Origin of the sequence: Actinomadura sp. WMMA1423, from assembly GCF_006547145.1 — a bacterium.
Taxonomy (GTDB): Bacteria; Actinomycetota; Actinomycetes; order Streptosporangiales; family Streptosporangiaceae; genus Spirillospora.
Genome location: NZ_CP041244.1, coordinates 2,639,606 through 2,693,895, shown reverse-complemented (window position 1 = coordinate 2,693,895; position 54,290 = coordinate 2,639,606). Strand labels below are relative to the sequence as shown.

At 72.4% G+C, this 54,290-nt stretch carries 60 protein-coding genes and 3 tRNA genes (1 of these 63 cut by a window edge); 40 read left to right on the top strand and 23 right to left on the bottom strand.

What is annotated here, in order from left to right; all coding sequences use genetic code 11:
* The 6 genes from FKD65_RS12535 to FKD65_RS12510 form a co-directional block, all read left to right on the top strand.
* Positions 1 to 252, top strand: partial view of a fumarylacetoacetate hydrolase family protein gene (locus FKD65_RS12535; protein WP_141577667.1) — the end only. The gene continues 516 nt to the left of window position 1, outside the view; only the last 252 of its 768 coding nucleotides appear in the window; the start codon falls outside the window, past its left edge; the stop codon is at positions 250 to 252.
* 9 nt (positions 253 to 261) lie between these two features.
* Positions 262 to 897 carry a DUF2461 domain-containing protein gene (locus FKD65_RS12530; RefSeq protein WP_141577666.1) on the top strand — a complete coding sequence of 212 codons (636 nt, stop codon included), beginning with the start codon at positions 262 to 264 and terminating at the stop codon, positions 895 to 897.
* Between the two features lie 101 nt (positions 898 to 998).
* Positions 999 to 1,070 (top strand) — tRNA-Gln (locus FKD65_RS12525).
* 24 nt (positions 1,071 to 1,094) lie between these two features.
* Positions 1,095 to 1,167, top strand: a tRNA-Glu gene (locus FKD65_RS12520).
* 508 nt (positions 1,168 to 1,675) lie between these two features.
* Positions 1,676 to 1,751, top strand: a tRNA-Glu gene (locus FKD65_RS12515).
* A 149-nt stretch (positions 1,752 to 1,900) separates the two neighbouring features.
* Positions 1,901 to 2,599: a phosphatase PAP2 family protein gene (locus tag FKD65_RS12510; protein WP_168221019.1), complete on the top strand. Its 699-nt coding sequence runs from the start codon at positions 1,901 to 1,903 to the stop codon at positions 2,597 to 2,599.
* Here the strand turns inward: FKD65_RS12510 and FKD65_RS12505 are convergent.
* Entirely contained in the window at positions 2,502 to 3,239 is a 738-nt protein-coding gene (locus FKD65_RS12505) for a TioE family transcriptional regulator (RefSeq protein WP_141577664.1), read from the bottom strand. The genes FKD65_RS12510 and FKD65_RS12505 overlap by 98 nt on opposite strands.
* A gap of 81 nt (positions 3,240 to 3,320) precedes the next feature.
* Between FKD65_RS12505 and FKD65_RS12500 the strand changes: the two genes are divergently transcribed.
* Positions 3,321 to 4,460 (top strand): erythromycin esterase family protein, encoded by a 1,140-nt coding sequence (locus tag FKD65_RS12500; RefSeq protein WP_141577663.1) that lies wholly within the window; start codon positions 3,321 to 3,323, stop codon positions 4,458 to 4,460.
* A gap of 228 nt (positions 4,461 to 4,688) precedes the next feature.
* Positions 4,689 to 5,420, top strand: coding sequence for a FadR/GntR family transcriptional regulator (locus FKD65_RS12495; protein ID WP_141577662.1), 732 nt, complete (start codon positions 4,689 to 4,691; stop codon positions 5,418 to 5,420).
* Positions 5,421 to 5,453: 33 nt separating this feature from the next.
* On the opposite strand, the gene FKD65_RS12490 is transcribed toward FKD65_RS12495, so the two are convergent.
* Both FKD65_RS12490 and FKD65_RS12485 read right to left on the bottom strand, forming a co-directional pair.
* Positions 5,454 to 6,635 (bottom strand): Gfo/Idh/MocA family protein, encoded by a 1,182-nt coding sequence (locus tag FKD65_RS12490; RefSeq protein WP_141577661.1) that lies wholly within the window; start codon positions 6,633 to 6,635, stop codon positions 5,454 to 5,456.
* Between the two features lie 33 nt (positions 6,636 to 6,668).
* A complete protein-coding gene (locus FKD65_RS12485) occupies positions 6,669 to 7,496 on the bottom strand; it encodes an SDR family NAD(P)-dependent oxidoreductase (RefSeq protein ID WP_141577660.1) in 828 nt (275 codons plus the stop codon).
* A gap of 337 nt (positions 7,497 to 7,833) precedes the next feature.
* Here FKD65_RS12485 and FKD65_RS12480 point away from each other — a divergent pair, with 337 nt between their 5' ends.
* The 9 genes from FKD65_RS12480 to FKD65_RS12440 all read left to right on the top strand — a co-directional run bounded on the left by FKD65_RS12480 (position 7,834) and on the right by FKD65_RS12440 (position 16,829).
* Complete coding sequence (locus FKD65_RS12480) at positions 7,834 to 9,321, top strand: sugar ABC transporter ATP-binding protein (protein ID WP_240810111.1); 1,488 nt, start codon at positions 7,834 to 7,836, stop codon at positions 9,319 to 9,321.
* Between the two features lie 89 nt (positions 9,322 to 9,410).
* Positions 9,411 to 10,271: an ABC transporter permease gene (locus FKD65_RS12475; RefSeq protein WP_168221018.1), complete on the top strand. Its 861-nt coding sequence runs from the start codon at positions 9,411 to 9,413 to the stop codon at positions 10,269 to 10,271.
* A gap of 5 nt (positions 10,272 to 10,276) precedes the next feature.
* Entirely contained in the window at positions 10,277 to 11,245 is a 969-nt protein-coding gene (locus FKD65_RS12470) for an ABC transporter permease (protein WP_205718644.1), read from the top strand.
* An 88-nt stretch (positions 11,246 to 11,333) separates the two neighbouring features.
* Positions 11,334 to 12,314 (top strand): substrate-binding domain-containing protein, encoded by a 981-nt coding sequence (locus FKD65_RS12465; protein WP_168221017.1) that lies wholly within the window; start codon positions 11,334 to 11,336, stop codon positions 12,312 to 12,314.
* Positions 12,315 to 12,369: 55 nt separating this feature from the next.
* Positions 12,370 to 13,530 (top strand): Xaa-Pro peptidase family protein, encoded by a 1,161-nt coding sequence (locus FKD65_RS12460; protein WP_205718643.1) that lies wholly within the window; start codon positions 12,370 to 12,372, stop codon positions 13,528 to 13,530.
* The gene (locus tag FKD65_RS12455) at positions 13,527 to 14,960 is read left to right on the top strand and encodes a four-carbon acid sugar kinase family protein (RefSeq protein WP_141577656.1); all 1,434 of its coding nucleotides are present in this window, start codon (positions 13,527 to 13,529) and stop codon (positions 14,958 to 14,960) included. The genes FKD65_RS12460 and FKD65_RS12455 overlap by 4 nt, the downstream gene beginning before the upstream one ends.
* A gap of 54 nt (positions 14,961 to 15,014) precedes the next feature.
* The gene (locus FKD65_RS12450) at positions 15,015 to 15,782 is read left to right on the top strand and encodes an HpcH/HpaI aldolase/citrate lyase family protein (RefSeq protein ID WP_205718642.1); all 768 of its coding nucleotides are present in this window, start codon (positions 15,015 to 15,017) and stop codon (positions 15,780 to 15,782) included.
* Between the two features lie 200 nt (positions 15,783 to 15,982).
* On the top strand, positions 15,983 to 16,483 hold the full coding sequence (locus FKD65_RS12445; protein WP_141577655.1) for a MerR family transcriptional regulator: 501 nt from the start codon (positions 15,983 to 15,985) through the stop codon (positions 16,481 to 16,483).
* A gap of 13 nt (positions 16,484 to 16,496) precedes the next feature.
* Positions 16,497 to 16,829: a YnfA family protein gene (locus tag FKD65_RS12440; protein WP_141577654.1), complete on the top strand. Its 333-nt coding sequence runs from the start codon at positions 16,497 to 16,499 to the stop codon at positions 16,827 to 16,829.
* Positions 16,830 to 16,831: 2 nt separating this feature from the next.
* On the opposite strand, the gene FKD65_RS12435 is transcribed toward FKD65_RS12440, so the two are convergent.
* From FKD65_RS12435 to FKD65_RS12425, 3 genes are all read right to left on the bottom strand, one after another.
* A complete protein-coding gene (locus tag FKD65_RS12435; RefSeq protein WP_141577653.1) occupies positions 16,832 to 17,632 on the bottom strand; it encodes a MerR family transcriptional regulator in 801 nt (266 codons plus the stop codon).
* Positions 17,629 to 18,120: a VOC family protein gene (locus FKD65_RS12430; RefSeq protein ID WP_141577652.1), complete on the bottom strand. Its 492-nt coding sequence runs from the start codon at positions 18,118 to 18,120 to the stop codon at positions 17,629 to 17,631. The genes FKD65_RS12435 and FKD65_RS12430 overlap by 4 nt, the downstream gene beginning before the upstream one ends.
* A gap of 91 nt (positions 18,121 to 18,211) precedes the next feature.
* Positions 18,212 to 18,709: a cupin domain-containing protein gene (locus FKD65_RS12425; RefSeq protein WP_141577651.1), complete on the bottom strand. Its 498-nt coding sequence runs from the start codon at positions 18,707 to 18,709 to the stop codon at positions 18,212 to 18,214.
* Between the two features lie 57 nt (positions 18,710 to 18,766).
* On the opposite strand from FKD65_RS12425, the gene FKD65_RS12420 reads away from it, so the two are divergent.
* On the top strand, positions 18,767 to 19,486 hold the full coding sequence (locus tag FKD65_RS12420) for a TetR/AcrR family transcriptional regulator (RefSeq protein WP_141577650.1): 720 nt from the start codon (positions 18,767 to 18,769) through the stop codon (positions 19,484 to 19,486).
* On the opposite strand, the gene FKD65_RS12415 is transcribed toward FKD65_RS12420, so the two are convergent.
* The gene (locus FKD65_RS12415; protein ID WP_141577649.1) at positions 19,477 to 19,956 is read right to left on the bottom strand and encodes a RidA family protein; all 480 of its coding nucleotides are present in this window, start codon (positions 19,954 to 19,956) and stop codon (positions 19,477 to 19,479) included. The two genes, FKD65_RS12420 and FKD65_RS12415, sit on opposite strands and share 10 nt — an antisense overlap.
* The gene (locus tag FKD65_RS12410; protein WP_141577648.1) at positions 19,953 to 20,654 is read right to left on the bottom strand and encodes an NADPH-dependent F420 reductase; all 702 of its coding nucleotides are present in this window, start codon (positions 20,652 to 20,654) and stop codon (positions 19,953 to 19,955) included. The genes FKD65_RS12415 and FKD65_RS12410 overlap by 4 nt, the downstream gene beginning before the upstream one ends.
* 175 nt (positions 20,655 to 20,829) lie before the next feature.
* Here FKD65_RS12410 and FKD65_RS12405 point away from each other — a divergent pair, with 175 nt between their 5' ends.
* The 10 genes from FKD65_RS12405 (at position 20,830) to FKD65_RS12360 (ending at position 30,000) form a co-directional block, all read left to right on the top strand.
* The gene (locus FKD65_RS12405) at positions 20,830 to 21,150 is read left to right on the top strand and encodes a helix-turn-helix transcriptional regulator (RefSeq protein WP_141577647.1); all 321 of its coding nucleotides are present in this window, start codon (positions 20,830 to 20,832) and stop codon (positions 21,148 to 21,150) included.
* A 784-nt stretch (positions 21,151 to 21,934) separates the two neighbouring features.
* On the top strand, positions 21,935 to 22,381 hold the full coding sequence (locus FKD65_RS12400) for a helix-turn-helix transcriptional regulator (RefSeq protein WP_141577646.1): 447 nt from the start codon (positions 21,935 to 21,937) through the stop codon (positions 22,379 to 22,381).
* A 110-nt stretch (positions 22,382 to 22,491) separates the two neighbouring features.
* Positions 22,492 to 22,836, top strand: coding sequence for an NADH-quinone oxidoreductase subunit A (locus FKD65_RS12395; protein ID WP_141577645.1), 345 nt, complete (start codon positions 22,492 to 22,494; stop codon positions 22,834 to 22,836).
* Entirely contained in the window at positions 22,827 to 23,723 is an 897-nt protein-coding gene (locus tag FKD65_RS46240) for a hypothetical protein (RefSeq protein ID WP_302931598.1), read from the top strand. The genes FKD65_RS12395 and FKD65_RS46240 overlap by 10 nt, the downstream gene beginning before the upstream one ends.
* Entirely contained in the window at positions 23,716 to 24,579 is an 864-nt protein-coding gene (locus FKD65_RS12385) for a complex I subunit 1 family protein (RefSeq protein WP_141577643.1), read from the top strand. The genes FKD65_RS46240 and FKD65_RS12385 overlap by 8 nt, the downstream gene beginning before the upstream one ends.
* An 11-nt stretch (positions 24,580 to 24,590) precedes the next feature.
* A complete protein-coding gene (locus FKD65_RS12380; RefSeq protein ID WP_141577642.1) occupies positions 24,591 to 25,121 on the top strand; it encodes an NADH-quinone oxidoreductase subunit J in 531 nt (176 codons plus the stop codon).
* Complete coding sequence (gene nuoK, locus FKD65_RS12375; protein ID WP_141577641.1) at positions 25,118 to 25,423, top strand: NADH-quinone oxidoreductase subunit NuoK; 306 nt, start codon at positions 25,118 to 25,120, stop codon at positions 25,421 to 25,423. Before FKD65_RS12380 ends, nuoK begins: the two co-directional genes overlap by 4 nt.
* Before the next feature lie 82 nt (positions 25,424 to 25,505).
* Entirely contained in the window at positions 25,506 to 27,140 is a 1,635-nt protein-coding gene (locus FKD65_RS12370) for an NADH-quinone oxidoreductase subunit L (RefSeq protein ID WP_141577640.1), read from the top strand.
* Positions 27,137 to 28,627 carry an NADH-quinone oxidoreductase subunit M gene (locus FKD65_RS12365; RefSeq protein ID WP_240810110.1) on the top strand — a complete coding sequence of 497 codons (1,491 nt, stop codon included), beginning with the start codon at positions 27,137 to 27,139 and terminating at the stop codon, positions 28,625 to 28,627. Before FKD65_RS12370 ends, FKD65_RS12365 begins: the two co-directional genes overlap by 4 nt.
* Positions 28,627 to 30,000 carry an NADH-quinone oxidoreductase subunit N gene (locus tag FKD65_RS12360; RefSeq protein ID WP_141577639.1) on the top strand — a complete coding sequence of 458 codons (1,374 nt, stop codon included), beginning with the start codon at positions 28,627 to 28,629 and terminating at the stop codon, positions 29,998 to 30,000. The genes FKD65_RS12365 and FKD65_RS12360 overlap by 1 nt, the downstream gene beginning before the upstream one ends.
* Before the next feature lie 28 nt (positions 30,001 to 30,028).
* Here FKD65_RS12360 and FKD65_RS12355 read toward each other — a convergent pair whose 3' ends face one another.
* The 3 genes from FKD65_RS12355 to FKD65_RS12345 all read right to left on the bottom strand — a co-directional run bounded on the left by FKD65_RS12355 (position 30,029) and on the right by FKD65_RS12345 (position 32,509).
* Positions 30,029 to 31,168, bottom strand: coding sequence for a hypothetical protein (locus FKD65_RS12355; RefSeq protein WP_205718641.1), 1,140 nt, complete (start codon positions 31,166 to 31,168; stop codon positions 30,029 to 30,031).
* Between the two features lie 121 nt (positions 31,169 to 31,289).
* A complete protein-coding gene (locus FKD65_RS12350; RefSeq protein ID WP_141577638.1) occupies positions 31,290 to 31,688 on the bottom strand; it encodes an NUDIX domain-containing protein in 399 nt (132 codons plus the stop codon).
* Positions 31,689 to 31,693: 5 nt separating this feature from the next.
* Positions 31,694 to 32,509 carry an S-adenosyl-l-methionine hydroxide adenosyltransferase family protein gene (locus FKD65_RS12345; protein ID WP_240810109.1) on the bottom strand — a complete coding sequence of 272 codons (816 nt, stop codon included), beginning with the start codon at positions 32,507 to 32,509 and terminating at the stop codon, positions 31,694 to 31,696.
* 59 nt (positions 32,510 to 32,568) lie between these two features.
* Here FKD65_RS12345 and FKD65_RS12340 point away from each other — a divergent pair, with 59 nt between their 5' ends.
* The gene (locus FKD65_RS12340) at positions 32,569 to 33,534 is read left to right on the top strand and encodes a LysR family transcriptional regulator (RefSeq protein WP_205718640.1); all 966 of its coding nucleotides are present in this window, start codon (positions 32,569 to 32,571) and stop codon (positions 33,532 to 33,534) included.
* On the opposite strand, the gene FKD65_RS12335 is transcribed toward FKD65_RS12340, so the two are convergent.
* From FKD65_RS12335 to FKD65_RS12315, 5 genes are all read right to left on the bottom strand, one after another.
* Positions 33,531 to 34,763, bottom strand: a complete 1,233-nt coding sequence (locus FKD65_RS12335) for an NAD(P)-binding domain-containing protein (RefSeq protein WP_141577635.1) — start codon at positions 34,761 to 34,763, stop codon at positions 33,531 to 33,533. The two genes, FKD65_RS12340 and FKD65_RS12335, sit on opposite strands and share 4 nt — an antisense overlap.
* A 144-nt stretch (positions 34,764 to 34,907) precedes the next feature.
* The gene (locus FKD65_RS12330) at positions 34,908 to 35,210 is read right to left on the bottom strand and encodes a DUF202 domain-containing protein (RefSeq protein ID WP_141577634.1); all 303 of its coding nucleotides are present in this window, start codon (positions 35,208 to 35,210) and stop codon (positions 34,908 to 34,910) included.
* Positions 35,207 to 35,596: a YidH family protein gene (locus FKD65_RS12325; RefSeq protein WP_141577633.1), complete on the bottom strand. Its 390-nt coding sequence runs from the start codon at positions 35,594 to 35,596 to the stop codon at positions 35,207 to 35,209. The genes FKD65_RS12330 and FKD65_RS12325 overlap by 4 nt, the downstream gene beginning before the upstream one ends.
* Positions 35,597 to 35,701: 105 nt before the next feature.
* Positions 35,702 to 36,331 (bottom strand): MerR family transcriptional regulator, encoded by a 630-nt coding sequence (locus FKD65_RS12320; protein WP_141577632.1) that lies wholly within the window; start codon positions 36,329 to 36,331, stop codon positions 35,702 to 35,704.
* Positions 36,332 to 36,448: 117 nt separating this feature from the next.
* Positions 36,449 to 37,168 carry an IclR family transcriptional regulator gene (locus tag FKD65_RS12315; RefSeq protein ID WP_141577631.1) on the bottom strand — a complete coding sequence of 240 codons (720 nt, stop codon included), beginning with the start codon at positions 37,166 to 37,168 and terminating at the stop codon, positions 36,449 to 36,451.
* A gap of 99 nt (positions 37,169 to 37,267) precedes the next feature.
* Between FKD65_RS12315 and leuC the strand changes: the two genes are divergently transcribed.
* From leuC to FKD65_RS12295, 4 genes are all read left to right on the top strand, one after another.
* Complete coding sequence (gene leuC, locus FKD65_RS12310) at positions 37,268 to 38,719, top strand: 3-isopropylmalate dehydratase large subunit (protein WP_141577630.1); 1,452 nt, start codon at positions 37,268 to 37,270, stop codon at positions 38,717 to 38,719.
* Between the two features lie 10 nt (positions 38,720 to 38,729).
* Entirely contained in the window at positions 38,730 to 39,317 is a 588-nt protein-coding gene (gene leuD, locus FKD65_RS12305) for a 3-isopropylmalate dehydratase small subunit (protein WP_141577629.1), read from the top strand.
* Positions 39,318 to 39,466: 149 nt separating this feature from the next.
* Positions 39,467 to 39,700 (top strand): hypothetical protein, encoded by a 234-nt coding sequence (locus tag FKD65_RS12300; protein ID WP_141577628.1) that lies wholly within the window; start codon positions 39,467 to 39,469, stop codon positions 39,698 to 39,700.
* A 158-nt stretch (positions 39,701 to 39,858) separates the two neighbouring features.
* Entirely contained in the window at positions 39,859 to 40,137 is a 279-nt protein-coding gene (locus FKD65_RS12295) for an HU family DNA-binding protein (protein WP_026403810.1), read from the top strand.
* Between the two features lie 109 nt (positions 40,138 to 40,246).
* Here FKD65_RS12295 and FKD65_RS12290 read toward each other — a convergent pair whose 3' ends face one another.
* The gene (locus FKD65_RS12290) at positions 40,247 to 40,459 is read right to left on the bottom strand and encodes a hypothetical protein (protein WP_141577627.1); all 213 of its coding nucleotides are present in this window, start codon (positions 40,457 to 40,459) and stop codon (positions 40,247 to 40,249) included.
* A 10-nt stretch (positions 40,460 to 40,469) separates the two neighbouring features.
* Entirely contained in the window at positions 40,470 to 41,150 is a 681-nt protein-coding gene (gene cofC, locus FKD65_RS12285; protein ID WP_141577626.1) for a 2-phospho-L-lactate guanylyltransferase, read from the bottom strand.
* A gap of 84 nt (positions 41,151 to 41,234) precedes the next feature.
* Here cofC and FKD65_RS12280 point away from each other — a divergent pair, with 84 nt between their 5' ends.
* The 3 genes from FKD65_RS12280 to FKD65_RS12270 all read left to right on the top strand — a co-directional run bounded on the left by FKD65_RS12280 (position 41,235) and on the right by FKD65_RS12270 (position 44,451).
* Entirely contained in the window at positions 41,235 to 42,248 is a 1,014-nt protein-coding gene (locus FKD65_RS12280) for a 1-acyl-sn-glycerol-3-phosphate acyltransferase (protein WP_240810108.1), read from the top strand.
* A 17-nt stretch (positions 42,249 to 42,265) separates the two neighbouring features.
* A complete protein-coding gene (locus FKD65_RS12275; RefSeq protein ID WP_141586773.1) occupies positions 42,266 to 43,255 on the top strand; it encodes an NAD(P)H-dependent glycerol-3-phosphate dehydrogenase in 990 nt (329 codons plus the stop codon).
* A gap of 71 nt (positions 43,256 to 43,326) precedes the next feature.
* On the top strand, positions 43,327 to 44,451 hold the full coding sequence (locus FKD65_RS12270; protein ID WP_141577625.1) for a D-alanine--D-alanine ligase family protein: 1,125 nt from the start codon (positions 43,327 to 43,329) through the stop codon (positions 44,449 to 44,451).
* Between the two features lie 54 nt (positions 44,452 to 44,505).
* Here the strand turns inward: FKD65_RS12270 and FKD65_RS12265 are convergent, their stop codons facing one another.
* The gene (locus tag FKD65_RS12265; protein WP_141577624.1) at positions 44,506 to 46,350 is read right to left on the bottom strand and encodes a beta-propeller domain-containing protein; all 1,845 of its coding nucleotides are present in this window, start codon (positions 46,348 to 46,350) and stop codon (positions 44,506 to 44,508) included.
* Between the two features lie 164 nt (positions 46,351 to 46,514).
* Here FKD65_RS12265 and FKD65_RS12260 point away from each other — a divergent pair, with 164 nt between their 5' ends.
* A complete protein-coding gene (locus tag FKD65_RS12260) occupies positions 46,515 to 47,084 on the top strand; it encodes an acetamidase/formamidase family protein (RefSeq protein ID WP_141577623.1) in 570 nt (189 codons plus the stop codon).
* Here the strand turns inward: FKD65_RS12260 and FKD65_RS12255 are convergent.
* The 4 genes from FKD65_RS12255 to FKD65_RS12240 form a co-directional block, all read right to left on the bottom strand.
* On the bottom strand, positions 47,081 to 47,482 hold the full coding sequence (locus tag FKD65_RS12255; protein ID WP_240810107.1) for a carboxymuconolactone decarboxylase family protein: 402 nt from the start codon (positions 47,480 to 47,482) through the stop codon (positions 47,081 to 47,083). The genes FKD65_RS12260 and FKD65_RS12255 overlap by 4 nt on opposite strands.
* Positions 47,483 to 47,681: 199 nt before the next feature.
* Complete coding sequence (locus tag FKD65_RS12250; RefSeq protein WP_141577622.1) at positions 47,682 to 48,569, bottom strand: NAD(P)-dependent oxidoreductase; 888 nt, start codon at positions 48,567 to 48,569, stop codon at positions 47,682 to 47,684.
* Entirely contained in the window at positions 48,566 to 49,300 is a 735-nt protein-coding gene (locus FKD65_RS12245) for an SDR family oxidoreductase (RefSeq protein WP_141577621.1), read from the bottom strand. The genes FKD65_RS12250 and FKD65_RS12245 overlap by 4 nt, the downstream gene beginning before the upstream one ends.
* Entirely contained in the window at positions 49,297 to 50,757 is a 1,461-nt protein-coding gene (locus FKD65_RS12240; RefSeq protein WP_141577620.1) for an aldehyde dehydrogenase, read from the bottom strand. The genes FKD65_RS12245 and FKD65_RS12240 overlap by 4 nt, the downstream gene beginning before the upstream one ends.
* A gap of 154 nt (positions 50,758 to 50,911) precedes the next feature.
* Here FKD65_RS12240 and FKD65_RS12235 point away from each other — a divergent pair, with 154 nt between their 5' ends.
* From FKD65_RS12235 to FKD65_RS12225, 3 genes are all read left to right on the top strand, one after another.
* Entirely contained in the window at positions 50,912 to 51,793 is an 882-nt protein-coding gene (locus tag FKD65_RS12235) for a hypothetical protein (protein WP_141577619.1), read from the top strand.
* Between the two features lie 131 nt (positions 51,794 to 51,924).
* Positions 51,925 to 52,152, top strand: coding sequence for a hypothetical protein (locus FKD65_RS12230; RefSeq protein WP_141577618.1), 228 nt, complete (start codon positions 51,925 to 51,927; stop codon positions 52,150 to 52,152).
* A gap of 303 nt (positions 52,153 to 52,455) precedes the next feature.
* Positions 52,456 to 53,979 (top strand): protein kinase, encoded by a 1,524-nt coding sequence (locus FKD65_RS12225; protein ID WP_141577617.1) that lies wholly within the window; start codon positions 52,456 to 52,458, stop codon positions 53,977 to 53,979.
* Positions 53,980 to 54,290: the final 311 nt, after the last annotated feature.

Genomic DNA, 54,290 nt, shown 5'->3' with positions numbered 1-54,290 from the left:
GTCGACCCCGCCGACCTCGCGATCTCCACGACCGTCAACGGGGAGGTCCGGCAGGACGCCCGCACGTCCCTGCTGCTGCACGACATCCCCGCGCTGGTCGAGTACGTCAGCCAGGTCATGACGCTGCTGCCCGGCGACGTCATCCTGACCGGCACACCGGCCGGCGTCGGCCCGCTGGAGATCGGGGACGAGGTCACCGTCACCATCGAGAACATCGGCAGCCTCACCAACCGCGTCGTCGCCCGCGACTGAGGAGCGCAGGTGTTCACCGGCTTCGGCGACGAGGCCTTCGCCTTCTACGAAGGCTTGCAGGCCGACAACAGCAAGACGTACTGGACGTCGCACAAGGGCGCCTACGAGCGCCACGTCCGCGCCCCCTTGGCCGAGCTGTGCGCCGAACTCGAAGACGAGTTCGGCGCGGTCAAGCTCTTCCGCCCGTACCGCGACGTCCGGTTCAGCAAGGACAAGTCGCCGTACAAGACGCATCAGGGCGGCCACACCAGCGAGGGCTCCTACATCCAGGTCGACGCCGACGGGCTCATGGTCGCGGGCGGCATGTACGCGCCCACCCCCGAGCAGCTCCGCCGCTACCGCGAAGCCGTGGCCTCCGAGACGTACGGCACGGAGCTGGAGGCCATCGTGGACGACCTCCGCGCCGCCGGGATGGAGATCGCAGGCGACCGCCTCAAGACCCGCCCGCGGGGGACGGACCCCGAGCACCCCCGGCTGGACCTCCTGCGCCACCGCTCCCTCTACGCCCGCGAGGGCTGGCCCGCCGACCCGTGGATGTCCGAACCCGGCGAGGTCCTCGCCCGGGTCCGCGCGTCCTGGCGCCGCCTCCGCCCCCTCGTCGCGTGGGGCCGCGAGCACATCGGGCCGCCCGACTTCACACGCTGAGCCCCGACCGGCCCAATCGTTTTGGTCGTACCCCCGCTGTCCTGTATTCTCTTCGAGGCGCGAGCGACCAGCCGGAAACGGCTCGGAAGCCCGTACCTCACTGGGGTATGGTGTAATCGGCAGCACGAGTGATTCTGGTTCACTTAGTCTAGGTTCGAGTCCTGGTACCCCAGCTGCGTCCGCCCAGGCGGACACACGCCCCCGTCGTCTAGTGGCCTAGGACGCCGCCCTCTCAAGGCGGTAACGGCGGTTCGAATCCGCTCGGGGGTACGTGGCGGGCTTCCCTGCTCGTTGGGCCTTCGGCCCAACTTCGCCGGGGCCCGCAGTGTCTCCCAGGGGGCGACCCCCTGGAACCCCCGTGGCGGGCATCCCTGCTCGATGTCCTTCGGGAATCTTCGCCAAGGCCCGCAGTGTCTTCTAGGGGGGCGACCCCCTGGAACCCCCGGTGTTCGGGCTTCGCCCTCACTGTGGCTGGGGCGTACGTGTAGAGGGTTTCATCTGCGAAGTCCAAGAGGGTTTCTTCGGTCCTCCGCAGTTTCTTTGAGTGTGACGGTTATTTCGGGTCTTTCGTGGTTGATGCGGTCGCGCATCTTCGATCATCTGGGAAAGCAGCGTCGGCCTGGTGCGTCTCCGCTCGCTCCACCTTCACCGTCCGCCTTCGTGCCGGGTTCGGCGTGGGGTGGGCGGAGGATTCGGGGGGAAAGCGGGTCGAGGTGGGGTGCGGGGTCCGGTAAGCTGGGCGAGGCCCGCGCGGGAGATCGCGAAGGGTCAGAGTCCGGCCCCCGTCGTCTAGTGGCCTAGGACGCCGCCCTCTCAAGGCGGTAACGGCGGTTCGAATCCGCTCGGGGGTACCAACGCTTCTCCAGGCGTACTTCTGCGTGTCATTCTTCCTCTTCGTACGCCTGCTTTCCTCTGTGCATGCTCGGTTCCATGCCGGGGCCTGGCGTGTGATCGTGACGTCTCGATGAGGTGGTTGCGGTGCGTGCCGGGGAATGCTCCGGCCGTGAGGTGGGGGTCCAGGAGCTGGTACGCGCTGCTGGTGGCGGTCATGGCGGCCGTCACCCTGGACGTCCTGCTCGACGGTCCGCTCCGCCACCTCGACTGGATCGTCCACGAGTGGAGCGACGCCCACATCAGGGGCCGGCGGCTGACGGCGGTGGACGCCTTCGCGGCGCTCGGCCAGCGCGGCTACCTGGCGAGGGTCATCGTCCCGCTCGCGGTCATCGCCGCGATACGGGGCCGCTCCCTGCGGTATCCGCTGGTGAGCGTGCTGATCGTGGGTGTCCTGTCGGGGCTGCAACTGCTGCTGAAGGCGGCGATTCCCCGGACGTTCCCCATCAGCGGGACCGATGTGCTGTTCACCCGCGGCGACGCCTACCCGTCCGGCCACACCCTGAACGGGTTCGTGCTCATCTGGATCATCCTCGAACTGGTGGTCGTCGCCTTCCCCCGGTCCGCCGCGGCGCTGTCGCCGCGGCGCCGACGCGACATCGCGGTGGCGACGGGGGTGATCACGGCGGTGGCGCTCACGGTGGTCGACAAGCACTGGCTCACCGACTGCCTGTTCAGCCTCGCGCTCGGAGCCGTGCTGCTGCAGATCCTGATCATTCTGGATCCCTTCGCCCCCTGGCGCGGTCGAGCACGTCCAGGTAATGGCTCAGCAGAGCCGACGCGTCCAGCATCGCGAGACCCCGCGCGGTGAGCCTGCGGCGCCAGTCCTCCAGGGCCTCGGCCAGCGGTTCGGTGCCGCCCGCCGTCCGGACCTGCCGGACCACGGCCGCGATGTGGTCCAGCGGGTAGCCGCCGCGCCTGAGGAGGTGGGCGAGCTCGGCGTCGCGGACGTCGCCCGCCTGGAAGACGCGGTAGCCGGTGGCGGGGTCGCGGGCCGGCGCGAGGATGCCGGCGCCTTCCCAGTTGCGCAGCGTGGCGGGGGTGACGCCGAGCCGGTGCGCGAGTTCGCCGATGGTCCGGGGAGCGGGAGCCGCCGGGCGGTCCGGGGCGGGGACGGGCTCGGCCAGCAGGTGGCTCACCGCGTTCCTCACGGCGGCCAGGGTCTCGCGGTCGCGGAGCACCTGGTGGTGGCCCCGGTCGATGACCAGCAGGGCGTCGTCGAGGTCGCCGGCGTTGACCGCGTTCATGATCCGGCCGCCGGCCGCGTGCCCGAACGCGGGGACGAGGGCGAGGAAGGCGCGCAGCGCGGCGGCGTGCGCCTCGGTGTAGATCCGGTAGCCGCTGGGCGTGCGCTCCGCGGGCGGGATGAACCCGTCCCGCTCGTAGTTGCGCACCGCCTGCGTCGAGATGCCGTGCTCGCGGGCGAGGTCGGACGGCCGAAGAGTGATCACTGGTTTGAGGGTTTTCCTGGTTTTTGCTTGGTCATGAGCAGGAAAGTTTCACTCGGTTTTTCAACGATACGATTTCACCACATGACTCAGGACATTCGCGACTTCGCGCCCCCGTCATGCGACCTGCTGGCCCTCGGCGAGCCGACGCACCGGGAACCGGCCTTCGGGCGGCTCCGCAACGACCTGCTCCCGCGGCTGGCCGGCCACGGCTTCCGGTCGGTCGCCATGGAGACCGACCGGGTGGCCGCCCTCGCCGTCGACGACTTCGTCCGGGAGGGAAAGGGGACCCTCGACGCCGTGATGAGCGAAGGCTTCTCGCACGGCTTCGGAGACCTGGACGCCAACCGGGCGCTGGTCGCCTGGATGCGGGAGCACAACGCGGGCCGTCCCCCGCACGAGCGCTTGGCCTTCCACGGCATCGACGCGCCGATGGAGACCCTCAGCGCCCCGAGTCCGCGCGGCTACCTCGAACGTGCCCGCGACTACATGGGGCTCGACCTCGACATCGCGGCCCTCACCGGCGACGACCAGAGATGGAGCCGCCCGGAGGCGGTCATGGACCCGGCCATGTCGATCGGCGCCACGGCGGAAGCCGGGAAGCTGCGGACGATCGCCGACGACATGCTCACCGCCCTGTACGAGCGGGCCCCGCAACTGATCGCGGCGACGTCGCGCACCGAGTGGACCCGGGCCAGGATCCACCTCACCGCCGGGCTCGGCCTGCTGCGGTACCACAAGCGGGCGGCGCAGCGCATCGCGCAGGACGCCCGCATCTCCCGCCTGGGCGCCGCCCGGGACGCGCTCATGGCCCAGAACCTCCTGGACATCCGCGACGAGGAGGCCCGGCGCGGCCCGACCCTCGTCTTCGCGCACAACACCCACCTGCAGCGGAACCCGAGCCGCATGCGCATGGCGGACATGGACCTCACCTGGTTCGGCACCGGCGCCATCCTCGCGTCGCTGCTGGACGAGCGGTACGTCTTCGTCGCGGGCAGCCTGGGACGCAGCGAAACCATCGAGCTCGGGGAGCCCGGGCCGGCCACCTTCGAGGGCCTCCTGCAGGGCCGCGTCAGCACCTGGGACCTGACCCCGGCCGCCGCGGTCCCGTCCGCCCGGGTGCGCACCGACACCACGCCCGCGCAGGGCTACTTCCCGCTCGACCAGGCGATCCTCGACACGGCCGACGCGGTCCTGCACATCAGCGACGGCGCCGCCGTCTGAGCCCGCCACCCGCGTTACATCCCGACGGGCCCATCCCACCGTGCCGTCATGTCGGCGGCGGGACGGGCTCGGGGGACCGCGGGGCCGCATCCGGGAGCGATGTGCAGGCTTACCGCCCGATCCCGGGGCGGCGGGCGGAGCTTCGGCTGGTACCGCTCAGCACGATCGACGCCCGCCCTCGGCGCTATGATTGGTAGACCGGTTTACCAGTGTCCTCTAGGGGTCTCAATGATCGCGCCACTACCGCAGCCGGACAACGTCCGGCGCGAAGCGCCTGGGGTCGAGCTCACGCGCAGGCTGTTGTCCTACCTCCTGTCCGGAGAGTTGGCTCCGGGGCAGCGGATACCATCGGAGCGGCAGCTCGCCGAGGCCCTGTCGGCAGGGCGCTCGACCGTACGTGAGGCGATCAAGTCACTGAGCCTCCTGGGTCTGCTGGAGCAGCGGGTGGGTGACGGCACCTATCTGAGCCGATCGAGCTCCGACCTCCTCCCGCAGGTCATCGAGTGGGGGCTGCTCCTCGGGGAGAAGCGGCTGGAGGATCTGCTGGAAGCGCGCTACGTCCTCGAAGTGCAACTGGCCGGCTGGGCTGCCGAGCGGCGGACGGACGAGCAGCTTCGGCGCCTGGTGGAGTCGGCCCACGAGATGGAGGTCGCGGGTGACGACTTCGACGCATATGTGCAGGCCGACATCGCTTTCCATCTCCAGCTCGCGGAGGCGAGCGGTAACAGCGTGCTTGCGAGTGTGCTGACCAACGTGCAGTCGCTCCTGCAGGCGTGGGCTTCGCGTGTCATCCGAACGGCGGGGGAGACCGAGACTTCCCTGGCCATGCATCAGCCGATTCTCAAGGCGGTGGAGGAACGCGACGCCGAGGCGGCCAGGGCGGCGATGCTGGCGCACATGGATCGGGCGACCCGGCGGCTGCGGGCCAGCATGCTGGACGGCCGCGAGGGTGTCGCGTGAGCAGAGCCGCGGCGATGACGGGGAAGCGGGTGGTCAGCCCCGGCGTGCCAGCGGCCGCACGGCGCCAGCGTTGTGGGAAGCGAGGGCGGCTTCGGCCAGAAGCAGGGTGCTGAGCCCGTCCTCCACGGACGGCAGTAGCGAAAGGTGCTCAGCCGGGTCCTCGCCGAGCCCCGCCGCGATGACCGCGCTGAGGAAGTCCCGGTACAGCGTCGCGAAAGCCATCACGTAGCCCTCGGGATGACCGGCCCGCAAGCGGGTGGCGGCACGCGCGGCCGCACCGGGTTCGCCTGTGCCCCGCGAGAGGCGCGTCGCCGACGCTCCCGGCCGCCGGAGCCACAGGTACTCGGGATCCTCCTGCCGCCAGTGCAGGGAACCGTCGTCGCCGAAGACGCGTAGCTCCAGCCCGTGCTCGTTCCCGGCGGCGACGAAGCTGGACCAGAGACGTCCGACGGCGCCTTCTTCGAAGCCCACGGTCAGATAGGCGTTGTCGTACACCTCTCGGCGCTCGGCGACGGTGCTCAGGTGGGCGTAGACCTCGGTCACCCGCCGCCCGGTGACGAACTCGGCGAGGTTGTGGGCATGGCTGCCGACCTCACCCAGCACGGCCCCCTTGCCGGCGATGGCCTGGCGGAACCGCCAGTGCCGGTCTTCGGGGGCGTCGGGCTCTCGGAGTACACCGGGATCGCCCGCGGCCAACTGGCCCTCGACCAACCGCACCCGTCCGATCAGGCCGGTGCGGACGAGAGTACGGGCCTCCCGGACCATGGGGTAGCCGGTATAGCAGTGGGTCAGCCCGAACAGGGCGGTGGAGGCCGCCACCGCGTCGGCCAGTCTCCGTGCGTCCGCGGCCGTTGCGCAAAGCGGCTTCTCGCAGAGCACGTGGATCCCGGCGGACAGGAACGCCTCGGCGATCTCGGCGTGGAGGTGCGGTGGCGTCATGACGACCACCACGTCCACGCCGTCGGGCCGGTTCCGCTCGCGGTCGAGCATGTCCCGCCAGTCGAGATACGTCCGGTCCTGCGGGACGAGCAGGCGCGCGGCCGAGGCCGAGGCCGTCTCCGGGTCGACGCTCATGGCTCCGGCGGTCACGTCGGCCAGGCCGTCGGCGCGCAACGCGAGGAGGTGGGTCTGTCCGATGACCGAGTCGAGGCCGCCGCCGACGAGCCCGAGGCGTACCCGGCGGCCGAATCGTTGGAGGAGGGAGGGTGGGAACATGGTGATCCTCTTCGAAAGACGGGGGAGCACGGGCTACCAGAGTGTCTGGCCGCCCTCGATGACGAGGTTGTGGCCGGTCATGTAGTCGGAGGCGGCGCTCGCCAGGAAGACGACGGCACCCTGCAGGTCCGTCACCTCGCCGAGCCGGCCGGCCGGGATGCCCGACAGCCATTCGTCGACGAGCGGGGCGAGCGCCTCGGACTGCTCGATCAGGGCGGTGCGGATGATGCCCGGCGAGATCGCGTTCACGCGGACGCCGCGGTCCGCCCACTCGGCGGCCAACGTGCGGGTGAGCGTCACGACGGCTCCCTTGGAGGCGTTGTAGGACACCTGTTTCTGCGGGTGCGGGACGATCAGTGAAGCCATCGACGCGGTATTGATGATCTTCCCGTACCCCTGCCCGAACATGACGCGTGCCTCGTCGCGGCAGGCGAGGAAGACCCCGCGGGTGTTGAGCGCGAAGACCTTGTCCCACTCCCCGGCCGGTGTGTCCTCGGCGGCGGAGTTGAGGTTGATGCCCGCGTTGTTCACCGCGATGTCCAGGCCGCCGAACGCGGCGACGGTCTCGGCCACGAAGCGTTCGATGTCCGCCTCGTCCGAGGCGTCCGCCTGAAGGGCGACGGCTTCGATCTTCTTTGCCGCCAGCTCGGCGGCGACCGTCGCCGCGCGGTCCGCGTCCAGGTCGACCACGGCGACCCGGGCACCGGCCTCACCCAGCGCGTGCGCGAAGGCGCGGCCGATCCCGGTCCCTCCTCCGGTGACCAGCGCGGACCTGTCATCGAGCCGGAACCGGTCGAGAATCCGTTTGCCATCGACGCCGCTGACCACCTCGTCGGGTGCTGCGCCGGCCGGAGTGTTCATGGTTTCTCCCATCGGGGGTGTTGGAGCATCCGCCTGATCCCGGAGGCCCGGGCACGACACCGCTCCGGATGCCCGGGCCGCGGGGCGGTCCGCCCGAATCTAAGCTCCGGCCATCAGATTGGTCAACCAATTCTCGATGGATTGGTTGACCGGTGGACCAAGCGTCCCGTACGTTACCGCTACCAGAACCCGACGTTACGTTGGTGATGCGGGAGGGCCGATCGTCAGAACAACGGTCGGACCCTTCGAGAGTGCCTGGAGTGGCGAACTCATGAACGAAGCCCAGCCCCCGGTCCCCGCGATAGAGCTACGGGGGGTCTCGAAGCACTTCGGTGGGGTGACCGCCGTCGAAGGTGTTGATCTGACCGTGCTCCGCGGGGAGGTGCACTCCCTGGTCGGCGAGAACGGAGCCGGCAAGAGCACGCTGATGAAGATCATCGACGGTGTGCAGCGGCCCGACGCGGGTTCGTTGCACGTCGACGGCGAGGAGGTCTCCTTCGCCTCCGTGCACGACGCCGAACGAGCCGGGATAGCGATGATCCCCCAGGAGCTCGAGCTGTTCGACGAGCTGACGGTCGCGGAGAACCTGTACGTCGGCCGCCCCCGGCCCCGTACGCGGCTGGGGCTCATCGACCGTTCGGTGATGCGTGCGCGGGCCCGTGAGCTGTTCGAGCGCCTGAACGCCGACATCGACCCCGAGGCACTGGTGAGCGGACTGCGCCCGGCCGTGCGGCAGATGGTTGCCATCGCGCGGGCGCTGCTGCGGGACGCGCAGATCCTGATCATGGACGAGCCGACGGCGAGCCTGACCGATCAGGATGCCGTGCGCCTCTTCGAGACGATCTCCGATCTGAGCGGCGGAGGCGTCACCGTCATCTACATCTCGCATCGGCTGGAGGAGATCTTCGAGATCTCGGACATGATCAGCGTGCTGCGGGACGGGCACCTGATGAAGACCGCTCCGGCGAGCACCTTCAGCCGGCGGGAGTTGATCCACCTCATGGTCGGACGGCCGCTGGAGCAGTTGTACACCCGGCATCGCCGGCCCGCCGGTGATCCTGTCCTGGAGGTGGAGAGCCTCACCCGGCCAGGTGAGTTCGCGGACATCGACCTGACCGTGCACGCCGGCGAGATAGTGGGCCTGGCGGGCCTCATCGGCGCCGGCCGCAGCGAGGTGGCACGGGCGCTGTTCGGCGCCGACCCGGTGTCGGCGGGCACGATCAGACTTCGGGGCCGGGCGGTCCGCCCCCGATCGCCGCGGCACGCTCAGGAACTCGGCATCGCGTACGTGCCGGAGGAGCGCAGGGCGGACGGGCTGGTCCTGCCGTTCTCCATCTCCCGGAACATCAGCTTCGGAAGCCTGGAGAAGTTCTCCCGGTTCGGCCTGGTCGACCGCGGTGCCGAGGACCGGCTCGCCACCCGTTTCCGCGAGCACCTTGCGATCAGGACGCCCTCGGTCGGCACCGCTGTCGGGCTCCTGTCCGGCGGAAACCAGCAGAAGGTCGCCGTCGCCAAGGCGCTTGCGCGCGAACCGGCACTGCTGATCCTGGACGAGCCCACGCGCGGTGTGGACGTCGGTGCGAAGGCCGAGATCTACCGGCTCATCGACGATCTGGCCGCGGAAGGGAAGGCCATCCTGCTGATCTCCTCCGAACTCGACGAGGTGCTCAGCATGGCCGACCGCATCCTCGTTCTCCGCGAAGGCCGGATCACGGCCGAGTTCGACCATCGGGAGGCCACGGCCGAACTCGTCGGCGCGGCCGCGACCGGCGTGCCGATCGGAGCGTCCGCGCCCCGCGACGAACAGCGGGGGGCACGGATATGACCGGAGTCGTCGCGCTGCCCCGTCGGTCCGGCATCGGCCGCGCCGCGCAGCGTCCGGACGTCGCCTCGCTGGCGTTCCTGGTGCTCTTCGTGATCGTGCTGGCGGTGGCGCTGCCGAGCTTTCGCAGCCCGGGCAACCTTCAGGGGATCATCAGCCAGGTCGCCGTGACGGGGGTGGTCGCGCTCGCCGTCAACCAGGTGATCCTCGCCGGAGAGATCGATATCAGCACGGGCTCTCTGCTCGGCCTCACCGCGGCCGTCGCCGGCGCCGTCGCCGAGCGCTCCGGGGGAGTGCTGCTTCCGCTGGCCGCCGCGATCGGGGTCGGGCTGGTCGTCGGCGCCGTCAACGGGTTGCTGAGCACGGCGGCGCGCCTGCCGTCGATCATCGTGACCCTCGGGATGATGAACATCATCCGAGGCCAGTTCCTGGACCGCGCCGGCGGACTCGTCTTCAACCCTCCGGCCGGGTCGCAGTTCCTCGGCAGCGGGGCCATGCCGATCATCGTTCTGTTCCTTGCGGCGCTGGCGTTCGGCCTCGTCAACATCCACTCGACCTGGGGTCGGAACGTCTTCGCGGTCGGCGGGAACTCCCGGGCGGCGCTGCTCGCCGGACTGTCTCCCCGCCGGACCAGGTTCTGGTCGTTCGTGGTCGCCGGCGGTTGCGTCGGCCTGGCGTCGATGATCTACCTGGGCCAGGTCGGACAGGTGCAGGCGACCGCCGGCACGGGGTTCGAGCTCCAGGTCATCGCCGCCGTCGTCGTCGGTGGCACGAGCGTCGCCGGCGGCCGCGGATCGACCGCCGCGCCACTGGTCGGCGCGATCCTGATCGGCGTCATCCTCAACGCGCTGACCCTGACAGGCGTGGCGGGCACCTGGCAGGACTTCGTGCTCGGCGCCCTCATCCTTATGGCGATTTCGGCCGACGCACTGCGTCGCAGGATTCTGAGGTGATCACAGTGTCGACGATCGTCGGCTCGGCATTGGTCCGCAAGCTTCCCAAGCTCCGGCGCGAAACGGTCCTGCTGATCGTGCTGCTGGCGGAGATCACGCTGTTCTCGCTGTCCTCGCCCTACTTTCTCAATCTCCAGAACATGCTTGACACGTCCCGCTTCTTCGCCGAGTCGGGCTTGATCGCAATGGGCATGACGCTGGTCATCGTCACCGGCGGGATCGATCTTTCGGTCGGCTCGCTGCTGGCCCTGGTCTCGGTGACGGTCGGCTTCTCCTACGCGGCGGGCATGCCCCCGGCGCTCGCGCTCGCCGCCGGCGTCGCCGTCGGGGCGGCGGGCGGCCTGCTCAACGGCATCCTGGTCGCAGGCCTCGGCCTGAGCCCGCTGACCGTCACCCTCGGCACGTTCTCCCTGTTCCGTGGGCTGGCGTACATCGTCTCCGACGCGGACGCGGTGTCACGGTTCCCCGATTGGTTCGCCTATCTGGGCCAGTACTACATCGGCGGTGTGGTTCCCGGACAACTCGTCGTCTTCGTGATCGTGGCGATCGCGATCTGGCTCGTCCTGGAGCGCAGCCGCTTCGGACGGTACGTGTTCGGACTGGGCATCAACCCGAGGACGGCGCGGATGTCGGGGGTCCCCGTGCTGAAGACCCGCTGCGCCGTCTACGTGATCCTGGGCGTTCTCGTGGCGATCGCGGCGATCATCTACACCTCCCGGGTCTCCACCGCGCGCGGGAACGCCGGCCTCGGCCTCGAACTCCAGGCGATCGCCGCCGTCGTGCTCGGTGGCGCGGATGTCAAGGGCGGGAGCGGCAGTATCGCGGGAATCGTGCTCAGCATCCTGATCCTCGCGTTCCTGGCGCAGGGGATGACGTTGTCCGGCATGTCCAGTTCATTCGCGTTGTTCGTCCAAGGCGCCGTGCTGATCGCCGCCGTGCTCGTCAACGAAGTCACTCAGGCCAAGCGTTCCTAACCGCAGTCGGCGCATACTCCCCACCCCAGATCGGAGCCATCTGATGCGCAGATCCCCCACGCTACTAGTCGTCGGAATCCTGGCAGGCTTGGCGACCTTCGCCGCTGGTTGCGGTGGCACGGTCGGCAACTCCGGCGTCGCCACGGAAAAGGGCGGCCAGGTTCGGATCGCGATGATCCCCAAGTTCACCAGCGACCCCTACTTCAAAGCCGCGGAGCAGGGCGGCCGGGCCGCCGCCGCCGAACTCGGCGTCTCGTTCAGCTTCAACGGACCGGTCGATGCCGACGTCTCCAAACAGTCCGACCTGGTCGACCAGTACGTCCAGCAGCGATACAGCGCCATCACGGTGTCGGCGAACGACGCGAACGCCATCGCGCCGGCGCTGAAGCGCGCCCAGGCCGCCGGTGTCAAGGTCTCGACCTTCGACGCCGACGCGGCCCCGGACTCACGCCAGACGTTCCTGAACCAGGCGACCTTCGCCGGCATGGGACAGACCCTGGTCGACATGATGGCCAGGCAGACGGACGGTCGCGGAAACTTCCTGATCGTCACCGCCGTTCTGACCGCACCGAACCAGAACCGCTGGATCGCGGAGATGCGCAAGTACATCGCGGCGAAGTATCCCGAGATGAAGATCAAGGCGGTACTTCCCGGTAACGAGGACCTGGCGAAGTCCCGCCAGGTGACACTCGACTATCTGCGCGCCCACAAGGAGATCAACGGCGTGTGGGCGGTGACCGGGATCGCCACGCCCGGCGTCGCGCAGGCCGTCAAGGAACTCGGCCTCAAGGGCAAAGTCGCGATCACCGGCCTCGGCGTGCCGAGCCTCGTCCGTCCCTTCATCAAGGACGGGACGATCAAAGAAGTGTGCCTGTGGAACCCGACCGATATCGGATACGCGGCGGTCCACATGGCCAAGGCGCAGGTCGACGGGACCCTCAAGCCCGGTGTCGGCAACCACCTCGACGCCGGACGGCTCGGCAGGCTCGAGTTCATCGCGCCGGACACGATCCTGCTGGGCAAGCCCCTGATCTTCGACGCGAAGAACATCGACTCCTTCCACTTCTGACCCTCCTCAGAGCCGACCGGCCACCGCCGGGAAGACCACCGACCGGAGCCTTACCGTGAACCTTCCCTTCGATGCACGGCGCCTGGACACGCTGATGGACGAGATCGGCGTCGATGCGGTCGTTGCGACCACGCGTTTCAACCTGCAGCACATGCTCGGCGGCTACCGCTACTTCTTCTTCGCGAACATGGACGCCATCGGGCTGTCCCGTTACCTGCCCGCGCTGATGTACCGACGGGGGACACCGGAGCAGGCGTTCTACGTCGGCTGCGGGAACGAGACGTGGGGGACCGATGTGTTCCCGCTCTGGGTGCCCGACGTCCAGCACGTGTCCTGGTCCAGCGCCGACACGGGCCGCGCGGTCGCGGAGGGGCTGCGCCGCCGCGGTCTGGACACCGCGACGATCGCGGTGGAGAAGGCGTTCCTGCCCGCCGACGCGTGGGACGTCCTGCGCGGTGAACTGCCAGGCGCGACGTTCGTCGAGGCCCAGAAGCTGCTGGAGGCGATGCGCGCCATCAAGTCGGCCGAGGAACTCGCCCTGGTCCGTACGGCGTCGGCCGGGATCATCGACTCGATGCTGGAGACCTTCGCCGAGTCCCGGCCGGGGCAGAGCAAGGCCGACATCGTCGAACGGTTCCGTCGCGCACAGACCGCCCGCGGGATGGTCTTCGACTACTGCCTCGTCTCCACCGGTCCCGACCTCAACCGCGCACCGTCCGACCGGATCTGGCGGGACGGCGAGGTGCTCTCCCTCGACTCCGGCGGCATGTACCAGGGCTACATCGGCGACCTGGCTCGCATGGCGGTGGCCGGCGAGCCGACCGCCCTGATGACCGAGCTCCTGGATGAGGTCGAGTCGGTGCAGCAGGCCGCGCGCACGGCGGTGGCGCCGGGCCGCCGGGGCGGCGACGTCTTCGCCGCGGCGGAGAAGGCGCTCGCCGGCTGCGGGCACCGGGGGGAGATGTACTTCGTCGCACACGGAATGGGCCTGATCACCCATGAGGTCCCACGGCTGACCGCCACCGGACCGGTGCCCTACCCCGCCGACCACGCGGAGGCACCGCTCGAACCCGGCCTCGTGCTGTCGATCGAGACGTGGGTGGAGAACCAGGAGGCGGGTTTCGTCAAGCTCGAAGACACGCTGATCGTCACGCCCGACGGCTGGGAGGCGCCGGGAGACACCGGGCGCGGCTGGAACCGGCCGGGGAAGAGATGAGCATTTCCGCGCACGACGGCCCCGTGGCGAATCCGCCGCGCGGCACGGCGTTGCCGCTCATCCGCGCCCACAATGCCGAGACCAACGTCTGGCCGGTGGTCCTCGACGACGATCCGACCGGCTCCCAGGCCGTACACGACGTCGCCGTGAACGTGGAGCCGACGGCCGATGACCTCGTATCGAGCGCCCGGGACCGCCGTCCGGTGTTCGTCTGGACCAACAGCCGCAGCCTGCCCGAGGAGGCCGCCGCCGAAGCCTGCCGCCGACTCGTGCGGACGGCGATCGAGGCGGCCGGCCGCGCCGGCGCCCGGCCGGTCTTCGTCAGCCGGAGCGACTCGACCCTGAGGGGACACTTCCAGGCCGAGCTCAGGGCCATCCTGACCGCATGCCGCGACGCCGGCCGGCCGGTCGACGGGGTGGTGTTCGCCCCCGCGTATCCGGAAGCCGGCCGGTACACCGAGGGCGACGTGCAGTGGGTGGTGCAGCCTGGCGGCCGGGCGGTGCCGGCCGCGCGGACCGAGTTCGCTCGTGATCCCACGTTCGGATACCGGGAGGAGGACCTGCGGAAATGGGTCGCGTCACGGGCCCCGACCCCGGCGCGAGTGTGCTCGATCTCGCTGGACGATCTGCGCCACGGCGGCGCGGCGGTCCGGATCCTCGGCTCGCTGTCGGACGGAGCCGTCACCGTCGCCAACGCCCGCACGCCGGCCGATCTGGAGGCCCTGGCGCTCGCGTGTCAGGCCGCCGAACGCGCCGGCCGGCGGTTCGTCTACCGCACGGGGCCGTCATTCGTCCGTGCCCTTGCCGGGCAGCCCCCGCGCGGAGCGCTCACGGGCGTCGAACTGCTCGACCACGCGACGGCGCAGGACCGGCCGTACGGTCTGAGCGTGGTCGGTTCCCACACGGCGCTGACGAGCCGGCAACTCGCCGCTGCCGTGCGCGTCCACGGGCTGACCGTGGTCGAACTCGACGTTGACCTGCTCCTGCGCCCTGACCGGCGGAGACAGGCGGTCGATCAGGCGGTGAGGACGCTGGAGGCGGCGGTTCCGCACGGCCATGCCGGGCTGGTGACCTCCCGCACGGTACGCGCCGCCGACCACGACCGGCAGGAGAGCCTTGCGATGGCCCGCCGGATCTCCGACGGGGTCTGCGAGGTCGTCGCGCGGCTGTCACCGGAGGCGCCGTTGCGCTACGTGATCGCCAAGGGCGGCATCACCTCCCATGAGGTCGCCGTCCACGGACTGGGCATGCGGCGCGCGTCCGTCCTGGGGCAGTTGTTCCCTGGCCGGGTGTCGGCGCTCCGGCTGGGCACGGAGACACGGTATCCCGGCGTTCCTTACGTGATCTTCCCGGGAAACGTCGGAGGCGAAGACGCGCTCGCCCGGGCCATCTCCATGCTGGAAAGGCCGGGCAGTGCCGCTCCAGCCTGATCACAACCTGCCCCTGAGGGTTCCCGACCAGGGACGGAATGGGAGCCAGCCATCGTGAAGCACACGCCAGAGCCCCTGGCCGGGCGCATCGCCCGTGGTGACGTCGTCATCGGCCTGATCGTCAAGATGCCCGCCGCGGCCGTCATCGAACTCGCCGGCCACGCGGGCTTCGATCTCGTCGTCATCGACACCGAACACGGCGCGGCCGAGGTGACGGAACTCGAACACCACCTCCGCGCCGCGGACGCCGCCGGCATCGCGGCCCTCGTACGGGTGGGCGACCACGAACCCCTGCCGGTCCTGCGCGCCCTCGACGCCGGCGCCGCCGGGATCATCGTGCCCCACATCTCCTGTGCCGAGGAAGCCCAGGCGGCGGTGCGGGCCGCGCACTACCCGCCCGCCGGGGTACGGGGCCTGGCGATCAGCACCCGGGCCGGACGCCAGGGAACGGTACCGGTGGAACGGCATCTGGCCGACGCCGCGGAGCAGACCATCGTGGTGGCGCAGATCGAGGACAAGAAGGCGGTGGATCGAAGCGACGACATCGCGAAGACCGAGCGGCTCAACGCGGTGTGGATCGGTCCGAGCGATCTGTCCCTGTCCCTGGGCGTGCCGGGCCAACTGGACCATCCGGACGTTACCGCGGCGGTGAACCAGATCGCCGCGGATGTCATCGCCTCCCCGGACTGCGCACTATGCGTCCTGGTCGACACGGTCGAGCAGGCCGCTCAATGGCGAGTCCGCGGCGCCGGAATCCTGCTGTTCAACTCGACGGCGCTGATCGCACGAGAACTCCAGTCGATCGCCGCGAGCACCCGATAGGGGGTGTCAGGGGCCGCGCGTCAGGGGCGGCGCCACCGTCTGAGTCCGCGACCCGCCGTGCATCCGAGCCCGTCCCGCCGCGCCCGTCCTGTCGGCGGCGGGATGCGCTCCGGGCACCGCGGGGTTGCAACCGGTAGCCGGGTACGGGCTTACCGTCGGATCATGGCCGCCGGCCGGGGCGGCTGGGACGAGGAGCGGGAATGGCCAACGCGCCGATCACGGGCACGCCGCCGTCCGGAGTGCCGCCGCACGGGTACGAGGGGCTGCGCTCCGGCCAGGTCGCGGCGGCGGCCGGGGTGAACCCGCAGACGCTGCGCTACTACGAGCGGCGGGGGCTGCTGGCCGAGCCCGCGCGGACGCTGGGCGGGCACCGGCTCTACCCGGCCGAGGCGGTCACGGTGCTGCGGGTGATCAAGACGGCGCAGCGGCTCGGGTTCAGCCTGGACGAGGTCGCCGGGCTGCTGGAGGCCGCACGGCACCGGCACGGCCGGCGCGACGCCGGGCTGGCCGCGCGGGCCCGCGCGAAGCTGGAGGAGGTGGAGCGGCGCATCGCCGATCTGGAGGTGATCCGGTCCACGCTGGTCGAGGCGCTCGACGCCGGCTGCGACGACCTGATCGCCTGCGCGGGGGAGCCGTGCTGCCCGCTGCCGTTCTCCGAACTCGCGGGCCCCGGGACCGTGCCGGAGCGTTCGGGCACGTGAGTACGGTTCCCGTATGACGATCGCGCGGTCCCTGGTCCTGTTCGCCCTCGCCGCCGTGGCGGAGATCGGCGGCGCCTGGATGATCTGGCAGGGCGTCCGGGAGCACCGGGGCGGCTGGTGGATCGGCGCGGGCCTCGTCGCCCTCGGCCTGTACGGGTTCGTCGCGACCTTCCAGCCCGACGCCGACTTCGGCCGCGTGCTGGCCGCCTACGGAGGCGTGTTCGTCGCCGGGTCCCTGGTCTGGGGCATGGTCATGGACGGTTTCCGCCCGGACCGCTGGGACGTGGCGGGCGCCGCGGTCTGCGTCCTCGGCGTCCTGGTCATCATGTACGCGCCGCGCACCTGAGATCACTCCCACGTCGCCGAGCGCGGGTCGACGCCCCGGGCCTCGGCGTTCGCGGCGATCACGTCGTGCAGCCAGGCGGCCAGTCCGGGCGCGAGCGCGTCGTAGTGCTCGCTGAATCTGGGATCGGCGGTGAACGTCCGGCCGAGGCACACGTGCATCGAGTGCGTACAGTCGAAGTGCCGTGACAGCAGGGCGCGGTGCCGCTCCGCGAGGGCGCCCGCCGCCGCGGAGCCGGGGGCGACACCGGCGCCCTTCGCGGCGGCGAGGTCGGCCTCCAGCGCGCCGGTCTCGGCCGCGACCTCCTTCCAGTCCTCCTGAGTCATCGCGGCCGCCCGCCCGGCGTACTGCGCCCACTGCGCGCTGCCGCCCCAGCGCTCCCCGGCCTCCTGCGCCCAGGAGGGCCGCCAGCCGTCCCCGAAGATCGCGTTCTGCTCCTCCGTGGTCAGCCGCATCCCGCTCTCCAGCGTCTCCGTCAGGCGGTCGACCAAGGACAACCTCTCCTGGAGGCGGGAGACGCACTCCACGAGCTGCTCCCGCCGACGGCGCAGATGGTCCCGCGCGTCGGTCCCGGGGTCGTCGAGCAGCCGGCCGATCTCTGCGAGCGGCAGCCCGAGCTCCCGGTAGACGAGGACCCGGTACATCCGGGCGACGTCCTCACCCGAATACACCCGGTACCCCGCCCTCGTGCGCCCGGTGGGGCGCACGAGGCCGATCGCGTCCCAATGGTGCAGCGTCTTCACCGTCACCCCGACGAGCGCGGCCGCCCGGCCCACGGTGAGGCCCCCCGGTGGGTGGACTCTCAAACGCCCGGCACCTCGATCCCCATCGCCCGCAGCTCGTCCGCCCGCCGGCCGTTCGGATCGAGCGGCAGACCCGCGGTCATCACGACCTGGACGTTCTCCGGCGTGACGACCGTCAGCTCCCGGGAGTTCCACGGCATGTCGGCGGGGCCCTCGGTGCACCCCGGCACGAGCTCCTCGCAACGCGCGGCGAGCTCGTCCAGCTGGCCGAGGACGCACGCGAAGCTGACGCTCATGCCCGCGGCCTCCCCGCCCCCTTCTCCGGGAACGAGGAGGACGTCCTGGAAGGCCCAGCGCCGCAGATGGACCAGCCGGTCCGGGACGGAGAAGAGATCGATGAACCCGAGCCCCCGGACCCAGAAGTCCTTCGATGCCTCGAGGTCGCCCGTCGGCACGCGGACGAACATCGGCATGCCGTAGATCCCCTTGTGGACCTCGGGCGCCACCGCGTCGACCGCCGGCATGGGGACGGGACTGACGTATTCGCTCATGCACCGATCTTCGAGCCTCCCGTAACAGGAGGGTCAACCCGACCGTGCGACCGGCGGCGACCGGTCCCGCACCCGGCCTTGCCCCGCGCGCCTAGGAGACCGGATGGACGCTCGGTGGAGGGCCGAGGATCTCGATGTGATGGCGTGCGGCGGCGTGGCCCAGGGCCGCGGGGTCCACGGGGCCCGGTTCCGGGAGCCGGCGCTCGGGGGCGGGGGCGCCGGCCTCCGCGGCGAAGTCCTCGAAGCCGGACGGCGTGGTGATCTGCAGGCAGCGCAGCGGCTCGTCGGATCCGACGACGAACGTGTGGGGGAGCCCGACCGGCAGGAGCACGAAGTCTCCCGGGCGGGCGGTGAGCTCCTCCCCGTCGCACAGGAAGCGGGCCGTACCCGACAGGACGTAGAACATCTCGTCCTCTTCCAGGTGACGGTGCAGCGGCGGGGCGAAGCCGGCCGGGTTGAGGAACTCCGCGACCGTGAGCCGGCCCCGGGTCTGCGCTCCGGCGGCCTTGACGGTGACGAGGTTGCCGAGGAACCACAGCGCCTGGCCCTCGGCGCTTCCCAGCATGTAGGGACGGACGACGGACGCCATGCCGCCTCCAATTTGGCGAGACAGTGTCTATTGAATAGCACGCTAGTATGCCTGGCGATGGGCGTCAACGACACTCCGGCCGGCCGCGGCCGGCGCCGGTACGACTCGCCGCTGCGCGACCGGCGGGCCCGGCAGACCCGCCAGGCGATCGTCGCGGCGGCGAACCGGCTCTTCGTCGAGCGCGGCTACGCGGCCACGTCCCTGGCCGACATCGCCGGGGAGGCCGCGGTGGCGCGGCCGACCGCCTTCGCGGCCTTCGGCTCCAAGGCCGCGTTGCTGCGCGAAGTGGTCGACCAGGCGCTGGCGGGCGACGACGAGCCGGTGCCGGTCGCCGAGCGCCCCTGGTTCCGGCCGGTCCTCGAAGGGCGGACGCCGCGGGCCGTCCTGGACGCCTACGCCGAGGTCTGCCGCCTCATCGGCGGACGCTCCGCGGAGATCTTCGAGGTGGTGCGCCGGGCCGCGGACGAGGGCCCCGAGCCGTCCGAGCTGTGGGAGACGATGCAGCGCAACCGGCGCCTCGGCGCCGCCATGGTGATCGATCGCCTCGAGGCGCTGCTCGGCCCCGGCTCGCTCCGCCTGGACCGCGAGCGCGCCGTGGACGTCGTATGGATGTTCAACGATCCGTCCCACTACCGCTCACTCGTGCGCATCCGGGGGTGGAGCGAGCAGGAGTACGCCGCGTGGACGGCCGACCAGATGCACCACGCGCTCGGCTTCGACGCCCCCGGCCCGCCGCCCGGCCGAGGTGGGGCGCCCGCGAAGACGAGTCAGAGCTGACCGGGGGAGGTCGCGGCGCCCACCTCCAGCACGACTTCGAGTTCCACGGGCATCCCGGCGGGCAGGGCGGCCGAGCCGAAGACGAGCCGGCTGTGGCGGGTGGGGGCGAAGGCGGTGTCGAAGACCTCCGACGCTCCGTCCGCCACGGCCGCGTGGTCACCGAACCCGGGATCGCAGGCGATGTGCACCGCGAGCCGCACCACGCGCGCCACCGAGTCCAGCCCCGTTCCGGCGTCGGCGACGGCCAGGGCGTTGAGGGCAGCCGCCCGAGCGGCTTCGCGGCCCGCCGCCGGATCGAGCTCCTGTCCGAGGCGACCCGTCAGGAGGGGCTCACCGTCGCGCAGCGGCAGCATCCCGCTGAGGAACAGCAGGCCCGAGGCCGCCACGGCGGGGACGTACCGCCCGAGCGGCCGGGGCGGCTCGGGAAGGTGCAGTCCCGCCGCTCGCAGGCGCTCGGTCGCGCCGCTCATCCGGCGTCGCCCTCGGGCCGGGCGATCAGCGCGCCGACGGTGCCGTCGGCCTGGCCGGGCCGCCACGGCCGGCCGAGCAGCGCGTAGTTCATCCGGGGGAAGAAGCCGAGGCGGGCGCCCATCTCACCGCTGAGCAGCGTCATCCGCTCGACGGTGCGGGCGTTGCTCAGCCGGCCCGCGTCGACGTAGCGGAAGGGCGTCCCCTCGCCGAGTCCGATGACCTGCCTCTTGGCGTCCTCGTCGTCGGAGACGACATAGACGTCGCTGGCGAGGCCGTCGAAGTCCGGAGCGTCGAAGACCTCCCACCACACGTTCTTGAACGCGCCGACGACGCGGGTGGCGGGCAGCGTCGCGGCGATCTGCTCGGCGCCGCTGGTGTCCCACGGGGTGATGAAGTCGCTGTAGTCGGCGTTGAACGGGTTGGTGATGTCAATGAGGATCTTGTCCGCGAGCGCCGCGCGCAGGGACTCCAGCCGGGTCAGCAGGCCGTCGCGCAGGAAGACGGCGGGCAGGACGACGGGCGCGTCCAGGGCCCGGTCGTAGTCGCCGCCGGTGAGGCCCGGGAGGGCGAGGCCCTCGGCGATGCGGTGGGCGCGGCCTGTGTCGCGGGACCCGAGCACGACCTCGTGGCCCGCGCCGGCGTACATCGCCGCCAGCCTCGTCCCCATGCGCCCGGTGCCCAGAATTCCGATCCTCATTGGCGTGCTCCCTGCCGTCGATGGCCGCGGGTCCGGGGCCGGACCGCGGTGCCGCCTGTGCCGGGAGAACGCTACATCGCTATATAGCTAAATTCAAATATAGCTTTGCGGTCAGGGGCCGGAGCGCCGTCGCGTGCGTGCCGCCACCCCCGGAGGCTGCGGCTACCCTGGCCTCATGAGCGACGTGGTGCACGGGATCGAGGTCGATGTGCTGCGCGCCCTCTCCAACCGCGCGCGGCTGGAGATCCTCCAGTGGCTCAGGGACCCCGCCGCGAACTTCGGCCACCAGGCGGTCGGCGACTTCGACGTCGAAGGGGTGTGCGTGTCGACCATCCAGGAGCGGGCGGGCATGTCGCAGCCGACCGTCTCGGCCCACCTGAAGATCCTGCACCAGGCCGGCCTCGTCACCCGGCGGAAGATGGGCGCCTGGCACTTCTACAAGCGGGACGAGGACGCCATCCGCCGCTTCGCCGAGACCCTGGTCACCAGTCTCTGACGGGCTCGCGGCCCTCTCGCCGCCGGCCGGCGCTCGCGCTCGGCCTGTGGCGGGCATGCGAGAGGGGCGGCCCCCCCGACCGCCCCTCCGCGTCCTCGAAAACCTCTTGGCCCGGCCGGGCATTCCCGGTCCCGTGAGCGAGCGAACAACATGCTAGTGGAATGGATGTCGCCGAAGAACTGGAATTGAGGATTCGGTCGCGCGCGGACGGGAGGCGACCGGCTTCGCCCCGTCTGGCATCGACGCACCACTTGCCCGGTGCGCCGGAGAGATCCCATCCGGGCGGGCGCGGTGAGGGAAATCATTGACGATCAGCCCGACGCCGCTGGGGTATTTATGCGGGAATCCCCTCCTGACCTTGGGCGTTACCTGGCATCATGTGCCGTTGTAAGACCGCGGCCACGGGGTCGCCCGAGGTCATTGCCGCGCGATGGTTCGCCTGGGGCAGATTGGCGCTTTTGTCGTTAATGCCGGATTGAATAATGCGTTTTATATTGGATTCCTCGGCGTAATGAAAATGGATATCCTTGGCGCGGCCGCTGCGGGGGAAAGTGGTGGGCCGCCGGTGCCGTGGGTGTGCCGATCGGCGGCGGGAATTTCGCGGCAATTCGCGTCGGCGCCGCCCGGTCGGCCGGGTCGCGCGGCGGCCCGTCCCGCCTGCGGGCGGGGGCCTGTCGAGGGTGGCGGGTCCGGCGCCGCCCTCCCCGTCCGAGCGCATGTCCTTGGCTGACGAACGAGGATGTGGTCAACTTAAATCGCTGGCGATGGGGGGAGTGGGAGCCGAATGCAGCGTCATGCGGACGAGGTGCCGCCGGGAGCGTCCCTTGCCGAGAAGGTCGAGTGGCTGATCCAGAACCTCTGGCCGGCGGACGCGGACCCGCCGCGCAACAACGTGGAGACGGCCGCCGCCATCGCGCGCGCCACCGGAGAGGACATCTCGTCCACCACCGTGTGGAAGCTGCGCACCGGACGGCAGGAGAATCCCCAGCTGAAGACGCTGACGGCGCTCGCCACGTTCTTCGGCGTGCCGATCGGCTACTTCGGCTTCGCCGGCGAGTCCGGGCCCATCGGCGAGGACCTCACGCTGAAGGCCCTCCGCCGGGACGTCGAGCAGGGCATCATCCGGCCGGAGGTGCTGCGCGCCCTGGTCGACCTGTCCCCGGAGGCCCGATGGGTCGTGGACGAGATGATCCTCGCCGCGGCCGAGGCCGACCGCGTCCGCCACGCCTGACGCGGGCGCGCGGGAGTCCTGCCGCCGGGGCCGTCCGGGCCTGGTGATGTTTCACCGAGGGGCCGATCAGGTAGAGGGCGACTAGCAGCTACCCGTACCCCGGAGGGGCAATGCCGTCGTCCGTCGCCGTCCTCTCGGTCCTCGGGCTGGTGGCGGCCCTGATCGCCGGGGTGTACGCCGTCTCTCTCGCGGCGGCGCCCCGCGGGTTCGAGAGCGGGCCGTTCCTGTCGGGGGCGCGCCCGGCCGAGCACGCGGTGTCCCGCTACCACGTGCGCTGGTACACGGTGGCGATGGTCTTCCTCGCCTTCGACATGGAGATGGTCTTCATGTACCCGTGGGCGCTCGTCGTCGCGTCGATCGGGGCCAAGGCGGTCGTGGAGATGTTCGCCTTCCTGGCGCTGCTGCTGGTCGGCGTCCTCTACGCATGGCGGGAGGGGGCGTTCCGGTGGGTCTGAGACGGCCCCTGGAGCCGGGGCCGCGCGGGTGGCTGCGGCGGCTCGCCGCGCCGCGCCCGTTCGTCGTCTCGGCGGCGGACGGCACGCCCGACCGGCTCGCGGTCGAGCGGGCGCTGCGAGAGCGCGGGTGGCGTCCCGCCCTGTCGCCCGCCGAGACCGGGATGCTGGTGGTCTGCGGGAACCCCGGGTCCGCGCTGGCCGAGGCGATAGACGTGGTCTGGCGGGACATGCCGGAGCCGCGCGTCCGCGCCTCGGCTCCCGACCTGGACGGGGTCGCCGGAGGCCCGCGGCCGGCCCTCGCCCTGGAGGCCGGCATGGCCGACCGCGCCGACGACCGGGACGGCCTGAAGCTGGACGTGCTGCACGTGCCGCTCGGCCCCGTCCTGCCGTACTGGCCGGCGGGGTTGCGGGTCGACCTGACCTTGCAGGGGGACGTCGTCCAGGCGGCCGAGGCCACCGCCGTCGACACCGGCGGTGGGACGTTCTGGACGGAGGAGCGCCAGGCCGCGTCCCGTCTCGACAGCCTCTCCCGGCTGCTGCGCGTGGCGGGCTGGGAGGCGGCCGGAGAGCGCGCCGCCGCGCTGCGGGACGAGGCTCTGGACGGCACCCCCGACGACGCGCTGGCACGGCGGTTCGCGTCGTTCGCCCGGATGGTCGGGCGATCGCGCGCGCTGGCATGGATGACGCGGGGCTTCGTGAAGGAGCGGCTGGACGGCTGGCTGCGCGAGATCGGTGCGGCACTGGAAGGACGGCCCGTCCGGCCGCGCGAGAGCTGGGACGAGACCGCCGTCGTCCTGCCGGTGCTCCTCCGAGGGGCGGAACTGGCCCAGGCCCGGCTGGTCGTCGCGAGCCTGGATCCCGACCTCGGGGCGGTCGCCGATGGTTGAGGTGCTGGTCCTCGTAGTCCTCGCGGTGGCGGCGGCGTCGCTCGGCGGCGCGTTCGCGGGACGTCCGGCCGAGCCGTTCCGCGAGGCCGCGCGGCTGCTGACGACCCAGCGGCGCGTCACGGCCAGGGCCGACGTGCTGCTCACCAGGATCGGGGTCGTGTCGCTGCCGGTGGCGGCGGCCCTGGCGGCGCTGGTGGTGCCGTTCGGCGACCGCGTCGCCGCCGGGACGCGGATCGGCGTCGTCTGGTTCAACGCGATGGAGGTCGTCGCCTGGGGGTCGGTCTGGCTCGCGGGCTGGGGCGTCAACTCGGCGTTCGGGCTGGTCGGCGGCTACCGGTTCCTCGCGCAGGGACTGGCCTACGAGTTGCCGCACATGTTCGCGCTCATCACCGCCTCGCTCGCCGCGCACTCGCTCGACCTGCGCGTCATCGGGCAGGCGCAGGACGGCCTGTGGTTCGCGGTCTGGATGCCGGTCGCGTTCGCGGTCTACCTGGTCTCGGCGGCGGCGATGGCCTTCTGGGGACCGTTCGACCACCCCCTCGGCGACGACGTGGCAGGGGGCGTCCTGGCCGAGCTGTCCGGGCCCGATCGGCTCGTGTTCCTGGCCGGACGCTACGGGCTGCTGGCGGTGGCCTCGGCCGCCGCGGTGCCGCTGTTCCTCGGGGGCGGGGCCGGTCCGCTGCTTCCGGCGTGGCTGTGGTCGCAGCTGAAGACGTGCGCCGTCCTGGCGCTGCTGGTCTGGACGCGTCGGCGCCTGCCGGTGCTGCGCATGGACCGCGCGATGACCGCCGCCTGGACGGTCCTGATCCCGGCGTCGGTGCTGCAGATGCTCGTCGTCGCGATCGTGGTCGTGTGAGGAGGGGGCCCGTGGAGGCCGTGGCGTTCTGGGTGCTGGCCGTCGCGGCCGTCGGGGCGGGTGTCACCGTCTTCGTCGCCGACTCGATGGCGCGGGCGACGTTCGCGCTGCTGGCGTCGTTCCTGTGCGTCGGGGGCGAGCTGCTCCTGATCGACCTGCACTACCTCGGCGTGCTGGTCGTCCTCATGATGATCATGGAGATGCTGGTGATGGCCGTCTTCATGGTCATGTACATGATGAACCCGGCCGGGCTGATGCCGATGACGATGCTGCACAACCGGCGGGGAGCGTTCGCCATCTCCGGTCTCGCCTTCGCCGCCCTGGCCGCCGGGGTCCTCACCGTCCCCTGGCCGGAGCGGGCGGGCCGGCCGCCGCCCGACCCCACGCGGGCGCTCGGTGAGGCGATCATGGGGCCGAAGATGCTGGTCATGATGGTGATCGGCGTCGCCATCCTGGCCACCATGATCGCCACGGTGGTGCTCGCCATGCACCGGGGCCGCTACGGCGGCGCGGACGGCCGCGACGGGGAGGGCGCGCGATGACGCTGGAGGCGTTCCTGCTGCTCGCCGCCGCCCTGTTCTGCGTCGGGCTGTTCGGGGCGCTGTCGCAGCAGTCGGTCGTGATGCTGATGATGGGCCTCGAACTCATGATCAACGGGATCGTGGTCGCCGGGGCCGCGTTCTGGTTCTGGGTCTCGCCCGGCACGGCGGACGGGCAGGTGCTCGTCCTCGTCGCGATCACGGTGATGGCGCTGGAGATGGCGATGGGTTTCGCCGTCGTCACCGCCCTGTTCCGCGCCCGCGACGTGGACATGACCGACGACGCGGGCGACCTCAAGGGATGAGCGGGCACGGATGAGCGGGCACGGATGAGCGGGCACGGATGAGCGGGACGGACCAGGGCGACTCTCCGCAGGGAGGGCGCGGATGACGTTCCTTCCCGGCTGGCCGGGCGGGCTCGCGGTGGACGGGTTGTCCGCCGTCCTCCTCGTGACGCTCGCCGCCGTCCTGGCTGCGGTCCTCGTCTTCGCGGCGGGAGAGGGGTACGGCGCCCGCTTCCACTGCCTGATGCTGCTGTTCGCGGCGGCGATGGCCGTCACGGTGACGGCGACCGACCTGGTGCTGCTGCTGATGGGCTGGGAGGTCATGGGCGCGATGTCGTACGCGCTCATCGGCTACGAGTGGGCGGACGCGCGGCGGGTCCGGTCGGCCGGCGTCGCGTTCCTGACGACCCGGGCCGCCGACACGGGCCTCTACGCGGCGGCGGGCTTCGCGGTCGCCGGGGCCCACTCCCTGCGCCTCGACGACCTCGCCGCCGCCGGCGCCCCCTGGCGGGACCTGATCGCGGCGGGCATCGCGGTGTCGGCTCTGGGGAAGTCGGCGCAACTCCCGTTCTCGTTCTGGCTGTCGCGCGCCATGGACGGCCCGAGCCCGGTGTCGGCGCTCCTGCACTCGGCCACGATGGTCGCCGCCGGCGCGTACCTGCTGGTGCGCGTGCATCCGCTGCTGGCCGCGACCGGCTGGGCCGCCGCGCTCGTGTCCTGGGCCGGGGCGGCGACCGCGCTGGTCCTGGGCGCCGTCGCACTCGCGCAGCGCGACCTCAAGCAGCTCCTCGCCGCGTCCACGTGCGCGCAGATCGGGTTCATGGTGCTCGGCGCGGGCGCCGGTGCGGTGGGCGGCGCGACGGCGCACCTCGTCGCGCACGCCGCGGTGAAGAGCCTCCTGTTCCTCTGCGCGGGCGTGTGGCTGGGCGTCCTCGGAACGCGGCGGCTGGACGCGCTGCGCGGCGCGGCGCGGCGCCATCGGACGGTCGGCGCGGCGTTCGGCACGGGGGCGCTCGCGCTGGCCGGCGTACCGCCGCTGTCGTTGTGGGTGACGAAGGACGAGGTCCTCGCGGGCGTCGGCGGCTCGCCGGCCCTCCTCGCGGTGGGTCTCGCCGCCTCCGTCCTGTCGGCCGCCTACGCCGCGAAGGCGCTGCTCGCCGCGTTCGGTCCGGCCGGAGGCGGCGCGTTCCGGGTGCCGTTCCCGCGGCAGGCGCCGCTGGTCGTACTGGCCTTCGCGGCCGCCGTGCTCGGGGTGCTCGGCGTCCCGCCGGTCGCGGACGCCTGGCGGCGGCTGCTCGGCGTGCCGGACGAGAGCGGCCCCGAGCCGTGGCTGGTCGCGCTCTCCGGCGTCCTCGCCGTGCTCGCGGTTGGCGCGGTCATGGCCGTCCGGCGGATCCCCGAACCCGCGTGGGCGGTGAACTGGCTCTGGCTGGAGGGCGCCGCGTCGGCCGCGGTGGTCCGTCCGGCGTTCGCCGCCGCGCGGGCGCTGGCCCGGTTCGACGACCGGGTGGTCGACGGAGCGGTCCGGGGCGTCGCACGCGGCGGCCGGGCGCTCGCCGGGCTGGCCGGGCGCCGCGTCGAGCCGCGGCTGGACGGCCTCGTCGCCGCGGTCGGGCGCGCGGCGCGGGGGCTGGGCGCCCTCGCGCGGCGCCCTCAGACCGGACAGGTCCACATGTACTACGCCCAGGCCGCGGTGGTGCTCGCGGTGCTCGTCGTCGTCGCCGTCCTGGCCGGGTGAGCCCCTTGCTGAATCTGGTGATCTTCCTCCCGCTGGCGGTGGCGCTCGTGCTGCCCGCGGTCCCGCGGCGGGCCGTCCCGTGGACGTGGATCGGCGTCACCGTCCTGAACCTGGCACTCGTCATCGGCATGTGGGCCGCGCACGGCACCGGCGCCGGGATCGCGTACGAGACGAACGTCCGGTGGATCCCGTCCGTCCGGGCCGGCTACCACGTCGGCGTCGACGGCCTGTCGCTGCCGCTGCTGGCGCTGACCGCCGTCCTGTTCGCGGCTTGCGCGGTGTACTCGCTGCGGCAGGCGCACCGGGTGCGGGCCTTCGCGATCCTGTTCCTCTTCCTGGAGACGGTGTGCCTGGGCCTGTTCGCGGCCCTCGACCTGCTGCTGTTCTTCGTCTTCTTCGACCTGTCGATCGTCGGCATGTACTTCGTGATCCTGCTGTGGGGGCACGGCGACCGGTCGCGCTCGGCGCTGGTGTTCTTCCTCTACACGTTCCTGGGGTCGCTCATCCTGCTGCTCGGGTTCATCGGCCTCTACCTGGGCGCCGACCCCCACACGTTCGACATGGTCGAGCTGACCCGGACCCCGCCGCTGAGCGGCGGCCTGGCGGGGCTGACCCTCCTCGCCGTGGGCATCGGGCTAGGCGTCAAGACGCCGGTGGTGCCGTTCCACACCTGGCTGCCGCCCGCGCACACCGACGCGCCCGCCGCCGGGTCGGCGATCCTCGCCGGCGTCATGCTGAAGATGGGCACCTACGGTCTCGTCCGGATCGCGATGCCGATGCTGCCGGACGCCTGGCGCCGCTACGCCCTGGTCTTCCTGATCGTCGGACTGGTCGGCGTCCTTTACGGGGCCCTGGTCGCGCTGGCGCAGGACGACGTCAAGCGCCTCGTCGCGTACACGTCGGTCAACCACATGGGCTACATCGTCCTCGCGCTGGGCGCGGCCGGGTACGCGACCGGCGACGCCGACGCCCGGCGGCTCGCCGTCACCGGCGCGGTCACGCAGATGGTCAGCCACGGCCTCGTCACCGGCGCGCTGTTCCTGCTGTGCGGCGTCCTGTACGACCGGGCGGGCAGCTACGACCTCGGGCGGTTCGGCGGGATCGCGCGCGGTGCCCCCGTCTTCGCCGCCCTGACCGCGGTGGCCGCGTTCGCCTCGCTCGGGCTGCCGGGACTGTCCGGATTCGTCGCCGAGTTCCAGATCTTCGCCGGGACGATCGGGAGCGGCACGGCCGCGGCGGCCGTCACCGGCGCGCTGGCCGTCCTCGGCATCCTGGTCACGGCGGCGCTGTTCCTGCGCGTCCTGCACCGAGCCGTCCTCGGGCCCGCCGGAGAACTGACCCCGCTCGTCACCGACCTGCGGCGGTCCGAACTGGCCGCGCTCCTCCCGCTCCTCGGCCTGTCGCTGCTCATCGGCGTCGCGCCCCGCGTGCTGCTCGACACGATCGAGCCGCTGTCGGCGGCCGTCGTCGCGCTGGTGGGCCGCTGATGAACGAGAACCCCGCCGACCTCGCTCCCGAACTGTGCGTGCTGGCCGCCGCGGTCGCCGGGCTGGTCGCCGGGATGTTCCTGCCCCGACTCCGGCAGTGGCCCGTCGCGGTGCTCTGCTCGGCCGGGCTCGTCGCGGGGCTGGCCTTCGCGGGCGCCGCGGCGGCCCGTCCCGCGGTCATGGCCTTCGAGTCCTTCTCCGTCGACGCGATCACGCACGTCACGCGGATCACCGTGCTCGGCTCGACGCTCGGCGCCGTCCTGCTGGCGGCCGGGCGGGTCCGCGGCCACCCGCGCGAGAGCGAGCACCACGTCCTGATGCTGCTGTCCGCGCTCGGGACGATCATGCTGGGCGCCTCGTCCGACCTGCTGGTCCTGGTCGCCGCGTACCTGCTGGCGAGCATCCCCGCCTACGCGCTCGCCGGTTTCGGCAAGGACGCGCCCGGGACCGAGGCCGCGCTGAAGTACTACCTGATGGGCGCGCTGCTCGGCGTCCTCATGCTCGGCGGCGTGACGCTGCTGTCCGGCGTGGGCCGCGGCACCGCCTACCCGGTGCTGCGGACGGGGCTCGCGGACGCGCCCGCGGCGGCGGTCGCGGCGGGCCTCGTCGCGCTGCTGGCCGGGCTGCTGTTCAAGGCGGGCGCCGTCCCTGGCCACTACTGGGTGCCGGACGTGACCGAGGGGGCCCCGCCCGCCGTCGCCGCGTTCGTCACCACCGTCCCCAAGATCGGCGCCTTCGCCGCCCTCTACCGGTTCGGCGCCGAGACCGCGCCCGGCGGCTGGGCCGCCCTCCTCGCCGTGATCGCGGCGGCGACGATGACGCTCGGCAACCTCGCCGCCTTCGGGCAGGACAACGTCCGGCGCCTGCTGGCCTACTCGACCGTGAGTCAGGCGGGCTACCTGCTCGTCCCGGTCGCGATGGCGGGCCGCGCCGACCTGGCCCGGCCCGCGCTGCTGTACTTCGTGGCCGCCTACGCGGTGACGAACCTGGGCGCCTTCGCGGTCGTGGTCGCCGCCGGCCGCGACGACCTGGCCGGGTACGCCGGGCTGCTCCGCGCCTCCCCGCCCCTCGGGCTGTCCCTCGTCATCTGCCTGCTCGGCTTCGTGGGAACACCCCCGACCGCCGTGTTCGTCGGGAAGGTCCTGATGTTCGGCGCCGCGCTGGAGGGCGGCCACGCCTGGCTCGCGGTGGTCGCCGCCGTGAACACGGTCGCCAGCGTCTTCTACTACCTGCGCTGGATCGTCCCGCTGTTCCGGCGCCCGTCCGGCCCGCGCCCGGCGCCGGGCGCGGTCGCCACCGCGGTCGCCGCCGCGGCCGCGCTGCTCTCCCTGGCCCTCGGCATCGCCGGCGGCGCCGCCCTCGCCGCCTCCTGACCGGCCCCCGTCCGGAGCCGTCCGGCTTTCAGGACCGCCCAGGGGCGTAGCGGCGGGCGAGGGTGCGGAAGGCGAGCTTCGGCTCGAAATGGCCGGTCTTCTCGTAGCCGAGGCCCGTCTCGGGACGGAGCACCTTGACCAGGGAGAAACCGGCCATGTCGAGGTCCTTGGCGGGGTCGGGGGAGCAGGCGCCGTCGGGTTCGATGAAGTCGTAGACGAAGGCGCCGTACACGCCCTCGGCCTCGTAGACGTCCAGCAGCTCGGAGATGTAGCGGGCCTGCGTCCGTTCGTCCCGGACGTAGCCCGGCGGGACGACGGGCGGGTCCTGCGACCAGTCGACGATGTCGAACCCCTCGCCGCCGCGCCTGTCCGCACCCCGGTAGGTGCAGCACCCGAACTCGGTGATGACGACGGGCTTGCCGAACCGGTGCAGGGTCCGGACGTCCCGGGCATAGGTCGCCTCGTTCGACTCGTCCCGGTACAGGTCCACGCCCACGACGTCGAAACCGCGCCAGGCGACCTCCTCCCAGACGCCGGAGGTGTAGGTGACGCGGCCGCCGAACAGGGGCCGGACCGTCCTCAGCGCCCGGGCGAGGAACGCGTTCAGCCGCTCGTTGTAGCCCTCGCCCGCGGGGGTCCCGAGGTTGGCGGCCCGCTCCAGCCAGTCCCTGCCGGGCACCAGCCCGGCCATGAAGATCGTGAGTTCGCAGCCGACCGAGATCCCGACGCCGTGATGGGTGCGGCGGAGCCCTTCGGCCGCGCGGGAGACCGCCGCGAGGAACTCCAGCGTCGTCCGCGCGTCCCGGTCGAACTGGCGGGCCTCGAACCACACGAACATGCCCTCCCGCGCCGCGCAGCGGGCCGCGAGCATGAGGCGCCGCAGGTCGGAGCCGAGCAGGATGACCGCGTTGCAGTGCAGGTCGCGGCGGATCGCCCGGATCTCGCGGCGCACGTACGCGGGCCTCCACACCTCGCGCTCGGTGTCGTAGTTGACGCCGCGCTGCGGCAGCGGCCGCCCGCGGACCGGCGCGGCGCCGGCGGTACCGGTCATCGCGTCGCAGGCGACGACGGCCGCCCCGGACACTGAGGCCGCGCCGGCCCCGGCGATCACGGTCCTGCGGCTGATCCGCGCCGCCGTCCTCTGTGACACGGCCTGCTTCTGTGACACGTCTGCTCCTCGCTGGTCGAGCCGCCCGTTCCCGAGCCTTCCGGGGACGGGCCGCGCGGGCAGCGGCCACCGGACCACGCCGCGGCGACCAAAGTCGCGGGACGCGGGGTCCGAAGGTCGGTCAGGCGAGCAGGCCGTGCTCCTCGGCGAGGTCGAGGGCCGCCTGCGCGGCCGGTGCCAGCAGGTGCCGTTCCCCTCGTCCCACGTAGACGTACTCGTCCACCTCACCGGCCGCCGACATCGCGCCGCGGAAGGCGGCGGTGAAGCACGCCATGCGGACGTGCGCGAAGTCGGGCTGGTCGTGGGCCGGCGCCCGGACGACGCCCAGCTCCCGGAAGGACGTCCGGTCCAGCTCCAGGTCCAGCTCCTCGCGGACCTCCCGGGACAGCGCCGACCAGTCGTCCTCGCCCGGTTCCCGCTTCCCGCCGGGGAGGTAGAGCAGGTCGCGGCCCCGGGAGCGGACGGCGAGCATCCGGCCGGCCGAGACCTGGATCCATGCGACGACGTCAAGATCTTCCACGTCGGTCAGTCTCCCGCAGGCCGGCCGGCCCCGGTGCGGAGGGTGAGGAACTCCACCTCCGCCAGGCCGAAGGCGTCGCGCGCGGAACCCTGGTTCACCGCCAGGCCCAGCCAGCCGGACGAGTCGATCCACAGCAGCGGGGCACCGGGCGCGACGCCGCCGAAGGTCTCCTCGAACGTGACGGGCACCGCTCGGGCGGCGGTCCCTGACCACGCGACCTCCAGCGGGGCGCCCGGGGCGAGCTCGCCGAACGCCGCAGCCAGGTCCTCGCGCTCGGCGCCGAGGACCAGGCTGCCGAACCGGTCGGTGTAGAGCACCGGGACCGTCAGCTCCCCGCGTCCGACCGAGGGCGGCGGGACGTCCAGCGGGCGCGGCTCGACCTCCGCGCCGAGATCGGACACGGCGACGCCGGAGGCGATGTGCGCGGCGGCGGGGGAGAAGACGTCACGCCCGTGGAACGAGGTCGACACCTCGGGCAGCCGGTAGGCGGGATCCTCCAGCGCGTGCGCCCGGACGGCGCCGCCCAGCTTCCCCGCGGCCGGGACGAGCAGGCCGTTGTCGGGCCCGACCAGCACGTCGCCGCGCCCGGTCTCGATCGCGACGGGCAGCCGCGGCGTGCCGACCCCCGGGTCGACGATCCCGACGTGCACCCCGACCGGCAGGTACGGCAGCGCCTGGCGCAGCAGCATCGCCCCCTCGCGGACGCAGTACGGGGTGATCTCGTCGCTGAGCACGAGCACGTTCGCCGCCGGCGCGATCGAGTAGACGACCCCCGCGCAGATCGCCGTATAGGCGGCCCCGAAGTCGGTCGCCAGACTCACGAAAGGACGGCTCCCCACCATGCGCCGATGCTATCCACCGCCCCCGTATGCTCCGGGGAGTGCGCGCCGAAGCCCTCGACCCCGTCCTGCTGCGGACCTTCGTGGCCGTCGCCGACCTCGGCTCCTTCACGGCCGCCGCGGCCGCGGAGGGCTATACCCAGTCGGCCGTCTCGCGGCAGATCGCGGCGCTCGAGGACGTCTGCGGGGTGGAGCTGTTCGCGCGCGGCGCTCGGGGCGTGCGCCCCACGCCCGCCGGGGAGTACCTGCTGCCGCACGCGCGGGGGCTCCTCGACCGGCTCGCCGACACCGCCCGCGCGCTCGACGGGTTGCGGCGGCTCGACACCGGAACCCTGCGGCTGGGCGCGTTCCCCACCGTCAACGCCGCGCTCCTGCCCCGCGCGCTCGCCCGGTTCCGGGCCCGGCACCCGGGCGTCCGGCCGCTGCTGCGCGAGGGCACGACCGAGCGCCTGCTGCCGATGCTGGAGGCGGGCGATCTCGACATCGCGCTGGTCAGCACGCACAAGGTCCCCTCGATCGCCGCCTCGGCGATCGACCCGGGCGGCCTGGTGACCCTGCTGGACGACGCGCTGCTCGTCGCGCTGCCGAGCGGCCACCGGCTCGCCGGGCGCGAGCGCGTCCCGCTCGCCGAGCTGGCGGACGAGCCGTGGATCGTCGCCGACGACCCGGAGGCGATCGCGGCGCTGCGCGCCCGGTGCGAGGCTGCCGGGTTCGTGCCGCAGACGCCGCTGCGGGTCGCCGAGTGGATCTCCAAGCTGGGGCTGATCGCCGAGGGCTTCGGCGTCACGCTCGTCCCGGCGCTGGCGGCGTCCGCCCTGGCCCGGGAAGGCGTCGTGCTGCGCGCCGTGACGTCCGACCAGCCCCGCAGGACCGTCTACGCGGCCGTGGGACGGCACGCGCGCAGGTCCCCGGCCGTCACCGCGTTCCTCGCGGACCTGCGGGACGTGGCCGAGGACCTGCGGCCCGAGGGCGGAGACGGGAGGCAGCGCCCCGGCGGCGGGGGCTAGGGGACCGCCGCGACGATCTCGACCTCCAGCAGGGCGTCGGGGTGGAACAGGCGGGGCACCTCGACGGTCGTGCTGGTCGGCGGCGGGCCGGTGAAGTACCGCCTGCGGACGGCGCCGTACTCCCGCACCCGGTCCAGGTCGGTGATGAACGTCCGGATGTTGACCACGTCGTCGAACTTCGCGCCGTGCGCGGCGAGGATCCGCTCCAGCAGCGAGAGGATCACCTCCGACTGGCGGGTCATGTCGCCGGGCTCGTCCACCTCGCCGTCCGCGCCGAGGGCGATCTGCCCCGACACGTACAGCATCGCCCCCTGCGTCACGTACGCGGTGTGGGAGTAGTTGGGGTTCGGCGGCGCCGGAACGGTATCCGGGTTGGCGAGCGTCACGCGCATCGGTGGGGTCCTCCTGATGTGGTCGGCGAGTGCGATGAGGTCGTGGCCGCCCAGCCCGGCGGCGAGCGCGGCCTCCGCCCGTGCCCGGACGGCGGAGAGGACGCCGGCGGGCGGGGACCCGTCCAGGGCCAGGCCGAGGTCCTTGGCCGCCAGCGCGAGCGTGAAGCGCGGCGGCTCCCCGTCCGCGGCCTCCCTGAGGCGGCGGGCCTGGGGGCTGGTGCGGGCCAGCGCGTCCAGTGCGAGACCGGGGTCGACGCCGAGCCGGTCGGCCACGGCCAGCGCCTCGCCGAGGACGGCGAAGTTCCCGACGAGCGCGCCGTTGACCACCAGTTTGAGCGCCGCGCCCGAGCCGGGCGGGCCGACGTGCCGGACGTCCCCGAGGGCGGCGAGCGCACCGGCGCAGCGGGCGAGATCGTCCCGCGCGGCACCGGCGAGGATCACCAGCTCGCCCGCCTCCGCCTGCGGGACGCTTCCGGACACCGGCGCGTCGACGTACCCGATCCCCTCGGGCAGCCGGCCGCGGACGCGGTGGACGGCTTCCGGCCCGATCGTCGACATGTCGACGACCACGGCGCCGGACGGCAGGGCCGGGGCGGCACCGTCCGGGCCGAACAGCACGTCCTCGACGGCGGTCGCGTCGGTGAGCATCGTGACGACCAGTTCGCGGTCCTGGACGGCCTCCGCGGGGGTGCCGCGGACGGCGGCGCCGGCCCCCGCGAGCGGCGCGGCCCGGGCGGGCGTCCGGTTCCAGACGGTCAGGTCGTGCCCGGCGGCGGCGAGCCGGCGGGCCATCGGGACGCCCATGCGTCCCAGTCCGAGAAAGGCGATTCGTGTCATGGCGCGACCGACGCTAGGCGCCGGGACGCCATGCCACCAGCGAAGACTTCGCACGCCAGCCATGCGCGGCGAGCATGCCTCGATGGTCGGGTGTGGTCAGAAGGCCGTTCAGAAGGCCGTTCAGATGGCCGTTCAGAAGGCCGTTCAGAAGGCCAGGGCGGCGGCGACCGCCGCCAGGAGCACCGCGAGACCGGTCGTGATCAGGATCGAGACCGGGTCGGCGGTGCCCGCCCCGGACGGGAGGTGGCGCCGGGCGTGGAAGCTCCTGCGGGTGCGGCGCAGCATCAGCGCGGCCCCGCCGCACACGACCGCCGCCGCGAGGACCGTGCCCGGGGCCGAGGGGGCGAGCCGCACGCAGAGCAGGCCCGCGCCGATCAGGGCGAGGGTGGTGCGCGACCACGCGAGCGCCGTCCGCTCCGGCTGCGCGCCCGGGTCGCGGAGCCTCACCTGGTGACCAGCAGCGCGACCAGCAGGGCGATCGCGGCGACCGCCAGCCCGTAGGACATGATCGGAGCCAGCGCGGGCGGCGGCAGCGTCTCGGCGCGGCGCAGGGCGCGCTCGGTGCGCAGCCACCGGCGGAACGCCAGCACCGCGACCAGGGCGCCGCCCGCGGCGAAGCCGACGGCGAGCACCTGGCGCAGCGGCGATTCGATCAGGTCGCCCGCCAGGGCGAGGCCGATGCCGCCGGCGATCAGCGCCAGCGCCGTGCGGATCCAGGCCAGGAACGTGCGCTCGTTGGCCATGGTGAAGCGCGGATCGGGGTCGCTGCCCTCGGCGAGCAGGCGGTCGGTCCACCTGCCGCCGGAGGGGCCCGGAGGCGTCGTCGCGGTCATCGCCTTTCATATTAGGCGAGAGCGCGAATTTCCCGTTATCCGGGTTCTGTCGTCATATGAATGGTAATTCCGACCGTCCATCCCGGGAATGCCTGGTGGGAGGGGTCAGTCGCGGTCGAAGCGGCGCGCCGAGGCGTCCTCCTGGGCCAGCCGGTGCAGGGCCGTGAGGACCTGCTCGTAAAGGATGGTCGAGACCAGCAGCGAATGGACGGTCCGGGCCCGGGGGGCTCCGTCGGCGACCCGTCCGATCTCGTGCTCGGCGACCTCGGTGGCGGCCTTCACGTAGGGGCGCAGGTCCTTGAGGGTGATGGGGAAGCCGAGCCGGCGCAGCGCCACGAACGAGTGCGCCAGCAGGTCGCGGGCGGGGGCGCGCTCGCCGACGCGCCAGCCGAGTTCGCGGACGAGGGCGTCGACGTCCTCCCGGGCGGCCCGCCAGTGCGGGTCGTGCGGGGCGGCGACGTACGGGCCGACCGCGTGCTGGGTGGTGGTGAACAACTGGTGCATGCCGACCCCGTCGTCGTCGACGGCCTCGATGATCTCCTGGATCGCCGAGATCGGCATGTCGCCGACCTCGCGCAGCGCGCTGATCAGCCGGAGCCGCTCCAGGTGCCGCCCGTCGTACTCCGAACGCGTCGCGCTCACCATCGACCCCTTCGGCAGCAGGCCCTCCCGGATGTAGAACTTGATCGTCTGGACCGTCAGCCCGCTCCGGTCGCTGAGCTCGGAGATCTGCACGTTGCACCCCCTTTACCGGAGGCCAACGGTAGCGAGGCGGGACGGGCGGAGACCGGCACAATCCAATGTCCGTCCGGCTTGTGGTGATTCGTGAAGCGGCCGGATCAGGCCGCGGGATCAGGACGCCGTGCGGCGCATGCCCTCGGAGATCTTCTCGGCGGCGGCGGCGACGGGGGCGGCGTGCAGGCGTCCGGGGGAGCGGGTGAGGCGTTCGAGGGGCCCGGACACCGAGACGGCGGCGATCACCCGTCCGCCGGCGCCGCGGATGGGGGCCGAGACCGACCCGACGCCCTGCTCGCGCTCGCCCACGCTCTGCGCCCACCCCCGGCGCCGGACGGACGCCAGCGTCGTGGCCTCGAACTTGGCGCCCCGCAGCCCGCGGTGCAGGCGGTCGGGCTCCTCCCAGGCGAGCAGGATCTGCGCGGCCGATCCCGCCGTCATGGGCAGCGCCGCGCCGACCGGGATGGTGTCGCGCAGGCCGCTGGTGCGCTCGGCGGCGGCCACGCAGACCCGGACGTCCCCCTGCCGGCGGAACAGCGACGCGCTCTCGCCGGTGTGGTCGCGGAGCTGCGCGAGGATGGGCTGCGCGATCGCGAGCAGCCGGTCCTCGCCCGCCGCGACCGCGAGCTCGGCCAGCCGCGGCCCGAGGATGAAGCGCCCCTGCGTGTCGCGGTGGACGAGGCGGTGGTGCTCCAGCGCGACGGCCAGCCGGTGGGCGGTGGGACGGGCCAGCCCCGTCGTCTGGACGAGCTGGGCGAGCGAGGCCGGGCCGGCCTCCAGTGCGTTCAGTACGAGCACCGCTTTGTCAAGTACGCCGACTCCGCTAGAGTTGTCCATGTCTTGATATTGCCGTCTCGAAATTTGAGATGCAAGTCGAGGCGACCGGGACCACGGCGCGAGGACGCGCCGACGACCAGCACAGGTGAGGTGGGAGTGATGGGCCGAACACTGGCCGAGAAGGTGTACGACGCGCACGTCGTACGGCACGCCGAGGGCGAGCCCGACCTCCTCTACATCGACCTGCACCTGGTCCACGAGGTCACGAGCCCGCAGGCGTTCGACGGGCTGCGGATGGCGGGCCGCCAGGTCCGCCGCCCCGACCTGACGATCGCCACCGAGGACCACAACGTCCCGACGACGGACCTGCTCAAGCCGATCGCCGACCCGGTGTCGCGCACCCAGGTCGAGACGCTGCGCAAGAACTGCTCCGACTTCGGGATCCGGCTGCACCCGATGGGCGACGACGGCCAGGGCATCGTGCACGTCATCGGCCCGCAGCTGGGCCTGACCCAGCCCGGCATGACCGTCGTGTGCGGCGACTCGCACACCTCCACGCACGGCGCGTTCGGCGCCCTCGCGTTCGGGATCGGCACCAGCGAGGTCGAGCACGTCCTCGCCACGCAGACGCTGCCGCAGATCCGGCCGAAGACGATGGCCGTCACGGTCGAGGGCGCGCTGCCGGAGGGCGTGACCGCCAAGGACCTGATCCTCGCGATCATCGCCCGGATCGGCACCGGCGGCGGCCAGGGCCACATCGTCGAGTACCGCGGCGAGGCCGTCCGGTCGCTGTCGATGGAGGGCCGCATGACGGTCTGCAACATGTCCATCGAGGCCGGCGCCCGCGCCGGGATGATCGCCCCGGACGAGACCACCTTCGCCTACCTCAAGGGCCGCCCGCACGCCCCGCAGGGCGAGGACTGGGACCGCGCCGTCGAGTACTGGACGTCCCTGCGCACCGACGACGACGCGGTCTTCGACCGGGAGGTCGTGATCGACGCGGCCGAGCTGACCCCGTTCGTCACCTGGGGGACGAACCCGGGCCAGGGCCTGCCGCTCGGCGGGTCGGTGCCCGACCCCGCGTCCTTCGACGACCCGGTCCAGCGCCAGTCCGCCGAGCGCGCGCTCGAGTACATGGGCCTGACCGCCGGGACGCCGCTGCGCGACATCGCCGTCGACACCGTCTTCGTCGGCTCCTGCACCAACGGCCGAATCGAGGACCTGCGCGCCGTCGCCGGCGTGCTGGAGGGCCGCAAGGTCGCCGAGGGCGTGCGGATGCTGGTCGTCCCCGGCTCCATGGAGGTCAAGAAGCAGGCGGAGGTGGAGGGCCTGGACGCGGTCATCTCCGCCTCCGGCGCCGAGTGGCGCGAGGCCGGCTGCTCGATGTGCCTGGCGATGAACCCCGACAAGCTCACGCCCGGCGAGCGCAGCGCCTCCACGTCCAACCGCAACTTCGAGGGCCGGCAGGGACCGGGCGGGCGCACGCACCTGGTCTCGCCCGCCGTCGCCGCCGCGACCGCCGTCACCGGGCACCTGGCCGCGCCCCATGACCTCGGCGAAGCCGCCGGGGGGCCTGGGGGGTCGTCCCCCCGGAATGACGCCGATCTGTAGAGGAGCCACGATGGAAGCGTTCACCACCTACACCGGGCGCGCGGTCCCGCTGCGCCGCAGCAACGTCGACACCGACCAGATCATCCCGGCCGTGTGGCTCAAGCAGGTCAGCCGCACCGGATTCGACAAGGGCCTGTTCTCGGCGTGGCGCGAGGACCCGGAGTTCGTCCTGAACAAGCCGCGGTACGAGGGCGCGGGCATCCTGGTGGCCGGGCCCGACTTCGGGACCGGCTCGTCCCGCGAGCACGCGGTCTGGGCGCTGCAGCAGTACGGCTTCCGCGTCGTGATCGCGCCGCGCTTCGGCGACATCTTCCGCAACAACTCCACGAAGATGGGCCTGCTGCCGGTCGTGCTCACGGCCGCGCAGGTCGAGGCGCTGCAGGACGCGGTCGAGAAGGACCCCGGCCTGGAGATCACCGTCGACCTGGGCGAGCGCGAGGTCCGCTGGGGCGCGGACGTCGCGCCGTTCGAGATCGACGACTACACCCGCTGGCGCCTCATGGAGGGCCTGGACGACATCGGCCTCACGCTGCGCCACGCCGATGACATCGGCACCTTCGAAAGCACCCGCAACCCGCTGCTCCCCACCACGGTGTAGCGCGCGGCGGATCCGCGACACGCCGTCCGCGGCGCCGGCCCTCCGGCGCCGCGGACGCGCCGAACGCACCCCCGGACGCGCCGGCCGTCACGGGCACGAGGGAGAATTCTCCCAGTGTCCGAAGACCGCCGACCGTTTGGGGACTCCAGATGAGCACGGCCCCGTGGACCGGGCCAGAGTGGGACGACCCGACGTTGACGCAGCTCGCACGCCAGTTGCGTGACGCTCATCGAGCCGTCGCCCCGCTCCCGCCGCAGGACCGGCGGCGGCTCATCCGGCACCTGCTGGCGATCACCGATCTGGCCAAGAGGGACGCCGAACTGGCCGCTCGCAGGCTGGACGCGTTCCTCGCCGATTTCCAAGACGGGCCCGACGTCGGTTAGCGTGCGCAGTGGCCGGATCCGGTCCGGTCACCGGGCGAGACGGGGGCGAGACCGACAAAAACGCCAGCGACACGCCATCGTTTGCGTGCAGGTGATTGTGTCCATGGTGAGGGTCCCTTAGTTTCGTTCGGGCAAGGGGGGAACTAGAGGAGTAACCCATGAACAAGCGTGAGCTGGTCGACGCCATCTCTGACCGGCTGGGCAGCAAGAAGGCCGCAGCCGAGGCCGTCGACGCGATCCTGGAGGCGATCCAGACCGCAGTCGCCAAGGGCGACAAGGTCGCGATCACCGGGTTCGGTTCGTTCGAGAAGGCCGACCGGCCTGCCCGTACGGCCCGCAATCCCGCAACGGGCAAGACCATCGAGGTTCCCGCGACGTCCGTGCCGAAGTTCAAGGCGGGCGCCGACTTCAAGAACCTGGTGGCCGGCAAGAAGTAGTGCTTCACCGCGTCAGCGCTCGGGACCGCATGGCCCCGGGCGCTGACGCGTTTCTCGGCCCGGCCGGGGAACCGGTGCCCGGTCCGGGAGGGCGGGGCGGCGGGGCCCCTCAGGCGGGCGGGGCGGGAAGCGGGAAGGTCGACAGCGTCACCGCCGAGATCCGTTCGCCGGCCAGCGCGAGGTTCACGCGCTGGCCGAAGCGCAGCAGCCGCAGGCCGCCCGCCGCGAACGCCTCGGCGTCGAAGGGCAGTTCCGTCCCGTCGTCGAGGAGCACGCTCCCCGAGCGGGTCCGCGCGTCGAACGCCTTCACCGTTCCCTGCATGCCCCAGACTCTAGGCCAACGAGGGCAGCCGGGACGCGACGGCCGCGGTGCGGGGGCCGGCGCCGAGCGCGAGCGCCGCGCGGAGGTCGTCGGGGGTGTCCACGTCGCGGCGTACGCTGTCGGTGTCGGGGAGGAGGATCTCCCGGGCGCCGCGGGCGCGGTGGGCGGTCCGCGAGTCGCCGCCGAACGCGGGGGAGAACGTGACGCCCGGGCGGGCCGTGTAGAGCGTGGTGCCGACGCCGGCCGCGTCCGGCACGAACGACTCGGGAGCGGCGGAGGCGGCGTCCAGGACGCGGGCGAGTTCGTTTGGCCGCAAAGCGGGCAGGTCAGCTGAAAGCGCCCCCACACCCGCGTCGGCGGCCAGTTCGCGGCCCCGGCCGGCCCCGTAGACCAGGGCCGGGTTCAGGCCGGCGTCCGGCACGTCCGGCACGATCCGGGCGCCGAGGGCGGCGAGCTCGGCCGCCGGAAGGGGATCGTCGGTGACCACGATCACGTCGCGGACCCGGTCGCAGCGCAGCGCGGCGGCGACCGTGTCGGCCGCGACGGCGAGCGCGAGGGCCTCCCGGTGCGGCCCGGCCGCCGCCGACATTCGGGTCTTGGCCTTGGCGAGGACCTTCACGGGGACGACGAGCGACCACCGGAGCGGCGGAGGCGTCCGTTGCGCTTCCGCGGAGGGTGCTGGTGTAGACATGGCAACTCGACACTATGCGCACGCAACCGCGACACTTGAGGACACCCCGGGTTCACCTGGGGGACGGATCGAGGGAGGGGCGTGATGAGCGCAGCGAAGCAGGGGGTCGCCTCCTCACGGGAGGGACGCCCGGGCCACCGCTACTCGCCGAGGTGGCGCAGGCTCACGATCGTCATCCTGCGACCGCTGCTGTACGGGCTGCTCAGGCGCGACTGGCGCGGGCGGGGCAACGTCCCGAGGAAGGGCGGCGTCATCATCGCCGCCAACCACATCTCCGAGTCCGACCCCCTCGCGCTCGCCCACTTCGTCTACGAGGCGGGCCGCTACCCCGTCTACCTCGCCAAGTCCACGCTGTTCGACGTCAGGTTCATCGGGGCCGTGCTGCGCGGCACCGGCCAGATCCCCGTCTACCGCGACAGCGCCGACGCGTCCATGGCCCTCCGGGACGCCGAGCAGGCCCTCCTGGACGGCGAGTGCCTGATGTTCTACCCGGAGGGCAGCTGCACCCGCGATCCCGAGCTGTGGCCGATGACCGGGCAGACCGGGGCCGCGCGGATGGCGCTGAAGACCGGCGCCAAGGTCGTCCCGGTCGCCAGCTGGGGCGCGCACGAGCTGATGCCCTACAAGAAGGGTGAGCAGAAGGGGCTCGCGGGCAGCCTGAAGAAGGGCCTGCACCCGCTGCCCCGCAAGACGATGCAGGTGATCGCCGGGCCCCCCGTGGACCTGTCGCGGTACGAGGGCCTCCCGCTCGACCGCGAGACCCTGCGCGCCGCGACCGACGACATCATGGCCGCGATCACGGCCCTGCTCGGCGAGCTGCGCGGCCAGGAGCCCCCCGCCGTGCCCTACGACCACCACAAGGTGCTGGAGGAGCGCCGCCGCGCCGCCGAAGGCGCCCGGGGCCCGGGAGCCGCGGCCGCCCGCGGTCCGGGTGCCGCCGGTGACGCCCGCGGTCCGGGTGCCGCCGGTGACGCCCGCGGTCCGGGTGCCGCCGGTGACGCCGGCGGGCCCGAGGGCGCGGTCCCCGAGCAGGCGGGACCGGCCGGCCCGGAGTCCGCGGGGCGGCGCGCCGCCGAGCCGAAGGCGGCCGACTCGTGACCTTCCGTACCGCGGTGATGGGCTCCGGGTCCTGGGGCACCACGTTCGCGATGATGCTGCACGACGCGGGCGGCGAGGTCACCATGTGGGGACGCCGCCCGGAGGTCGTCGAGGGCATCAACGAACGGCACGAGAACACCGACTACCTGCCTGGCGTCCCGCTCCCCGAGGCCGTCCGCGCGACGCTGGACCCGGCGGAGGCCCTGCGCGGCGCCGACTTCGTGGCGCTCGCCGTCCCGGCCCAGACGCTCCGGCACAACCTCGGCGGCTGGGTCCCGCTGCTGCCGCGCGAGGCGGTCCTGGTCAGCCTGATGAAGGGCGTCGAGCTCGGCACCACCCGCCGCATGTCGGAGGTGATCCGCGAGGTCGCCGACGTCCCCGAGGAGCGGGTCGCGGTGTTCAGCGGCCCGAACGTGGCGCGCGAGATCGCCACCGGGGAGCCCAGCGCCGCGGTCGCCGCGTGCGTGGACGAGCACGCCGCGCGGGGCCTCCAGGCCGCCACCATGACGTCCTACTTCCGCGTCTACACCTCCACGGACGTGATCGGCGTCGAGCTCGGCGGCGCGGTGAAGAACGTCGTCGCCCTGTGCGTCGGGATGTCGGTCGGGCTCGGGTTCGGCGCCAACACCCAGGCCCTGCTGATGACCCGCGGGCTGGCCGAGATCGCCCGGCTGGGCGCCGCCCTCGGCGCCGACGAGCACACCTTCGCGGGCCTCGCCGGGATGGGCGACCTCGTCGCCTCCTGCGTCTCGCCGCTCGCCCGCAACCGCACGTTCGGCGAGAACCTCGGCCGCGGCATGACCCTGGACGAGGTCATCGCCGTCACCAAGCAGACCGCGGAGGGCGTCAAGTCGGCCGAGGCGGTGCTGGAGCTGGCGCGCAAGCACAACGTGGAGATGCCGATCACCGAGGCCGTCACCGCCGTCCTGCACCGCGGCATACCGATCAAGGAGGCGGCGATCTCGCTGATTTCGCGGTCCCCGAAGCCCGAGCGGTACGGGGTGTGACGGCGTGACCGCGCCCCGCGCCCGGTTCGCTCGTGGCCGACCCGTGGTGATCACCGGTAGGGTCGGGCGTCATGTCCCAGGTTTCTAGGATCCGCGTGGCCGTGGTGTTCGGCGGGCGCAGCTCCGAGCACGCGATCTCCTGCGTCACCGCGGGCGCCGTGATGGCCGCCATCGACCGGGACCGGTACGAGGTGGTGCCGATCGGCATCGCCCGCGACGGGCGCTGGGTGCTCCCGCCCGAGGACCTGCGCCTCGTGATCGAGGGCGGCCGGCTGCCCGAGGTGACCGGGGAGGGCGGCGTCCTCGCGCTGCCGTTCGATCCCGAGACCCGCGGCCTGATGGTGGTCCAGCCGGGCGAGGTGCCCGCGACCCTCGGCGACGTCGACGTGGTGCTGCCGCTCCTGCACGGCCCCTACGGCGAGGACGGCACGATCCAGGGCCTCCTCGACCTCGCCGGCATCCGCTACGTGGGCGCCGGCGTGCTGGCCAGCGCGGTCGGCATGGACAAGGGGTTCATGAAGCTCGTCTGGCAGGCGCGGGGTCTGCCCGTCGGCCCGTACGTGCTGATCGGCGACCGCGAGTGGCGGCGCGAGCGCAAGCGCAAGCTCGACGAGGTCGTCAGGGAGCTCGGCCTCGCCGACGGGACGCCGGTGTTCGTCAAGCCCGCCCGCGCCGGTTCGAGCATGGGCATCACCCGCGTGACCGCCGAGTCCGACCTGGAGGCCGCGGTCGAGGCGGCCCGCGAGCACGACCCGAAGGTCATCGTGGAGGCCGCCGTCGAGGGCCGCGAGATCGAGTGCGGCGTCCTGCAGGGCCTGGACGACGGCCCCGCCGAGGCCAGCCTGCCCGCCGAGGTGCTGATGGCGGGCGACCACGACTTCTACGACTTCGAGACGAAGTACCTCGACGGCTCCACCACCATGGCGATCCCGCCCGACCTCCCTCCCGCCGCGATCGAGGAGGTCCGCCGCGTCGCCGTGCAGGCGTTCGACGCGCTCGACTGCGAGGGCCTCGCCCGGGTCGACTTCTTCCACACCCCGGACGGCCGCTGGATCCTCAACGAGATCAACACGATGCCGGGCTTCACCCCGGCGTCGGCGTTCCCGCAGATGTGGGCGGCGACGGGACTGGACTACCCGGCCCTGGTCGACCGCCTCATCCAGACGGCGCTCCAGCGCTCGACCGGGCTGCGCTAGTCGCTCGACGGCCCGAGGCGGCGGTTCCGCAAGGCGGGGCCGGGGCGCGGCGCGTCAGTCGTAGGGGAGCCAGTCGCCGCCCTTGAGGGTGGACGCGTCGGCGGCGTGCGCGCCTTCGTCGGAGAACGTCCAGAGGGTGCCGCCGATGACGAGCGATCGGCTGACACCGCCGCCGTAGCGCTCGCCCGGGTGCCGAACCGTCCCGACCTCGGTGATCTCGGAACCGGTGACCTTGAGACCGAGGGCCCGGGGCGCGCCGCCGTCCCGCTGCGCCACCGGGACGACCGTGAGACCGGTCTTCGGCCAGTACAGGAACGCGTGCGCGTCGAACTCCGCCTGCGAGTTCGACCCGGGGAGCCTGTAGGCGCCGATCCGTCGGGGCTCGCCGGAGACGTCGAAGAGGGAGACCTGGAGGCCGCCCGTCCGGCCGGAGGGGTCGGCGTCCTGCCCCACGCCGAGGAGCTTCCCGTCCGCCGTGGGGTGCAGGTACGCGGAGTAGCCGTTGATCTTGAGTTCGCCGGTGGAGCGGGGGCGCCGGGGGTCCTTCAGGTCGACGACGTACAGGGGGTCGGTCTGCCGGAACGTCACGACGTAGCCGGTGGCGCCGACGAATCGGACGGAGTAGATGCGCTCGCCCTTCCCGAGCCCGTCGAGCCGTCCGATCTGGTCGAGGCGGGAGCCGTGCCGGGCCAGGACGTACACCGAGCTCTGCGATGCCCGGCCGCCGGGTTCCAGGCGGCCGGTCGTCGCGGCGAGGCGCAGGTTCCCTTCGTGCTCCGACATCGAGTACTGGTTCAGCAGGAAGCCCTTGACCGAGCCGGAGGCCGCGTACCGGGGGCGCCCGGCACCGCCGAGGTCGAACTTGAAGACGTCCGTGCGCGGCTCGGCCACCTTCTCGCGGGGACCAGCGAGGAGCTCCGGGGGAGTGCCGGTGACGTACAGGCTCTTGCCGTTGCCGTAGACGGTCGAGCCGTCGGCGGCCACCGCGACCGGCAGCGGGTCGCCGAGGCCCTTCGACAGGTCGAACGTCAGCAGGGTCAGCATCGAGGAACCCGCGTACGAGGACGGCCGGCTGACCTGGTCGCACGGCGTCCGGTACGTCTGGCCGCCCTCGACCTCGAAGGACGGCAGCCATGCCTCGAGCGGCGCCTTCAGCACCGCCCCCCGGTTCGCCTCGGTGGCCTTCTTCAGGCCTTCCTCGCCGGGGAAGTAGATGCTCGGCTCCGACCTCACCACCACCCGGACCACGGAGCCGGTCTGCCGGGCGTCGAGATAGTCGGCGCCGGACGTCATGGTCCCGGCGACCTTCGGCTTTCCGGACAGATCGACCAGGGTCAGGCGCATGATCTGCATCGGCTGTCCCGGCTTCGCGGCGCCCGGCTCCGGCCCTGCGGAGGCGACGGCCCTCGTCTGCCGCGTCAGCACGAGCGCACGGTCACCGCTCAGCAGCAGCTCGCCGCTGTCGTACCGGGTGCCGTCCGGCATCCTCAGCGTGTGCGTCACCTTGCGGGACGCCGGATCGATGACCCTGAGCCGCCCCTGCGCGAATGCGACGATCCTGCGGCCGTCGGTCTTCACCTGGTCGGGCTCGTCCGCGCCCGGCTCGTGCGAGTTCGTGGTGGAGTGCTCGGGAGCCGACCCGGACTCTCCGCTGGCCATCGGAGCCTTCCCCAACGCCGCGACGTCGTCGGGTGGGCGGCTGAGCCCGTACGGGCCGACCTTGTCCAGAGTGGCGCGGCGCAGCTCGTCGTGGAGCGCTTCGCAGTCGTCATAGGCGACAAGCCGCACCGGCGGCCTCTCGGGGATGGTCCGGCCGGGGGCCTCTCCTGACGGGGTACACCCGGCGGTCACGGCCAGCAGGACCGTCGTCGCGACCGGGACGAAGATGCGACCGCGCATTGACCTTGGACGCTCGCGTCCGGCACCCGGTTCCCCCCGAGCCCCCGGGATTTTTCGGTGATGGCCGTATTACGCGAGCGTCAGCACGCCGAAACCGTCCGGAAACAGCGGCCCGGCACGATCGGACCACCGCCTGGTTCACCACCCGGAAGGAGCGCTGCCCGATGCCCTCACCAGCCGTGTTCGACCTGGACGACCCCGGGATGCGGGACGTCCTCGGACACTCCCACTGGCACCCGGACATCACGGGCGTCGCGGAGGTCATCACGGGCGGCTCCGTCCGGATGGAGTGCCCCGGCCGGGAACCCGGCGGCGTCCTGCTGTGCGGCCCGCTCGTCGTCGTCGGCGCGGAACCCGGCGACGTCATCGTGGTGGACGTGCTCGCCGTCGGACATCCCGGAGGCGGCCGCGACGCCGGCGGGCACCCCGGGATCATCGGCTGCGCCCCGCCAGACCCGGTGTCCGTACCGGGCGACGCGCGGGGCCGCGACGTGGGCGGATGCCTCATCGCCCCGCTCGGCGCCGGTTCGCGCCTCCTGCTGCCGGTGCACGTGCGGGGCGCGAAGCTGTCCGTGGGCGACCTCCACTTCCCGCGGCGGGGCGCCCAGGACTGCGGCGACGCCGGCCGGTCCGGCTGGATCGACCTGCGTATCAGCCTCACCCGGCAGGGCGTCGAACGGTTCCGCGTGACGGGCCCGATGCTGATGCCCGCCCCGTCCCCGCGGCTCTGCTAACCGTCCCGCCGCGCGTGCTTCTCATGTCTGGCGATCAGCGTGTCGATCTGGACGCTCAGCTTCGAGCCGAGCGGCCAGCCGATGTAGTGGGTCAGGAACACGCCGATCTCGCGCAGTTCGTCCGGCGACAGCTCCCCGTTTGCCAGCGCCGCCGGGATCTGGATGTCGAGGACGTCGTTCAGCCCCTGGCCCGCGAGGACCCCGACGAGCAGGAGCCGCCGGTCGCGCATGCTCAGCCCGGGGCGCGTCCAGATGTCGCCGAAGAGGTGCTCGACGGTGATGCCGAAGAAGTCGCCGGGCCCGTCCGAGACCTCCCAGCCGTAGACCCGGCGCATCATCTCCAACCCGCGCTCGCGCCGCCCCTCAGGCAGACCGACCTCCGATGCCGCACCCTCCACATCAGGCCGTCCCTCCACACCCCCCGGTTCGCTCCGCTCAGAGGCGTTCCCTGTGGGGGGACGACCCTCCACACCCCCCGGTTCGCTCCGCTCAGAGGCGTTCCCTGTGGGGGGACGACCCTCCACACCTCCCGGTTCGCTCCGCTCAGAGGCGTTCCCTGTGGGGGGACGACCCCCCACACCCCCCGGTTCGCTCCGCTCATTCATGGGCCTCTCCCCCCAACCCCAGCCCCGCCCCGAACCGGTCGAGCGCGATCCGGGCGAGCGGGGCGTCGACTCCCAGCTCGTCGGCCAGCTCCAGCGCGAGGGACAGGTCCTTCTCGCCGAGGTCGCGCGTGTGCCGCAGGATGTCGTACAGGTCGTCGTCAGGCGCCAGCGGCGCCGTCGTCGGCCGCAGCATGATGGAACCGGCCCCGCCGGTGATCGCGTCGGTGTGCCGGACCACCCGGCCGAGCTTGCGCAGCGACACCCCCGCCGCCTCCGCGAGCCGCTGCGCCTCGGCGGCGGCGGTGAACGAGATGAAGTGCAGCATGTTGCGGGCCAGCTTCGTGCGGGTGCCCGCGCCGACCGGCCCCATGTGCAGGACGAGGTCCGCCCAGGCGCCGAACGGCTCGCGGCAGCGCTCGAACGCCTCCCGCGTCCCGCCGACCATCACCGCGAGGCTGCCCGCGCTCGCCCCCATGAACCCGCCGCTCACCGGCGCGTCCACCACCTCGATCTCGTACCGGCGGGCCCGCGACGCCAGGCCCTCGGCGGTCCGCGCGCGGATCGTCGAGTGGATCGCGAGGACCGTGCCCCGACGGGCGCTCGCCAGCACCTCCTCGCCCACCTCGTTCACCTGGTCGTCGTCACGCACCATGACCGAGACCAGGTCGCAGTGCGCGGCGACGTCCGCGACGCTCCTGGCCGCCCGCGCGCCCGCCTTCACCAGCGGCGCCACCGCCTCGGGCCGCGCGTCGTACACGACCAGACCCTCGCCGGCCAGGTGGGCCGCCATCGGCGCCCCCATCTGGCCGAGCCCGATGAAGCCGACCGCCATGCGCTCGCCCTCCGGGACGGCCCGCGCCTCCCGGTCCGCATCGCTCATGCGCGGAACACCTCGCCGCCGTCCACGTTGATGATCTGGCCGGTGATCCACGCGGCGTCGTCCGACAGCAGGAACAGGCAGGCGCCCACGAGGTCCTCGGGCGTCCCCATCCGCTTGAGCGCCATCTTGTCCCGGACGATCTTCTGCGACATGTTCCCCGGCACCACCGTCCGGTTGGCCTCGGTGTCGATCGGACCCGGCGCGATCGCGTTCACGCGGATGTCCATGCTGCCCAGCTCGTGCGCGAGCTGCTGCGTGAGCCCGTTGACACCGACCTTCGCGAGCCCGTAGAAGCCCGAGTACTGCCACGCCGCCGTGGACGACTGGTTGACGATGGAACCGCCCCCTCGCGCCTGCATGTGCGGGTAGCAGGCGCGGGTGCACAGCAACGCGCCGTCCATGTTCACCGACATGAACTTCTTGTAGTAGTCCCAGTCGACGGTGAAGAGGAAGTCGAGCTTCATCGTCCCGAAGATGGCGGCGTTGTTGACCAGATGGTCGATCCCGCCGAAGCGCTCCACGGCCTTCTCCGCCATGGCCTCGACGGACGCGGGGTCGGACACGTCCGTCCGCACGAACAGGCCCTTGATCTCGTCCGCGACGTCCCGGCCGCGCTCGTCCACGTCCGCCACGACCACCCCGGCGCCCTCCGCGGCCAGCGCCCGCGCGTACGCCTCACCGATTCCCCGCGCGGCCCCGGTGACGACCGCGACCTTTCCCTCGAACCTCACACGCCCTCCGCGATCGCCTTGGTCTCCAGGTACTCCTCGAACCCGGCCACGCCCATCTCCCGGCCGATGCCCGACTGCTTGTAACCGCCGAACGGAACGTCCGCGCCGTACCAGACGCCGCCGTTCACGCTCACCGTCCCGGTCCGCAACCTCTTCGCGACCGCGCGCGCCCGCTCGACGTCGCCGGCGTGCACCGCGCCCGACAGCCCGTACGGCGAGTCGTTCGCGATCCGCACCGCGTCGTCGTCGCCGTCATGCGGCAGGATCACCAGCACCGGTCCGAAGATCTCCTCCCGCGCCGCGCGCGAGTCGTTGGTCAGCCCCGTGATCAGCGTCGGCTCGATCCAGAAGCCCTTGTCCCGGCCCTCCGGGCGGCCGCCGCCGCACGCGAACGCGCCGCCGTCCTTCGCGGCCAGCTCCAGGTAGCCCTCGATCCGCTCGCGCTGCCGCGCCGAGATGACCGGGCCGCAGATCGTCCGGTCGTCCTGCGGGTCCCCGGCGCCGAGCCTCGCCAGCGCCTTGGCGGTGGTCTCGACGGCCTCGTCGTGGCGCTCGCGCGGGACGAGGATCCGGGTCGTGATCGCGCACCCCTGCCCGGCATGGGCGACCCCCGCGAACGCCGCGTAGGAGCAAGCCGCCCGCAGGTCGGCGTCGTCCAGCACGACGAAGGCCGACTTGCCGCCGAGCTCCAGGAACACCCGCTTGAGCGTCCCGGCCGCGCTCGTCATCACGCTCCGCCCCGTCGCCGTGGAGCCGGTGAACGACACCAGGTCGACGCGGGGGTCCTGGGTGAGCTGGGCGCCCAGCACGTGATCGGAGGAGGTGACCACGTTGACCACGCCCGGCGGGATGTCGGTGTCCTCCGCGATGACCTCGCCGAGGACCGCCGCGCACCAGGGCGTGTCGGGCGCCGGCTTCAGCACCACCGTGTTGCCCGCCGCGAGCGCCGGCCCCAGCTTGGCGAGGTTGATCTGGTGCGGGAAGTTCCACGGGGTGATCGCGCCGACGACGCCCACCGCCTCCCGGACCACCCGCCGGTGGCTGGGCATCCCCATCGGCTCGGCCCGTCCGAGGTCCTGCTCCCAGGCGTAGCCCTCGACCAGGTCGGCGAACCAACCGAGGTCGTCGACGGGCGCGTCCAGCTGGGCCCCGAACGTGAGGAACCTCGGCGCGCCCACCTCCTTGATCGTGAGTTCGCGCAGCTCGTCGGCGCGCCGCCGCAGCCCCTCCCGGAGCTGCCGCAGGCACCGCGCGCGGAAGGCGTGGTCGGTCGCCCAGCCGGTCTCGTCGAACGCGCGGCGGGCCGCAGCGATCGCCCGGTCCATGTCGTCTGCGGAGGCGTCGGCGGCGGTGCCGAGCACCTCCTCGGTCGCGGGATTGATCGTCTCGAAGGCGCCGCCCGTCCCCGGGACGAGCCGCCCGTCCAGGAGAAGCAAGCGATCGGTTGTTCTGGACACGTGTCCAGACTACCGTTCAGGCCCCACGGCGACGCAAGGTGCCCCCGCAAATTCACGTGGTACGTCCCACTATGGAATGTGGCCTGGCTCACATTCATCGAACAATCAAGCGAACACAGAGTGTGATCTTTCGATTGCCCTTAGTGTCGAACGCATGCCGACGCAGGAACATGACGTCTCGGCAGAGCTGTTCCGCTGGCCCCCCATGCTCGCCGCGGAACTGCTCACCGAGATGGGCGTCCCCCTCGGCGAAGTCCGGCAGGCCAGGGACGTCTCAGAGTCCTTCACCGACCTCAAGACGAAGGAGTACACCGCCGACGCGGCGATCATCCTGGAAACCTCCCGCGGCCCCACGGGCGTGGTGGTCGAGGTCCAGCGCAAGAGAGCCGAGGACAAGCGCTGGACGTGGCCGCTCTACCTCGCCACCCTCCGCAACCGCCAGCGCTGCCCCACCGTCCTCCTGGTGATCGCCCCCGACCCCGCGGTCGCCGAGTGGTGCAGCATCCGGATCGACACCGGCCACCCGGGCCACACCCTCACCCCGCTCGTCCTGGGCCCTGAACACGTCCCGCTGATGAAAGACGGCGCCCAGATCGCCGCCGACCCCGCCATGGGCGTCCTGTCCGCCTTATTTCACGGCTCGGGCGAGCACCAGACGAACATCCTGCGAAGCGCCTTCGACGGCGCGAACAAGCTGGCAGAGACCGACGAGGAACAAGCCCATCGTTACTATGAGTACGTGCAGGCGGTCCTACCCGAGGCGGCACGCAAGACCCTGGAGATCATGATGCAGACCGAGTCGCCCTACTACGACTCCTTCCTGGCCCGCGCAGCAGTCAAGGGGGAGGCCAAGGGACTGGCCCTTGCCGTGATCAGGAATCTGGAGAATCGGGGCATCAAGGTCAGCGAGGAGGAGCGGGACCGGTTCCTGGGCTGCACGGATATGGTGCGGCTGGATGCATGGCTGGGTCGTTCGCTTACCGTCGAGACGGCCGCGGAGATCTTTGGCCGAGGGGAAGAGCGAGGAATCGCTTGACAAGTGATTCGGCTGAGGAGTTTAGACCGCTCGAGGCGGCGGGCCCCGTCAACGCCTCGTCCGGTGCGGGCGCAATAGGAGCCGAATCGCCTCTCTACGAACACTGTCGTGCGAGGGCCTATGCCCGAGGCGTGGCAAAGGGCCGGGCAGAGTCGTATGCCCAGGCCTATGCCCAGGCTTACGTCGAGGCGCGCACTGGTTCTGTCGTGCGGGTTCTGGAGCAACGCGGCATCGCGGTGAGTGAAGCGGAGCGGGAGCGGGTCCTTGGGTGCGCGGACATGGCGCGGTTGGACGTGTGGCTCGCCCGTTCGCTCACCGTCCGGGCGGCCGCGGAGATCTTCGAGCCGGGTGACGACTGATCTTGCTCGGCATGTAGGTACGGGAGCACGCACGCAGGTCGGCGGGAGCCGGGATCGCTGAAGGGCGCGCCAGGGATCTGGCCGCCTAAGTGCCTGGTGCCTTGGCTTCGGAGGGGTCTCGTGCTCGGCCGGACGGTGCATGACGGACGGTCGCCGGAGGTCGCCGCCAGGGTGGTGGCCGGGACGGGGCGGGCTGAGTTTGGTTGAGGTTCGCGCGCCGGAGTGATCGCGGAGTGGGGCCGCGTGAAGCGTAGGGATGTGCCAGGCTTGTACGGCCCTTCGCCGTCCCGAGGAGAATGTCCCGTGCCGTACGCCGACCTGCCGGAGCGCATCGGCCGCTACCAGGTCGTCGACCGTCTCGGCGAGGGCGGCATGGGGACGGTGTACGCGGGCCTGGACGAGTCCGGGCGCAAGGTCGCACTCAAGGTCATCCGGCGGGAGTTCGCCGCCGACCGGCAGTACCGCGCGCGGTTCGAGGCGGAGGTCTCGGCGGCCAAGCGCGTCCGCCCGTTCTGCACGGCGCCGGTCCTGGACGCCGACCCCGCCGCGGACCCGCCCTACCTGGTGACCGAGTTCGTCAACGGCCCGAGCCTGGACGCCGCCGTGGCGAAGGAGGGGCCGCTGCGCGGCGCCGACCTGGAGGCCGTCGCGGTCGGCATCGCGACCGCGCTGACCGCCATCCACGACGCGGGTGTCGTGCACCGCGACCTGAAGCCCGCCAACGTGCTGCTGTCCACGTTCGGTCCGCGCGTCATCGACTTCGGCATCGCCCGCTCCCTGGACGGGACGCGCCTCACCGCGACCGGCGGCATCGTCGGCACGCCCGCGTTCATGGCCCCCGAGCAGCTCGACGGGCGCGGCGCGAGCCCGGCGTCCGACGTGTTCGCCTGGGGCGCGACCGTGGCCTTCGCGGCGCGCGGCGGGCCGTGCTTCGGCGGCAACTCGCTGCCGGCGGTCATCCACCAGATCATCAGCGGGGAGCCCGACCTGGGCGGGCTCGACGGCACCCTGCTCAGGGCCGTCCAGGCGGCGCTGGCCAAGGACCCGGCGCGGCGGCCGTCCGCCCAGTCGCTGCTGGACGGCCTCATCTCCAGCGGCGTCCGGCAGTCCGCGCCGCCCTCGCAGCAGACCCAGGCGCCGGGACGGCGCCGCACCGAGACGCCGTCGCGACCGCACACCCAGGCGCCCTCCCACGGGACGGGACGGCACCGCGCCGAGACGCCGTCCCAACCGGGAACCCAGGCTTCGGAGGTCGTCTCGCCGCTCGCCGCGGGGGAGGCGGCGGCGCTCGTCGAGGGGCAGTACCGGCAGGCCGCGCAGGCCGGCGACCCGGCCGCGATGCGCAACCTCGCCGTCCTGCTCAGCGGGCAGGGACGGACCGCCGAGGCGGAGAGCTGGAACCGCTACGCCGACGCCATCGACGCCCGGCAGGCCGTGTACCAGCAGCCGCAGGGGTCGACCAGATACCGGCAACCGGCGGGATACCAGCAGCAGACCGGGCAGCCGGCCGCGTACCAGCAGGCGGCGGGGTACCAGAGCCACGCCGCACCGGCGCCCCACCAGTACCAGGGCGCGCGCCACGCGCACGGCAAGCCGCCCGTCAACAGCCTCGCGATCTACGCGGTGTCCATGGGCGCGGTCGGGCTGATCACGTGCGGGCTGCCGTCCATCCCCGCGATCGTCGCCGGGCACATGGCCTGGGTGCGGCTGCGGCGCTCGGGCGAGCGCGGGCTCGGGCTCGCGGTGACCGGGATCGCGCTCGGCTGGATCATGGTGGCGTTCTGGGCGCTGGTCGCGTTCGGGGCGGCCCTGCCGGACGACAGCTGAGCGAAAACCCGTTGCGGCCGCCGCGCCGCCGGTGGCACCGTTGACGACGTCAGCCCGTCCCAGACGGAGACGGTGACGCCAGACCCCGAGAGGAGGACCGGCCATGGCTCTGGAGCAGTATCGACTTCGACTGCCCTCGGCGTCGCGCGCCCGCCCCGGCCGGTATCCCCTCTCCTAGAGGCCCTCGGCCGACCCGCCGCGAGCGACGCCCGCCTTGCGAGTCACACGCGGCTACAGCCTTTGCGGGCAGGTGCGCGCCATGCCCGGTAACGTCGCGCGGCGACCTCACCCCGCACCGCAACCCCGCGACA

What these genes read in the sequence shown, in the direction of transcription:
- FKD65_RS12490 (WP_141577661.1), bottom strand. Translation starts at nt 6,635, where the DNA reads ATGTTCCCACCCTCCCTCCTCCAACGATTCGGCCGCCGGGTACGCCTC.
- FKD65_RS12440 (WP_141577654.1), top strand. Translation starts at nt 16,497, where the DNA reads ATGACGATCGCGCGGTCCCTGGTCCTGTTCGCCCTCGCCGCCGTGGCG.
- FKD65_RS12265 (WP_141577624.1), bottom strand. Translation starts at nt 46,350, where the DNA reads ATGCGCGGTCGCATCTTCGTCCCGGTCGCGACGACGGTCCTGCTGGCC.
- FKD65_RS12295 (WP_026403810.1), top strand. Translation starts at nt 39,859, where the DNA reads ATGAACAAGCGTGAGCTGGTCGACGCCATCTCTGACCGGCTGGGCAGC.
- FKD65_RS12410 (WP_141577648.1), bottom strand. Translation starts at nt 20,654, where the DNA reads ATGAGGATCGGAATTCTGGGCACCGGGCGCATGGGGACGAGGCTGGCG.
- FKD65_RS12360 (WP_141577639.1), top strand. Translation starts at nt 28,627, where the DNA reads ATGAACGAGAACCCCGCCGACCTCGCTCCCGAACTGTGCGTGCTGGCC.
- FKD65_RS12420 (WP_141577650.1), top strand. Translation starts at nt 18,767, where the DNA reads ATGGGCGTCAACGACACTCCGGCCGGCCGCGGCCGGCGCCGGTACGAC.
- FKD65_RS12235 (WP_141577619.1), top strand. Translation starts at nt 50,912, where the DNA reads ATGCCGACGCAGGAACATGACGTCTCGGCAGAGCTGTTCCGCTGGCCC.
- FKD65_RS12385 (WP_141577643.1), top strand. Translation starts at nt 23,716, where the DNA reads ATGGTTGAGGTGCTGGTCCTCGTAGTCCTCGCGGTGGCGGCGGCGTCG.
- leuD (WP_141577629.1), top strand. Translation starts at nt 38,730, where the DNA reads ATGGAAGCGTTCACCACCTACACCGGGCGCGCGGTCCCGCTGCGCCGC.
- FKD65_RS12485 (WP_141577660.1), bottom strand. Translation starts at nt 7,496, where the DNA reads ATGAACACTCCGGCCGGCGCAGCACCCGACGAGGTGGTCAGCGGCGTC.
- cofC (WP_141577626.1), bottom strand. Translation starts at nt 41,150, where the DNA reads ATGTCTACACCAGCACCCTCCGCGGAAGCGCAACGGACGCCTCCGCCG.
- FKD65_RS12315 (WP_141577631.1), bottom strand. Translation starts at nt 37,168, where the DNA reads ATGGACAACTCTAGCGGAGTCGGCGTACTTGACAAAGCGGTGCTCGTA.
- FKD65_RS12335 (WP_141577635.1), bottom strand. Translation starts at nt 34,763, where the DNA reads ATGACACGAATCGCCTTTCTCGGACTGGGACGCATGGGCGTCCCGATG.
- FKD65_RS12425 (WP_141577651.1), bottom strand. Translation starts at nt 18,709, where the DNA reads ATGGCGTCCGTCGTCCGTCCCTACATGCTGGGAAGCGCCGAGGGCCAG.
- FKD65_RS12405 (WP_141577647.1), top strand. Translation starts at nt 20,830, where the DNA reads ATGAGCGACGTGGTGCACGGGATCGAGGTCGATGTGCTGCGCGCCCTC.
- FKD65_RS12455 (WP_141577656.1), top strand. Translation starts at nt 13,527, where the DNA reads ATGAGCATTTCCGCGCACGACGGCCCCGTGGCGAATCCGCCGCGCGGC.
- FKD65_RS12400 (WP_141577646.1), top strand. Translation starts at nt 21,935, where the DNA reads ATGCAGCGTCATGCGGACGAGGTGCCGCCGGGAGCGTCCCTTGCCGAG.
- nuoK (WP_141577641.1), top strand. Translation starts at nt 25,118, where the DNA reads ATGACGCTGGAGGCGTTCCTGCTGCTCGCCGCCGCCCTGTTCTGCGTC.
- FKD65_RS12500 (WP_141577663.1), top strand. Translation starts at nt 3,321, where the DNA reads ATGACTCAGGACATTCGCGACTTCGCGCCCCCGTCATGCGACCTGCTG.
- FKD65_RS12445 (WP_141577655.1), top strand. Translation starts at nt 15,983, where the DNA reads ATGGCCAACGCGCCGATCACGGGCACGCCGCCGTCCGGAGTGCCGCCG.
- FKD65_RS12430 (WP_141577652.1), bottom strand. Translation starts at nt 18,120, where the DNA reads ATGAGCGAATACGTCAGTCCCGTCCCCATGCCGGCGGTCGACGCGGTG.
- FKD65_RS12395 (WP_141577645.1), top strand. Translation starts at nt 22,492, where the DNA reads ATGCCGTCGTCCGTCGCCGTCCTCTCGGTCCTCGGGCTGGTGGCGGCC.
- FKD65_RS12290 (WP_141577627.1), bottom strand. Translation starts at nt 40,459, where the DNA reads ATGCAGGGAACGGTGAAGGCGTTCGACGCGCGGACCCGCTCGGGGAGC.
- FKD65_RS12260 (WP_141577623.1), top strand. Translation starts at nt 46,515, where the DNA reads ATGCCCTCACCAGCCGTGTTCGACCTGGACGACCCCGGGATGCGGGAC.
- leuC (WP_141577630.1), top strand. Translation starts at nt 37,268, where the DNA reads ATGGGCCGAACACTGGCCGAGAAGGTGTACGACGCGCACGTCGTACGG.
- FKD65_RS12415 (WP_141577649.1), bottom strand. Translation starts at nt 19,956, where the DNA reads ATGAGCGGCGCGACCGAGCGCCTGCGAGCGGCGGGACTGCACCTTCCC.
- FKD65_RS12280 (WP_240810108.1), top strand. Translation starts at nt 41,235, where the DNA reads ATGAGCGCAGCGAAGCAGGGGGTCGCCTCCTCACGGGAGGGACGCCCG.
- FKD65_RS12325 (WP_141577633.1), bottom strand. Translation starts at nt 35,596, where the DNA reads ATGACCGCGACGACGCCTCCGGGCCCCTCCGGCGGCAGGTGGACCGAC.
- FKD65_RS12495 (WP_141577662.1), top strand. Translation starts at nt 4,689, where the DNA reads ATGATCGCGCCACTACCGCAGCCGGACAACGTCCGGCGCGAAGCGCCT.
- FKD65_RS12300 (WP_141577628.1), top strand. Translation starts at nt 39,467, where the DNA reads ATGAGCACGGCCCCGTGGACCGGGCCAGAGTGGGACGACCCGACGTTG.
- FKD65_RS12250 (WP_141577622.1), bottom strand. Translation starts at nt 48,569, where the DNA reads ATGAGCGATGCGGACCGGGAGGCGCGGGCCGTCCCGGAGGGCGAGCGC.
- FKD65_RS12370 (WP_141577640.1), top strand. Translation starts at nt 25,506, where the DNA reads ATGACGTTCCTTCCCGGCTGGCCGGGCGGGCTCGCGGTGGACGGGTTG.
- FKD65_RS12270 (WP_141577625.1), top strand. Translation starts at nt 43,327, where the DNA reads ATGTCCCAGGTTTCTAGGATCCGCGTGGCCGTGGTGTTCGGCGGGCGC.
- FKD65_RS12275 (WP_141586773.1), top strand. Translation starts at nt 42,266, where the DNA reads ATGGGCTCCGGGTCCTGGGGCACCACGTTCGCGATGATGCTGCACGAC.